Raw genomic sequence first — 45,918 nt, forward strand, 5'->3', positions numbered from 1 at the left:
GCACCGGTCCGTGGTCACCCGGGCGTTGCAGGGCCGGCAGGTCGAGGCGCGGTACTCGGTGCGCCCCGCCGTGGCCGGCGACCGGTACCTGCTGTGCAGCGACGGGCTGACCGAGGCGGTCAACGCCGAGGCGATCGCGGCGGCCCTGGTGGGGTACCCGGATCCGCAGGCGTGCGCCAACCAGTTGGTGTCGCTGGCGCTGTACGAGGGCGCGACCGACAACGTCACCGTGGTCGTCGCCGACGTCGTCGAGGGCGAGCCCGGCGAGCAGTCGGGGTTCGTCCTGGGTGCCGCGGCGGAGCGCGAGCCGGTGATGGACGGCCCGGCCGGTCCCTGACCGTCGGGCGCGCCGGCCGCCCTTGATCGTCACAACTTGTCGGAAGTCGTGGTCTCACGCCCTGCCGGAGACAACGGTTTCCCGGAAACTGTGACGATCAAGCAGGGCGGTCAGGGCGCAGGGCGGCGAGCAGCGGGATGGCGGCGATCTTCTCGCCGGTCAGCTCCGACCAGCGGATCCCGCCCTCGGGCCGGGGTCCTCGCGACCCCCTACAGTCGATCACCCGCTCGGGTGTCACGACCAGATCCACGGGTACGTCGTGGGCCGTCGTCGGGATCGCTCCGGCCGGCCGTACCTGGAGTTCGTGGACCGTGGTCACGACCAGCGTCCGCGGGCCGATCAGCCCGGCCGCCGCGGCGAGGGCGTACTCCAGGTCGGCGAAGCCGCCACCCTTGCCCAGCCGCGCCCCGTCCTCGCCGACGGCCACGCACCCGGTGACGACCAGGTCGACCGGGGACAGGTCGGCCACCGCCACCCGCCGCGCCGACCGGGTCGCGCCGCTGATCGAGGCCGCCCTGCGCGGCGGGTCGGCGAGGTGGTCCGGGTCGAGCAGGAAGAACGGGTCGGGCTCGGCCAGGCGCGGTACGGCCATGTAGACGGTCTTGCCGTCCTCGAGCGCCCGCTGGCGTACCGGAAGCTGCGCCGAGTCCGGGTTGGCCTTGAGTGTCCCGGCGGCCCGCCACTCCGGCCTGGCCCGCAGCAGCTCGGCGGCGGCCTCGGCGCCCACGAAGTTGGAGATGCGGCCGGCCGCGCCGGGGAACCGGGCGACCCGCGCGGCGGTCAGCGCCGCCCACACCTCTTCGCGCAGGCCGGCCTTGGCGGCGAGCAGGTCCGCGTCGCCGCCGGCGTCGTGGTCGTGGCGAGGGGCACGTCGGGGCATGCGGCGTACCCTACCGGCGCCCACGACCGGCGAAGCCCGTCCCGGGGGTGAGACCGACCCTCTATCAGAAACGGGGGCATTGCGACAGGTAGGGTGGTCGCAGGTGTGCCGGGAAGTCTGGTCGGCGGTTCGTGGACCGACCCATGCCGAGGAGAGCCCGAATGCCGGACACCGGATCCAGCACCCGCACACCGGACACCGGCCGCGGCCCGTTCCGCCTATTCGCCCGCGGTTCGTGGCCGGAGGCGAGCCGCATCGCCGAGATCCTCCGCGAGGAGACCATCGGCGGGCTGCTCCTGCTGGTCGCCACGGCGTGCGCACTGATCTGGGCGAACTCGCCCTGGTCGGGCTCGTACCACGCGCTGCGGGACATCCGGGTCGGCCCGCACGCGCTGCACCTGGACCTGACACTGACCAGCTGGGCCGCCGACGGGCTGCTCGCGGTCTTCTTCTTCATCGCGGGGCTGGAGCTCAAGCGCGAGTTCGTCGCAGGTGACCTGCGGGATCCCCGGCGGGCCGCGGTCCCGGTCATGGCCGCCGTCGGCGGGGTGATCCTGCCGGCCGTCCTGTTCACCCTGATCGCGCGGGATGGCGGGGCCGGCGCGCTGCGCGGCTGGGCGGTCCCCACCGCGACCGACATCGCGTTCGCCCTGGCCGTCCTCGCCGTCATCGGCACCCACCTACCGTCGGCGTTGCGGACCTTCCTGCTCACCCTGGCCGTGGTCGACGATCTCATCGCCATCCTGATCATCGCGGTCTTCTACACCACGCACCTGGCAGTCGTACCGCTGCTGCTGGCGGTCGTGCCGATCGGGCTGTTCGCGCTGCTGGTACAGCGGCGGGTCCGGTCGGCGTGGCTGCTGCTGCCACTGGCCGTGCTGGCGTGGGGGCTGGTGCACGCCTCCGGCATCCACGCCACCGTCGCCGGGGTGGTGCTGGGCTTCACCGTCCCGGTGATCCGCAGCGAGGCGGCGGGCGGCCCGGACGCCGGCCCCGGACTCGCGGAGCACTTCGAGCACCGGTGGCGGCCGCTGTCGTCCGGGGTGGCCGTCCCGGTGTTCGCGTTCCTGTCCGCCGGGGTCACGATCGGCGGGCTGTCCGGGTTCGTCCGCGCCTTCCACGACCCGGTGGCGCTGGGCGCCTTCACCGGCCTGGTGGTCGGCAAGGCGGTCGGGGTCCTCTCGGCCACGTTTGGAGTCGCCCGGTTCACCCGGGCCCGCCTCGACACCGATCTGGCCTGGGTGGACGTGTTCGGCCTGTCGGTCCTGGCCGGCATCGGGTTCACCGTCTCGCTGCTCATCGACGAGCTCGCGTACGGCACCGACAGCGTCCGTGCCGACCACGTCAAGGTCGCCGTCCTCACCGGCTCGGTCACCGCCGCCCTGCTGGCCACGGTGGTGCTCCGGCTGCGCAACCGGACCTACCGCCGGCTGGCCGAGGCCGAGAGCGCCGACCACGACCACGACGGTGTCCCGGACGTGTACAAAAATCAGGTCCGCCATCTCCCTGATCATGGGAAGGACGAGTGATCGCGAGCTAGCGTCGATGCGTGACAGAAACGGCTGTGCCCACCCCACCGTCCGACCTGCCGCGCACGCTCGGCGAGTTGCGCGCGAGCGGCCACCGGTACCGCAGCGTCAAGCAGGAGCTGCGGGACAACCTGATCGCCCGGCTGCGCGACGGCGCGCCGAGATTTCCCGGCGTCGTCGGGTACTCCGACACCGTGCTACCGGAGCTGGAGCGCGCCCTGCTCGCCGGCCACGACTTCGTCCTGCTCGGTGAGCGCGGACAGGGCAAGACCCGCGTGATGCGCTCACTGGTCACCCTGCTCGACGAGTGGACCCCGGTGATCGCCGGCTCGGAGCTCAACGAGCACCCGTTCCATCCGATCACCCCGGCGTCGATCCGGCAGGCCGCCGAGGCCGGTGACGAGCTACCGGTCGGATGGCTGCACCGGTCCATGCGGTACGGCGAGAAGCTCGCCACGCCGGACACCAGCGTCGGCGACCTGATCGGCGACGTCGACCCGATCCGGGTGGCCCAGGGCCGTACCCTCGGCGACCCGGAGACAATCCACTTCGGCCTCGTACCGCGCACCAACCGGGGCATCTTCGCCGTCAACGAGCTGCCCGACCTCGCCGAGCGCATCCAGGTGTCGCTGCTCAACGTGCTGGAGGAGCGCGACGTCCAGATCCGCGGGTACCAGCTGCGCCTGCCGCTGGACCTGCTGCTGGTCGCCAGCGCAAACCCGGAGGACTACACCAACCGCGGCCGGATCATCACCCCGCTCAAGGACCGGTTCGGCGCCGAGATCCGCACCCACTACCCGCTCGACCTCGACCTGGAGCTGGACCTGATCCGCCAGGAGGCCCAACTCGTCGCGGCGCTGCCCGACCACGTCCTGGAGATCCTGGCCCGGTTCACCCGCTCGGTCCGTGAGTCGCCGTCGGTCGACGCCCGCTCCGGCGTGTCGGCCCGGTTCGCGATCGCCGCCGCCGAGACCGTCGCCGCCTCCGCGCTGCGCCGGTCCGGGCTGCGCGGGGAGAGCGAACCCGTCGCCCGGGTCTGCGACACCGTGTCGGTGACCAGCACCCTGCGCGGCAAGGTCGAGTTCGAAAGCGGCGAGGAGGGCCGGGAGGTCGAGATCCTCGCCCACCTGCTGCGTACCGCGACCGCCGAGACGTTCCACGCCCGGCTGGCCGGGCTGGACCTGTCCGGCTTCACCACCCTGGTCGCCGACGGCGACGTCGTCGAAACCGGGGAGCTGGTCAGCGCCGACGAACTGCTGCGCCAGGTCGGCACCGTACCGGGACTGGCGAAGGTCCTGGAGCGGCTCGGCCTCGGCGACGCGCCGACCCGCGGTGAGGCGGCGGCCGGCGTCGAGTTCGTCCTGGAGGGCCTGCACCTGACCCGCCGGCTGTCGAAGGACCTCACCGACGACGGCCGGACCGTGTACGGAGTCTGAGGATGGCATCCAACCGGTACCGGTACGGAGCCTGGCGCGGCGGGCCCGACCCGCTCGCGCCGCCCTACGACGTGCGGGCCGCCGTCGACGAGGTCGGCAACGAGGTCCTCGCCGGCGGCAGCCTGCGGGAGGCGCTGCGCAACCTGCTGCGCCGCGGCCCGCAGGGTGGCCGTGGCCTGGACGACCTGGCCGCCCGGGCACGCCGGCTGCGGCGGGAGGCGATGCGGCGCGGCAACCTGGACGGCGCGGTCACCCGGGCGCGGGCGCTGCTCGACCAGGCGCTCGCGGCCGAGCGGGAGGAGCTGGGCCGCCGCGACGACGACGAGGCCCGGTTCGCCGAGGCGATGCTCGACAACCTGCCCCGCTCCACCGCCCGCGCGGTGGAGGAGCTGTCGGAGTACGACTGGGCCAGTGCCGAAGCCCGGCAGGCGTACCAGCAGATCCTGGAGGGTCTGCGCCGGGACGTCCTGGAGCAGCGGTTCGCCGGGATGCGCGAGGCGCTGCGCGGGATGTCCGACCCGCAGGCCAACCAGCGGCTCAAGGACATGATGGGTGACCTCAACGACCTGCTGGCCCGGCACGCCCGCGGCGAGGACACCGACGACGCGTTCCGCGAGTTCATGAACCGGCACGGCGAGTTCTTCCCGGAGAACCCGGAGAACGTCGACGAACTGGTCGACGCGCTGGCCCGGCGCGCCGCGGCCGGCGAGCGGCTGATGCGGTCGTTGTCGGCGCAGCAGCGCGAGGAGCTGGGGCAGCTCATGGCCCAGGCGCTCGGGGACGCCGACCTGGCCGCCGAGATGGCGGCGCTGACGGGTAACCTGCGCGCGCTGCGCCCCGACCTGCCGTGGGCGCGCCGCGAGCAGGTCCGCGGCGCGGACGACCTCGGGTACGGGGAGGCGACCGGGGCGTTGGAGGAGATCGCCGACCTCGACGACCTGCTCGACCAGCTCGGCCAGGAGCACCCCGGTGCGACCCTCGACGACGTGGACGTCGAGGCCGTGGAGCGGGCCCTGGGCCGGGGCTCGGGCGACGACGTACGCCGGTTGCAGGAGCTGGAACGCGAACTGCGCCGGCAGGGCTGGGTCAACCGGGGCGCCGACGGGCTCACGCTCAGCCCGAAGGCACTGCGCCGGCTCGGCGGCACCGCCCTGCGTACCGTCTTCTCCCAGCTCGACAGCGGCCGGCGCGGGCAGCACGACCTGCGCTCGGCCGGCGCCGCCGGGGAGATCACCGGCGCGTCGCGGCGCTGGGAGTACGGCGACGAGCAGCCGCTCGACGTGGTCCGCACGGTCGCCAACGCGGTCCGCCGCGCCGGGCCGGCGACCCCGGTGGCCCTCGCGGTGGAGGACTTCGAGGTCGTCGAGACCGAGCGGCGGGCGTCGGCGGCGGTCGCGCTCTGCGTCGACCTGTCGTTCTCGATGATCTCCGAAGGGCGGTGGGGGCCGATGAAGCAGACCGCGCTCGCGCTGTCGCACCTGGTCGCCACCCGGTTCCCGCAGGACGCGCTGCAGATCGTCGGCTTCGGCCGGTACGCGATGCGGTTGTCTCAGGAGGAACTGGCCGCCATCGAGCCGGACATGGTGCAGGGCACCAACCTCCAGCACGCGCTGAAGCTCGCCGGCCGGCACCTGCGCCGCCACCCCGGGTCCGAGCCGGTCGTCCTCGTCGTCACCGACGGCGAGCCGACCGCGCACCTGCTCGACGACGGAGAGGCGGTGTTCTCCTGGCCGCCGTTGCGCGAGACCGTGTACGCGACGGTGTCGGAAGTGGACGAGCTGACCCGGTACGGCGCGACGCTCAACCTGTTCATGCTGGGCGAGGACCCCGGCCTGCGCCGGTTCGTCGACGCGGTCGCCCGCCGCAGCGGTGGCCGGGTGTTCACGCCTGACGCGCAGGACCTGGGCCGGTACGTCGTGAACGACTACATCCGGGCCCGGCGAGGCCGCCGGGGCAGATGACCCTGGCCGTCCCGCTTAGGACTCCAGCCAGCGGCGCACCTTCGGCCGGCGGGCCCGCGCCCGGGCGTCGCCGAGACGCTCCAGGCGGCGCTCGCCGACCGCCTGCTCACGGGCGTAGAGCAGCCCGTACGTGAAGGCGTTCTCGCCGTCGAGGTGTGCGCGCATCCCGTACTCGCGCAGCAGCTCCATGCTGGCGACGGTGTCGCGGTATCCGCCGAGCAGGTCCTGGAGGACGGTCAGCCGGTCGGCCAGGCGACGCGCCGGCCTACCCGACAGCGGGGCGAGCACCTCCACGGCGTAACGGGCCCGCTTGTACGCCCTGCGGGCGTCGTGCAGGCGGGTCTCCCGGTCACCGCCGGTGGCCGTGTCCGCTGCCGCGGTGGCGTCGGCGGTGACCGGCGTGCCGGTGGCAGCGGTGTCCGGCGTGCCGGTGGCAGCGGTGTCCGCGGCTGCCAGGGCGGTGTCCAGGTAGCGGTCGGCGCGGCGGACCGCCTTGCGGGCCCGGCGCCGCAGCCGCTTCCGGGGCACCCGCCCCGGTGGGGCGGTCTCCGCGAGGCCGTTCAGGGTGTCCAGCAGCGCCGCGTACCGGGGACCGCCGAGCGCGTCGGCCAGCCGGGTACGGGCGTCGGCGGTACGCGCGGCCAGCCGCCCGTGGATCCGGGCGGCCACCGGGCCGGCGACCAGCTCGGGCGGCTCCGCGGCGACCGCGACGGCCAGCCGCCCGTCCACCACGTCACCGTCGCGGACATCCCCGAGAAGCCCGCCCAGCCACCGGAGTTCGTCGCGCAGCCGCCCGGCATGCACAGGGTCGAACAGCGGGCGGAAGGTCCGCAGGGTACTGCGCAGTCGCCGGATGGCCACCCGCATGTCGTGTACGGCTTCGGGGTCGCCCCGACGCACGGCTTCGTCGGTGTCCAGGATCGCGTCGTACTGCCGGCGAAGGTACGCGTTGAGCGCCCGAGCGCCGGAACCGACCGGTCCGGACGGCTCGGCTGTCCCGGATGCCTCGGGCCGGTCGAGCACCTCGGGCCGGTCGGGTGTCTCGGACGGCGCACCCGTCGGCCCGGACAGTGCGCGGGCGAGTTTGGACGGTGACCTGGCCGGTAGGGCGCCGGCCGACCGCAGTACCTCGTCGACGGCGTCCAGCACGTCCCGCCCACCGTCGGCCAGTTCGACCTCCACCTCGCGCCAACGCTGCGCCGGCGCTGTCCGCCCGACCGGCTCGCTGGTGACCAGGTCGTCGGCGATCAGCGCGAGGACGGTCCCGTCGGCGGCGCGGAGCGGGCGCTCACGGCGTCGGGTACGGATCCGGGCGACCGGCACGAGCGGCTCACCGCGGCTGAGCGCCCGCACCTCGTCCTGTACGGCGGGCGGCACCTCACGACCATGGCCGTCGAGTGGAAGGTGGAGCTCTGTCCGGTCGCCACCCGTGGCGGGCCGCTTGAGGTGCCAGCCGGCGTCGTGACCACCGGTACGCCGGCGCAGCGTCACCCGCTCCGCGGCGAGCAGCAGCCCCGGCGTGTCGTAGTAGACGGCGTCCAACCGGTGCTCGGCCGGTTCGTCCACGACGATGACGCCGGGTATCCCGGTGAGGTCGGGTACGGCAAAATCGGCAGGCACCTCATATTTGCGCTCGATCTCCGTTTTCCTCGCCATTCCACCGGCGTACCCGCCGGACGACCGGGCCTAACGAGGCCGCTCCGGGTATCCGCGGAACCCGGCCGCCGACCTCCGACCCCGGCCGCTCACCGGTTTCTCCATAGCGACCGGTCAGTGGTTTCCGGGACCGGACGGTCACCGATTTTCACGGTGACCGGCCAGTGGTTGCCGAGGTGACCGGCCAGTGGTTGCCGGAGTCGGACGCCGCCACGACGCCGGCGACCCGGTCAGGTGCCATGTTCGCCAGAATCTCCGCAACCCGACTTTCCGGAATCTGGCCCAGCAGGGCCGCCGCCTGCGTGTCCGGCATGATGGTCAGCGCCCGTGCGGCCCAATCGACCGAAACCAGTGCCAATACCCGCGCGGTAGCCGTACCGGCGCCCATTCCGGCAATGATCCGCGCGGCCCGGTGGGCCGGCATGCCGGCCAACAACATGGCCGTGCGTTCTGCCGGCACACCGGCCAGAATCTTCGCCGCCCGATGGTCGGCCGGCATGACCGCCAATACCCCGGCCGCCCATTCGTCGGGCATTCCGGCGAGAACCGCGGCGGCTCCCGGCGGCGGCATCATGGCGAGCAACGTCGCGGCTGCCCGGTTCGCCGGCATTCCCGCCAGGATCGCCGCCATCCGGTCCGTCGGCAGCACCGCCATCAATGCGACGACACGTTCGGCCGGTAACGCGGCGAGCACCGCGGTGACCCGGTCATCGGGAAGTTCACCGAGAGCCGCGATGGCGGCTTCGTCGGACAGGGTGGCCAGCAGAGCCACCAGTTCCATGTTGCCCATTCCCGCCAGTACCGCCACCCCTGGCACGGCCGGCGATTCGGCCGCGGGTGATTCGATCAGGGGTGATCCGGCCTCGCGTGGTCCGGTCACCAGCGACTCAGTGACCAGCGGTTCGGACGCCGGCGCGGAGGACCGCCCGGTCAATTGTTCGGAAATATCAGCCGGCCACGAATCGGACTCCGGAGGCGGTGCCTGCCGTTCGCGGTACTCGTGATTCGCGGCAGCCCGCCGCCAGGCCATCCGCCAAAGCTCGACGTCTTCTTCCCGGTGCACGCCACAGGCCCGGACGAACGCCACGACAATTTCCATCCGGGGAAGATGGCGACCGCGTTCGGCATCGGACGCCGTCGCTCTCGGCAGGCGGACAGAATCGTTTTCACAGCGCGCTTCCATCACCCGGAACGATGGCCGACCCATCCAGCGACGTAACTTGCCCAGCTCTCGACCAAGCTCGGCGACGCTGGTCACGGCGTCCGGGCGGGGCTCGAGGTCTGACAGGTCGGGTGTGGTCACAGTGGCCCTTCCCGGACGTCCGAAGGCGTCCGACACTGTCCGAGGATGATCGAGTCCGGCCGACCGTAGCCGATCATTCCCGGCCGGAGCGCCCCGACGCGCCCGCCCACCCCGCTCCGGTCGCCCACAATCACCCGCTCGCGGTACCGGGCACACCGGAGGCGGTAGGGGCCGCGCCGGAGGCGACTCCGGGCGCGCCGGGCGCCGCTGGTCCGACGCCCTCGCCCGGCCGGACGCGCCGAGTGGAGGCGACCGGCCGGTCCGAATCATGCAACCACGAACCGCATGTTCAACTGATCTCTAGCGCTACAGTCCCGGGGCGCAAGCGTGGTGCCGGAGCACTTACCGGCTCCGGCGATATTGCGGCATTTGCCGGAAAATACCGGGCAGGACTGTGTCCGGCTCCGGTCGGCGGGACTCCGCAGGTCACGATGAACATCTGGTCGAATCCACCCGCGCGGCGTCGCTGGACGATCATCTTTTCCCGTGCGAGCGGGTCGCCATTCACCTGCCGGCGCCAACCGACCTGCTACATGGGTCGGAACAGGTAGATGAACGGATTACCCTCGTCCGGTATCGCCTGGAGCTCGAACTTCTGCGTCTTCTTCCTGGTGTCACACCGCCGCCGCACGACGGCCGCGCCATCGGTGTGGCCCCGTTTGGCGCTGGCCACGGAAGGCACCTGCCGGAATGAGCGGCCGGATCCGGTGCGGGCCGGTCTTGTCCGATTCGGCGGCGCGCGCAGCGGTGTCATGCTGAACGAAGGCCACCATGGTGAATCCGGCGCCGACGATGAGCACCAGGCCGAACAGTTGGAACAACCTGCTTACCATCACACCGACCCTCTCGTGTCACAGAACCGGAACGTGTCATTGCCTCATTTCAGGCAGAGCAGGACGCGCAAATCACGGACGTGCCGGGTGGGTAACATGGTCAGCACCGCGGAAGGCGTACGGTCCATCACGGCGAGACCGCGCCGCTTCGCCTTTTTGTCGCACCGTCGGGTTTCCAGGAGATTCTTCCGACTGCCCACCCGGATGCCCATTCGTGGTCTCGAAGCGGAAATTCCAGTGCTTCCACCGGGGCGCGGCGGCGCTGGCGGCGACGGCATTGCCGGCCACTATCGCGAGTACCAGCGTTACTGCGCCGGTGTGCTTAAGTAACTGTCCTGCGAACAGGCGTGAGTTTCTCAGCCGACAATGAACCGGGAGAGAGCACCTGCCCACAACGGCGGCAGGCGTACGGAACAATTCCATACCGTCCGACTCCGATGAACACGAAGGACGCCGGCGGACGTACGACAACAGTGGCGAGGTATCCCGCTGATCACCACCGCTGTTTCCAGGGCCGGACCCGCAGGGTGCGGTTCCATACGCCCCGATATCTCGCCGGACCGCAGGTCGTACAGGTGGCCTGGGTTCACCCGCCGCCGACCGATCCGGCGGCGCACTGACCCGCAACCCGTATCGAGGAGTCGGACGTGGCCATGACAATCGCCAAGACGTTCGGACCGCTGCTATTAGCCGCCGCCGTCATCGGCGGAGGTGTCCGCCGAGACCGTCCCGGTTCACCGCGACGCGCCCTCACCGTCCCGCGGGAACCTCGCGGTTGTCGTACCGACGACGACCGACGACGACCGACGACGACCGGCAAGCCGGACAAGCCCACCCGCATCGACCCGGTACGAGCCGGTGGGCCCGTACCGGGTCGACGGTGCCCAGCCGATCGCGGACCCCTACCCTCCGGTCGTCACGCTCGGCCGAGCACCGGTCGTACCGGCACGGGGATGCTCCTCAGCCGCAGTGCGTCCCACTGGGTGACTGCCAGCGACCTTCCTGGCTGCTGCTGGCGTACGTGCCGCCGCCCCACCGGATGCAGTAGCCGCGGGCGTACCCCTTGGCGACGGCGTAGTACTTGTAGTCGTCCTGATCCTGGTAGGTGGTGAACGGCGACTCGGACAGGTCGAACGAAGCCCAGGTGAACGTCGGCGTGCCCACGTACGCGCTCTTGATCGTGGCCACGCAGTTGTACCCGTTACCCGAGTTGTAGAGCAGGTACACGGTCCCGCCCCAGGACAGGACGTGGTGGTCGATGATCGAGTACCCGGAGCCGCAGACCCCCTGCGGGGTGTACGGGTTGGTCGCCGCTGCGGCTGGCACGGCGGTGCCCGCCAGCACGGCGGTAACCGCGGCCCCCGTTGCCGCCAGCCCGGCAAGCTTGTTCATCGGTACTCCTCTCGCTGCTCAGCAGCGGATGTCGGTACGCGCCGAGGCGCCGTCCGGGATCCAGCCGATCGCCTGGGTGCAATTGGAGAGGGTGTTCGTGCCGCTCGACCAGACCTCCACCGGGTTGCTGTAGTTGCACTTCGTGCCCTCGAGCGCGCTGTTGTCGACGTTGCCGACCGCCGCGCACGCCTCCCAGTGGCTGTGCGACGACCGGTAGCTCGACCAGACATACACGTACGCCCAGTTCTTGTTGCAGCCCTTGAACTGCTTGACCGAGGCGAAGGTGCTGCCGCCGACGGTGATGTAGGACGTACTTCCGATCTGGACGGTGCTCGAACAGCCGGGCGCCGACTCCGCGTATGCCGGGGCCGTCACGGCGGCCAGCGACGCCGCCGTGCCGAGGGTGGCCAGGGCGCCGATCCTGACGAGTCGTTGCGCGGTACGGCCGAGCTTCATCTGGTCTCCTTCAGGGGTCGAACAGCCGCGCGTCGAGGGACGCACGGCCGGTACGCGGTGTTGCCGGTTGCCACCGCTCCGGCCACCGCCGGGGCGTGGTCCCCTGAATGTCTAGTCACCGTGGGCGTTGTCCGACAGGCGTACGGCGACCGGTCAATCAACTCCGTACAACCCGTACGCCCAGGTCGGGTCGTGCGGGACTGCCCGGTACGACCCGAGGCGTTGTCGTCGCCCCGCCATGCCCGTTCAGCTGGAGCCACCGAGCCGCAGCGCGTTCGGCGAACGTTCGGGTCCGATAGACGAGGCGTGCCTCATGACATCCACCTGGAGATCCCGGGTCCTCCTGCTCGCCGCGGCAGCGACCGTCATCGGCCGCTACAGAGGTGGTTCAGCAGGGCACGCCGAGGGGCAACCGGACAGTCGCGTCCTGACGACCGTCCGCGTGGACGGTCAGGACAACGCATGCCGGTTCGCGCGTCGTCACGCCGCCGGTGTAGCCGAGCGGCTGCTGAGGGCACGATTCGAAGGTGATCGCCCGCCGCCCGGACGCCGGGTCCTCGGTGCCGAGGGTGGTGTCGGTGGAGGCGGAACTCCAGTACGGGAACGGTACGTAGTACAGGCTTGCGGTGGTGGGCTGGGCAACCGTGACCGTGGTCCATCGCGCCGCGTCCGCGGTGACATACAGGAATGCCTTCCAGAACGTCGCCCGGTCGCCGTCGGCGTTCGCGGTCGGTTGTCGGACCGATTCCGGCCAGCCGTCCGATGCCAACCCGTTGAACCGACGCAGGTTGGCCGAGGGGGTCGTGACTCCGGTAGCCGCATCCTCACAGGACAGTCGGGGCGGAGCGACGAGGTAGCGGCCGGACGGGGACGGGCCGGCCACGGGCGACGAGCTGGAAACGGCCGGGGGCCGTGTCCGCTGGTCCGAACGGTCGGCCGGGGTGCACCCGGACGCCACCGTGACGAGGAGCATCACCACTGCCCTCGCGCCCGGTTGGGACAGCCCGGGGCAGTGGCCCCGCAGGGTACTCATGACAACGGCCTCCTCCAGACGTGCCACCGGGCCAGGGACAGTGCGTCGAGGTGGTCGATCTCGGCAACAGGGTGGCCGTGCGTGACAGCAAGAACCCGACCGGCCCGGCGCTGATCTTCTCCGCAGGCGAATGGTCCGCGTTCCTAGCCGGCGGCTCCGGAATTACCAGGATCTACGAAGGACCGCCGGCGGCAGAGTGCGGAGGGTCCCGCTGTTCGATCGGGGAGCCGAGGTAGACCTGCAGGATTTCCGGGCGCTCGGCGGGCCGGGTGTCCCGGAGGACGCGGTACAACCCGGCGAGCCAGACGGCGCGCCAGACCAGGCCTGGGATGACGGTCACGACGGCGGTGACGAGGCTGCCGATGAGCCAGGCGTTCATGGATCCCCCTCACGAGCTGGATGAACCCAGGAAACCGGGCAGCAGTGGTGTCCGGCGATCTACGTGGACGAATTCCGTACACCTAAGTTGTGGCGGTCCGAAAGCTACATTTGCAGAGTGTCCGATGTGGGAGTTGGCGACCCGACCGGGGACGACCCGGTGGCGGTTTTCGCCGCGCGGCTACGACAACTCCGGGTGGATTCCGGTGGACCCTCGGTGCGGACACTCGCGACGCTCACCCGCAAAGTTGGCCTTCCTTGCTCGCACAGCACGATCCAGGACAAGCTGAGCGGTAAAACCACACCGGAGTGGGATCACGTCGAGGCGATCGTCCGGGCCTGCCACCGGTACACCGGTGGTGACGGCGAGCCGGATCTCAAGCCGTGGCGGACCTGGCATCGGCAGATGGGAACGGACCTCGCGATGCTGCGGCAGGATCAGCGCCGTTACCGGGACCCAGCGTTCAGACTGGCCGCCGATCCCGGCCAGCGATATCGGCTTGCACCGTTTCGCAGGAAGCCGGCGCCCGTGCGGCTGCATCGGGTGCGCCAGCAACCGAGCTGGCTGCTGGCCGCCCACCACCAGGTGGTGCCGTTCGTCGGCCGCGAATCAGAGCTCGCCGAGCTGACACAGTGGCGCGACGACCGGGATCCAGCCCCGTCGGTAATGCTGATCCATGGTCAGGGCGGCCAGGGCAAGACCCGACTGGCGGTCCGGTTCGCGGAGCTGGCCGTGAAGGCGGACTGGACGGTGCGCGTCGCCTCCCGCCACGACGCGCCCTCGCACGCCGGGACCGCCGGAGGGCACGGCGACGCGCGACCGTCGACAGCCCCTGCCAAGAGCGGAACGCTGATCCTGGTCGACTACGCCGAGCGGTGGACCACCGCCGGCCTGTTGACCCTCGTCCGTCACCAGGCGTCCGCCCGGCGCGCCCGGATCCTGCTGCTGTCCCGGTCTACCGGTAGCTGGTGGGACTCCCTGTCGTACCACCTCGGAGACGAACTGGACGTCGGCATCGCGTCGATGCGGCTGGAACCGCTCGCTCCGGACGTCGACGAGCGCGCCAGGATGTTCGCCACGGCCCGCGACAGCTTCGCCGAGATCTTCGACATCGATGAGGCTGACACCATCGACCCGCCGACCAACCTCACCGACGAGGCGTTCGGACTGACGCTGACGATCCACATGGCCGCGCTGGCAGCCGTGGACGCCCGCCACCGCGGCGCCACGCCACCCGAGGACGGGACAGGGCTGGCGACCTACCTGCTCGGCCGGGAACGCGAGTACTGGCGGAGACTGCATGCGCTGCCCGCCGACGACCCGGCTCATGTGGGCACCACGCCGGAGGTACTGGCCCGCGCGGTGTACCTGGGCACCCTGACCAGACCGGTCACGTACGACACCGGCCGCGCGGTGCTGGCCCGCACCCGGCCCCACCCCGACGAGACCGCCGTCGACCGCATCCTGGACGATCACCTCCGCTGCTACCCGCCGAACGATCGGGCCAACGTCCTGGTACCCCTCTACCCCGACCGGCTCGGCGAGGACTTCATCGCCCTCACCATGCCCGGTCACCCGTACGCCCAGCCGACCGACCCGTGGACCGCCACCGCCCTGAACCGGCTCCTCGTCAGCGACACCGGTGACGTCCTACCGTGGGCCGGCTCGGCCGTGACGGTCCTGGTCGAAGCCGCCCGACGCTGGCCGCATCTACGCGGCGGCCATTTGTACCCGCTGCTGGTCTCGCATCCGCACCTGGCCGTGGCCGCCGGCGCCGCGGCGTTGACCCGCCTGGCCGAGCTGCCCGACATCCCCATGGCCGTGCTCGAGGCCGTCGAAACGGCCCTGCCCGAGAATCGTCACATCAACCTCGACACCGCCGCCGCCGCAATTTCCATTCGTCTCACCGAAGCCCGAGTGGCGCAGACGACGGACCGGGCAGAACGCGCGTATCTGTACGAGAACCTCGACTTCCGTCTGTCCAATGCGGGCTTCTATCCGCAGGCCCTCGCGGCAGGCGAACAGGCCGTTGCCCTTTACCGCAAACTGATGGACGCCGACCCTGTCAGGTTCACGGACAGGTTCGCGGCGGCCCTCGGCAGCTACGGCGTCAGCCTGATGCAGGTGGGCCGGCAGGCAGACGCGTTGGCTGCCGGCAAGGTGGTCGTCCAGTTGTATCGGCGGCTGGCCAGGGAGAACCCGGCCAGGTTTGCTCCCGACCTCGCCAGAGAACTGGCAAACATCAGCATCAGATTTGATGACACCCACCTTGACCGGGCACATGACGCCGCCGTGGAAGCCGTCCAGATCCGCCGCCGCATCGCGACCACGTATCCCGACGCCAACCTCGCGCGATACCTGCACAACCTCGGGGAGGTGCTGTGGCGACTCGGGCGACGCAGGGAGGCGCTGCACGCCGCGATCGAAGCGGTTACGACCATGCACCGGTCGGCGGTAGCCGACCCGCAGACCTGGTTGCCCGACCTGGCCGCGCTGATGCACAGCCTCAGCGTGGCCCTTCGCGCGAACCGCCGGACCGAGACCGCCCTGGCGGTCACCGACCTGACGGTCCGGATCTACCGGCGGCTCGCCGTAGCCAACCCCGTCGCCTTCGAACCCGGCGTGGCCATGGCCTTGGCCCATCGCGCCCTGTGCCTGAGCGAACTCGGCCGCCAGTCGGACGCACACGCCGCTATCCAGGAAAGCCTGGAGCGGTACACGGCACTGACCGGTGGCCTGCCGTGGATGATCCATCAGCCACTGCGGTGGTCCCTGACGATGTACGCCAACAATCTTGACGAGCTCGGCCGGGCCCCGGAGGCGGCTGAGATACGTCGGGTCCTGAGAGATTCGTCCGCCCGGCAGACCCGGCCCGCGTCGGCGTAGCCGTCGTACCGCGCGATTCCAGCGTCACGACAGCGGGCATGTGCATGCCGACGACCTCTGCGCTCATACGTCGGGTCCTAAACGAAACGCCTCCGGCACCGACCCCATCGCCGATAACCGCATCCGGAAGGCCACTCGCCGTGCTGTCGTCGATGGGTGGACACCTGCCCGGTTCCCACAATGCTCGATCGATCTTGGAAGAGTCGCAGGTCAAGATGCTGGTGGGCCGCCAGGGACTCGAACCCTGAACCTACGGATTAAAAGTCCGCAGCTCTGCCATTGAGCTAGCGGCCCGACGGGTGCCAGGTTACCGCCCGGAGCGCCACAGCGGATACCGGGTAGCGCAGCGCGGCCGCCCAGCCCCGCTCACCCGGCCGGCGCGGGAACGCTCAGCCCCGATCACGCGGCCGCAGCGGCGGTGGCGGCGACGTCGAACCGGCCCCCGGTACGCGCGAGCAGCGCGTCCAGCTCCTCGGCGGCGATCGGCCGGGAGAAGTAGTACCCCTGGGCCAGCGTGCAGTGCACCTGCCGCAGCCGCGTGGCCTGGGCCGGGGTCTCCACCGCCTCGGCGATGGTGCGCAGCCGCAGGCTGCGACCCATCTGGACCATCGCCCGCAGGAACGCCGCCGGGTCGGTGCCGCCGGCCGACTCCTGCACGAACGCGCGGTCGATCTTCAGGATGTCGACGGGCAGGGTACGCAGGTACGCCATGGACGAGTATCCGGTGCCGAAGTCGTCGACGGCGATGCGTACCCCGTGCGCGCGGAGCCGGTCGAGGATCTCCAGCACGGCCACCGACTCGGCACCGCCGTCGGCGATCAGGATGGACTCGGTCAGTTCCACGACGAGGGCCGAGCCGGGCAGCCGCTGGGCGGCCAGCTCACCGAGGATCATCTCGGCGAGGCCGGGCTCACCCAACTGCCGCGCGGACACGTTGACCCCGACGGACACGCCGTACTGTTCGTACCAGGACCGCGCGTCGCGCAGCGCCCGGCACAGCACCCAGGCGCCGAGCTGGTTGATCAGGCCGCTCTCCTCCGCGGTCGGGATGAACTCGGCCGGCGAGACCGGCGGCCGGCCCGGCGGCATCCAGCGCACCAGGGCCTCCACCGAGGTGATCGTGCCGGTGGCCAACTCGACCACCGGCTGGTAGTGCACGGTGAACTCCTCGTCGGCCAGGGCGCGGCGCAGGTCTGCGACCAGTCGGGTACGCCGGTCGCGCTCGACGGCCAGCGCCGGGTCGTACCACTCCACCCGGTTCTTGCCCGCCTCCTTGGCGGCGTAGAGGGCGAGATCGGCGCGGCGCAGCGCCTCGCCCTCGGGCAGCGGCCCGTCGGTGAGGAGGACGCCGACGCTGCCGGTCAACGCGGTCTCCCGGTCGCCGGCCACGAACGGCTCGCGCAGCGTCTCGACCATCGCTTCGGCCACCGCCTGGACGCCGGCCGGGCCGACCCCGTCCAGTACGAGGGCGAACTCGTCGCCACCGAGGCGTACCAGTACGCCGTCGGTCACCGCCGACCGCAGCCGCTGCGCCACCTCGACCAGCAGCACGTCGCCGACCGGATGCCCGTACGTGTCGTTGACGTCCTTGAAACCGTCGAGGTCGAGCAGTACCAGCGCGTGCCGGCCGGTCACGGCCTTGAGCCGCTCGTGCAGCAGCGCCCGGTTGCCCAGCCCGGTGAGGCTGTCGTGCAGGGCCCGGTGGGTCAGTTCCTCGCGTAGCGCCTGCTGCTCACGCAGCGCGGCGCTCAGGGCGAGGGCGTGCGAGTCGAGGTCGGCGGCGCGCCGGTGTGCCACCCGCGCGAGCAGCCCGAGCCGTACCACCAGCAGGACCGCGGTGGTGGCGGCGAAGACCATCGGCATGACCAGGGCGCCCGACGGGCTGCCGGCGCCGCGGACCACCACGATCCCGATCGACGCGGCGGGCGCCACCAGGGACAGCAGGGCGTAGAGCGCCATCCGCAGCGGCGAGGCGATCGGCTGGCTGCGCTCGATCATCCCGGTCGACCAGGCCATCGAGGGGTGCAGTGCCGCGGCGCCGAGGAACAGGTACGTCAGGATGTACAGCGGGGCGGCCAGGCTGCTGCCGAGGGCGCCGTTGTGGTGCGCGGTGAGGATGTAGTAGACGCAGTCGGCGACGAGCATGGTGAACGCCGCCATGACCATCAACAGGTACGACGGCGTGCGGATCCGGGCGCTGAAGATGAGCCGGACCGCCATCGCGACGATGAGCAGGTCCGCCCCGGTGTAGACGAGGTACATGACCACCCGGCTTCCGATGACCGACCACTGCGCCACCATCGGAGCCATGACGAACGTCCAGCTCAGGGCGAACAGGCCGGACACCACGAGGGCCGCGTCGACCACGCTCTCGTAGCCGGGCCGGCTGCGGTCGCGGCGCACCCAGGTGGCCAGGGCCACGGTGATCAGCGGGTACGCGCTGACGAACAGGATGTCACCCGGGGACGGGAAGCCGATCTGCCCTCGCAGGATCATCTCGACCGCCCACCACAGCACCGCCGCCAGGGAAACGGCGACCCCTGCGGTGAACAGCCGCCAGGGGCGCGGGAAGGTGGGGCGGTGCCAGCGCGCACCGATGATCAGCGTGGCGAGGGCCGACGCGCCGACGGCCCCGTACAGGCACTGCCGGACGGTTTCGGGCAGGGTGGGCGCGACCGCCATGATCACCAGGCCGACCAGCAGGTACCGGCGCCACCACGGACGCTGCCGGCGCGCCACCGCTCGGCCGGCGCCCGGTGCGCCGGGCCGGTCGGTCAGCCCGGTGAACGCTGTCGACTCTCCCACCCCGACAGGTGTACCGGCCGGGGGTTGCCGTTGCGGTCACCGTCGGGTGCGGGATCGGTTGCGCTCGGGTGCGGGTCCGGCCACCCACGACCGGACCGGCAACGCGACCGGCCGTCGGGACCCGGGCCGGTACCGGGCTCAGTGCCCCGACAGCTGCGCCAGGATGCCCTCACAGCTGCGTACCACCACCGCGGCCGCCCGCCGGCGGTCCAGGCTGGCCAGTGGGTCCTCGGCGTGGTTCTGCCAGCGGCCCAACGCCTGGGAGCCCAGTTCCCACAGCTCGGCACCGCCGGCCTGGTGGTCGGCGCCGAGCCGGGTCGCGAGGTCGGTGCCGTTGCCCCCGACGAGGCGCTGCGCCTCCGCGGTCAGCTCGGTGTCGAACCCGAGCTGCGGGTCCTGTAGGTCGGCGAGCAGGCGGAGCTCCCGGAAGTCGTGTGCCCCGGCGAGGAGGTACTCCACCCAGGCGAGCAGGTCAGGCGTACCGGGCCGGGGCTGCTGACGCAGGATCGACTCCAGCGCCAGCAGCGCGGACCGTGCCCGGAGGACGTCCGACCGGTCGGTGAAGTGGCGGGCGATGCACTCGCGCAGCTCGGTCAGGCCGCTGCGCCGCACCAGCTCCGCCGCCAGCTTGGCCCGGGTGTCACAGCCGGTACGGGCCAGGGTCGTGGCCAGCCGGACGCCGAAGATGCCCAGCCGGTCGAGCAGCGCGCGCCGGACCTCCGGGGTGACCGGCGCGGCGAACTGGGCACTGACGAACCGGTCCGCCGACAGCAGGTACGCGTCCAGCTCCGCGCGCGGGGTGGCCGCGAGCGCGGCGAGCGCGGCGAAGTCCGACTCGGTCAGGACCCGGCCGGCCACGGCGACGAGGCCACCCAGCGCGACCACGGCCGTGCACACGGAACTGACCCCCGGGTCGTGGTGGCGGCGCCGGGCCAACTGCCGGGCCGTCACGAGCGCGTCGACCCGGCCGCCGCCGACCTCGTCGGCGCGCGCCAGCACCAGGATCACGTTGGCCGGCGCGGCCCGGGCCACGCCGGAGTCCTGGAGGGACCGCAGGAACTCCAGGTCGGTGCCGCGCGCGTCGCGGGTCAGGTAGAGCACGGCGTCCGCGTCGCGCAGGAGCCGGTCCGCGTACGCCGTACCGCCGTCCTCGCCGGTCGGCGCGACGGCGGGGGTGTCGACGAGGGTGATGTGCCGGAGTGCCCGGGTCGGCCACTTCACGACGATGTCGTCGACCTGGTCGGACCGCCAGCCGCCGAGGTCGACCCGCATCCCGCTGGCCGACCTGGTGGCGGCCAGCTCCCGCGCCGCGCCGTCGGCGGAGTAGGCGATCACCTCGGGGGACGGGCCGTCCTCGTACCAGGTGAAGACCTGCCGGCCGTCCTCGATCTCGACGGGCGCGACCTCCTCGCCCATGATCGCGTTCACCAGCGTCGACTTGCCCGACCGCCAGGAGCCGGTGACCGCGATGCGCAGCGGCTGGTCGAACCGGCTGAGGTGGTGGTGCAGCCGGGCGGCGGCGTGCCGGTCGTCGCGGTACAGGTCCAGCGCCTGGTGCAGCAGCTCCCACACCGACTCGGCCAGCCCGGCCCCGGGTCTCACCGGGCGGCCTCCAACCGGGTGCGCAGCGTCCCGCCCCGGCCGGCGGTCAGCTCCTGCGCCTCCTCGAACAGGATGGCCAGCCGCTTCATCGCCTGGTCGAGCTGCTGGTGCCGCTTCTCCCGCTCGGCCACGTCGGCGTCGGCCGCCTGCTTGGCGGTACGGAACGACTCCACGATGGCCGCCTGCAGCTCCTCGGTGAGCGCGGCGAAGTGGTCCCGGAGCATCCGGTGTACCTGCCGCGCGGTGTCCCGGGTGTCCTTGCTCAGCCGGAGGAAGAAGTCGTCGACGTGCCGCTGGGCCGCCGTCTTCGCGGCTGCCTGGCGCCGCTTGAGCAGCGACTTGCTCTCGTCCAGGATGCCCTTGCTACCGAAGATCGCACCGGCGCCCAGCGACACGGGGTTGACCAGCGGCATCCCGGCCAGGGTGGTCGCCATGCCGAACATCAGCAGGCCACCGTACGAGCTGCGCAGGGCGGTGAAGACCTTCTGGGTCGGCGTGAACTTCTCGATCTGGGGCTTCTCGATGGCGGGTACCCGCTCGGACAGGTCGTCGGGCACCTTGACCGACCAGCCCGGCAGCACGTCCGCCCCGTACGTGGCGAAGTTGCTGGCGACCTGGTGCGTGACCCAGTCCAGCCGCTGGACCATCCACTCGAAGTTCGCCTCCGCCGCCTCGACCAGGTTCTCCTCCAGCCACGACTGGAACGTCTCCCAGCCGCTCAGCGGATCGGCCGTGTCGAACGCCTCGTCGACCTTGCGCAGGATCGTGCGGGTCCGGTCGCGCAGGTCGTACTCGATGTCGGAGATGAGGTCGGCCATCTCGTCGTTGAGCGTGTTCTGCCACTTGGTGGTGCGCCGGCGTAGGTCGTCGACCGCGCGCTGGGCCTCCTGCAGGCGGGAGATCGGCCCGGACACCTGGGGCGACACGGTGACCGCGAGCTCGACCCGCAGCGGCGCCGCGAGCTGCTCGACGACGGTGCGCGCGACCGTCCCGACGCTGGTCCGGGCCAGCGTGTCGCTCTTGGCGCCATGGTCGGCCAGCAGCCGCGCGATCAGCTCCGGGAAGCCGGACTCGGCGTTGATCGCTTCGTCGTTGGTACGGGCGGCCTGGAGCCGGAGCGAGGCCGAGACCGGGATGACCGTCGCCGTCGCTCCGGCGGTGGCGAGGTGGTGCCGGTTCCGCTCGGCCACCGCCCGCCAGTCCGGCGCCAGGTCGATCTTGCTGAGGACGACGACGACGTTGGTGTGCGACTGGGTCACGTGGAGCAGGAGGTTCAGCTCGCTGACGGACAGTTCCCGGGTGGCGTCCGAGACCATCAGGACGGTGTCGGCACGGCCGAGGGCGGAGAAGATGCTGGCGTCGCGCACCGGGTCCCGGCCGTCGGTGCCCGGGGTGTCGATGAAGATGAGCCCCGCCGCGAGCAGTCCACGCGGCACTCCGACCTCGAGGTGCGTCGACGCCGCATCGGGCCGGTGCGGGATCCGCCCGGTGATCCCCGTCGCCGGGTCGATCGGGACCGGGATCCGCTCCGGCCGCTGCGGCTGCGCGGGCAGCTCGCCGCCACCCTGACGCTGGCGCGGCACCGGGGTCCTGACCAGGGTGGCGGTCGGCGCCTCGGCGTGGTGGACGATCGTCGGGACGGTCGTGGTAACACCGTCACCGACAGCGCAGACCGGCGCGTTGACCAGGGCGTTGATGAGCTGGCTCTTGCCCTGCTTGGGCTCGCCGATCACGAGGATGCGCAGCCGTGGATCGAGCAACTGGGTCCGCTTCTGCTGTAGCCACTGGATCAGGTCGCTGCGGCCGTGCGCAGCGCAGACCCGGGTGGTCTCATCGAGCAGGTCGAGCCAGATAGGGGCCGTCACCGATATGAGTGTGCTGATTTCGCCGTAATTATCAAGCGGGCAGTCATTAAGCGGGGTCGGAGGCCGGACCCGCCGCTGGCGGGTCCGGCCTCCGTGGGGTACCCCCCGGATCTCGGGCTCAGAGCAGGCCGTCGAGCAGGCCGTGCTGCGACGCGTCGGTGTGCGCGGTCGCGTCGGTGTGAGCCGTACCGGTCACGCCGAGGTCGCCGGTGACGTTACCCACGCCCACGCTGTTCAGCGTGCCGCCGACGGTGCCGGTGACGCCACCGAGCAGGCCGTCGTGGCCGAGCAGGCCGTCGGTGCCGGTCACGCCGCCCACGGTGCTGCCGACCGTGCCGGTCACGCCACCGACCAGGCCGTCGTGGCCGAGCAGGCCGTCGGTGCCGGTCACGCCGCCCACGGTGCTGCCGACCGTGCCGGTCACGCCACCGACCAGGCCACCGTGGCCGAGCAGGCCGTCGGTGCCGGTCACGCCGCCCACGGTGCTGCCGACCGTGCCGCCGACCAGACCGTCCACCGTGCCACCCACGGTCCCGCCGACCACGCCGTGCACCGTGTCGCCGACCGTCCCGCCGACCACGTTGTCGACCGTACCGGCGACGGTGCCACCGACCAGACCGTGCACCGTGCCACCCACGGTCCCGCCGACTACGTTGTCGACCGTACCGGCGACGGTGCCACCGACGAGGTTGTTGACCGTGCCACCGACGAGGTTGTTGACCGTGCCACCGACCAGGCCGTTGACCGTGCCGCCGACCACGTTGTTGACGGTGCCGCCGACCACGTTGTTGACGGTGCCGCCGACCAGGCCGTTGACCGTGCCGCCCACGGTCCCGCCGACCAGGCCGTTGACCGTGCCACCCACGGTCCCGCCGACCAGACCGTCCACCGTGCCACCCACGGTCCCGCCGACCAGACCGTCCACCGTGCCCAGCACGCCGTGGACCGGGCCGCCGACCAGACCGTCCACCGTGCCACCCACGGTCCCGTTGACCAGGCCGCCCACCGTGCCCAGCACGCCCTCGACCGGCGAGCCGCCGAGCACACCACCGACGGTGCCACCGACCAGACCGGTCACGTTACCGACGAGGCCACCGACGGTGCCGAGCACGCCGTCCACCACCGGCAGGCCGGTGACCAGGCCGGTCGCGCCGCTCACGACACCGTCAGCGGTCCCGACCACGCCGGTGGCCTCCTTGCCGACCGTGCCGAGCACGGCGGAGTCGAGGGTGCCGGCCAGGTCGTTCACGCCGGACAGGTCGGCCGCCACGCCGGTGCTGCTGACCGCGGCGCTCACGCCCGGAAGCACGCCGGCACCGACGCCGATCCCGCCGACCACCGGCAGGACCGCCGAGGTGACCCCACCCAGGACGTTCACGTCGAGGTTGTTGCTGTGCGTGTTGCTCAGGGTGACGTGCTGCACCACGGCCTGGAGCTGCGCGACGACGGCGGCCGGCTCGCTGGTGGCCGTACCGATCTCCAGGGTGTCGAGGTCGGCGATGGCCGGCACGCCCTGCACCGGGAGGCTGTCCACGACGAGCGCCAGGACGTCCTGGACGTCGGCGACGGTCAGGCCCTCAAGCCCGGCCTGCTGCAGGCACCCGTGCGGGTCGAGCAGGAAGGCGTTCTTGGCGTCGGTGTCGACGAGCAGGTTCAGCACGAAGTCGTGCAGCGTCTGGGGTGCCTCCACCGCCGGCGCCGCGGCCGGCAGGGTGGTCGCGGCCGGAGCCGTGGCGTCTACGCTCGCGTTCGCCGACACGTCGGCGTTGGGGTCCATCATGTGAGGCTCTCCTCGAAACAGCGTGGCCGGGGGGTCGATCTGGACGCGCTGTTCCAGACCGAGAAGAAACCTATGGGCCGGCCGCGGCACCGGACATCGGGGCGCGTCCCCCCTCGTTCCCCCGTGCCGCCGGGGCACTGATCACCTTTCGCGTTAGGGGATTAGGGGATCGGCCGCGGCGAGATTTAGGGTCCCGGGTACGCCCCCATGTCTGGTACGAAAGGGGAGCCCAGCACGGGTTTCACCGGAAAGGGTCGAGCGTCGCCGGTGGGAGTCCGGCAGAACCTTCTGTCCGGTGGAGGTGTGGGTCGGATGGCGTACGTCCTCGGTATCGACATCGGCGGTACCTGCACGAGTGCCGCGGTCTCCCGACTCGTGGGCCCGACCTGGGGCCGCCCGGAGATCGTCCGGCTCGACGGACAGTCGTCCGCCGTCCCGTCGGTACTGCACGTGGCCGCCAACGGGTCGTTCACGGTCGGTGACCCCGCCCGCGACGGCCTGCTGGTCGACGGCGGCCGGGTCGCCCGGGGCTTCGTCGGGCGGATCGGCGACGACGTCCCGATGGTCGTGGCCGGTGAGGCGTGCAAGCCGCAGACGCTCGCCGCGGTCCTGGCGATGTGGGTGGTCGAGCGGGTCCTGGCGCAGGAGGGTGCCCACCCCGAGCACATCGTGCTGACCCACCCGGCGGGCTGGGGCCAGTACCGCAAGCGGCTGCTGCACGAGGCGCTCTGGGAGATCGGCCTGACCAACGTGACCCTGCTCCCCAGGCCGGTCACCGCCGCCGAGTGCCACTCGTTCCAGGGATTCAACGGCCGCACCCTGGCCGTGTACGCGCTGGGCGGCACCAGCTTCGAGATGTCGGTGGTGCGCCGGGCCCAACCGGCCGGCTTCCAGGTGCTGGGCTCGGCCGCCGGGGTCGAGCCGCTCGGCGGGGTGGACTTCGACGAGGCGCTCGTCGACCATGTCCGGGCCGCCATCGCCCACCAGATCGGCGCCGGTCAACTCGGCGACCCCCGGGTACGGCTGGCGCTGTCCGGGCTGCCCGTGGAGTGCTCCCGGGCCAAGGAGACCCTGACCGTCGCCACCGAGACCGACGTACGGGTCCACCTTCCACAGGGGCCGGTGGAGGTCCACCTCACCCGGGCCGAGTTCGAGGAGCTGATCCGGCCGGCGCTGGAGCTGACGGTGGACACCCTGGACCGGACGATCCGGCTGGTCGGCCTGCGCGCCGAGCAGCTCGACGGCATCCTGCTGGTCGGTGGGTCGGCCCGGATACCGCTCGTCACGGAGCTGGTCACCGCCCGGTTCCCCGGCGCGGCCGAGGTCACGGCCGAGGCCGACCCCCAGGTCACCGTCGCCACCGGGGCCGCGCTCGCGGCCTGCCAGATCCTGGCGCTGGCCAGCCGGCGGCACGACCCGAACTGGCGACGGCAGCCGGCGCCGATCGAGTACCCGGACGGCGGACCGCCGTCCCTGCCCCAGGAACGGGCCGACGACGGCGAGGACGACCACCGCGAGCCGCCGCCGCGGCCACCGGTGACGGTCACCCCGCTGGACCTGCCCAGGCCGCGGTCGACGTCCCGACTGGTACCCGGCCGCGGCTTCCGGGCGTTCGGTTTGGTGATCGCGCCGGTCGTGATAGGCATGATGGCGACCATGTCGTTCGATACCCCCACATCGGCCCGGATGAGCGGGGCACGGGAGTACGGTGCTCCCGTCGGATCCGCGTCCGCCGTGATCCTGGCGACCGCGCCGACACCGACCGTCACCGCACCGTCCGCCTCGACGCCGCCGGCGCCGACACCGACCGCCCCGACCCGGAGCAGCGGGCTGTAGCCCGGCCCCCACCTTCATGAGGACCCTCTTGACGTCGCACACCGCCGCCGAACCCCGCCTCGTGCTCGACCAGCAGAGCCAGGCGCTCCTCGATGCGGTCGACGCGAATCCGCATGCTCCGGTGAGCATCGGCATCCACGCGCCGGGTGGGTACGGCAAGAGCGTCGTCCTCCGCGAGCTGGCCCGCGCCTACCGGCGGGCCGGCGTCACCGTGGTCAACGGATGGCGTGCCGGCGCGGAGCCGGTCGGTGAGGACAGCGTCCTGCTCGTCGACGACGCGCACCTGCTCGACGCGGTGCGGCTGGACGCGTTGCGGCGGCTGGCCGAGGCGCGGCGGCACCGGCTCGCGGTCGCGTACCGGCCGTGGCCGCGCCCGCCGGCGCTGGCCGACCTGTCGGAGGTGCTGAAGCGGGACCGGTCGCCGCTGGTGCTCTGCCCGTTCACCGAGGAGCAGACCGCCGCGTACCTCGCGCTGGCGTTCGGCGGCGAGCCGCCGCCGACGACGGTGGCGTTCGTGCACGCCCAGACCGGCGGGGTGCCGCGGTTCGTCGACCGGCTGGCGCGGGCGCTCGGCCCGGACGGAGCGGCCGGCCCGGCCGGCACCCTGCCGGCCGAGGCGCCCCAGGCCGCGGTGATCCAGTTCGGCGCGGACCTGGAGGACCTCGACGACGACGTCCGGCGGTTGCTGCTGGCCGCCGCGACCGGCGTGGACCTACCGGTCCACCTGCTCAGCACGCTGCTGGAGAAGGATCCGGACGCGGTCGACGAGATCGTCAAGGCGGCCCGGGCGGCCGGCCTGCTCGGCCCCGACGACCGGGTACCCCCGATCGTGCGGCGGGCGGTCGCCGCGCTCAGCCCCGCGACGTACCGGGTCGCGGTGTGGCAGCGGCTGGCCGAACTCCAGGCGCGGCGCGGCGCGCCGCTCCTGCCGTTGGGGCGCGCGCTGCTGGGCGCCGGCGTCGCGGGCGGCTCCCTCGCCGCGGTGTACGAGGCGGCCGGTGACGAGGCGCTGACCGAGGAGCCGGCGCTCGCGGCCGACCTCTTCGCCGCCGCTGCCGCCGCCGGCCGGCCGACCGTGGCCCGCCAGGCGGTGGCGGCGGCGCTCGCCGGTGACCTCGACTCGGCACTGCGCCTGTCCGACCGGCTGATCGCCGCGAACAGCTCACCGGAGCGCGCGGACGGGGCGGCGGTGGCGGCCGTGGCGCTGACCCACCGCGGGCACATAGGCCGCGGCGCCGAGCTGTACCGCTGGTCGGGCACGGCGTCGTCGGTCGCGTTCGCCACCATCGGGTACCTGGGCACCGGGTACCCGGAGGAGTTCGACCGGCTGCTGGCCAACCGGGCCGCGGACGGCCCGCCGACGCTGCTGGCCAGCGCGGCGCTGCTGATGGCCCGCGGGGTCCGGGAGACCCTGGCCGGCTCGCCGACCACCGCGCTGTCGGCGCTGGTCCAGGCGTCGGCGCTGCTGGAGCCGGCGGGACGGGCGGCGCTGCTGCCCGACAGCCCGGCGGCGCTCGCCGCACTGGTGGCGGTGCACTGCGGCGAGTTCGACATCGCCGAACGGGTCCTCGACCGGGCGGTCGCCGCGCGGATGGGCGGCGTGCTGATGTCCCGGCGGCACCGGCTGCTCCAGGCCTGGATCCAGATGATGCGGGGACGTACCGCCGCTGCCGCGCACACCCTCGCGACGGTCACCGCCACGGGCGGCCCACTCGAATCGCGGGACCTGCTCTTCGCGACCGCGCTGGAGATGGGCATCGCCCGGCGCAACAGCGACCTGGCGGCGCTCCAGCGCGGCTGGGGGCACGCGCGCGAGGCGGTCGTACGGCACCCGGTGGACCTGTTCACCCTGCTGCCTCTGGGCGAGTTCGCCATCGCGGCGGCCCGCCTGGGCGACCTGGGCGCGCTGATGCCGTACCTGGGGGACGCCCGCGCGCTGCTGGAGCGGCTGGGCAACCCCACGCTGTGGGCGACGCCCCTGCACTGGAGCTCCCTGCACGCCGCGATCCAGGCCGAGGAGCCAGCGGCGGTCGACGACCACGTGCGGGCCCTGGCCGCTGCGGTCGGACACACCCGGTACGGGTCGGTGGTCGCCGTCGCGGCGGAGAGCTGGGTCGAGGTGCTGTACGGAGCCGTCGACCCGGTGAAGGTGGAGGCGGCCGCCCGTGGCCTGCACAGCGCGGGGCTGTCCTGGGACGGCGCCCGGCTGGCGGGGCAGGCGGCGATCCGGACGTCGGACCGCCGGGCCATGACCGCGCTGCTGGACTGCGCGCGGATGTTGCAGGGGCGGCCGACCGGCCCCCGGTCGGCGGGGCAGCCGGCGCAACCGGCGGCGGCACAGGTGGCGGACGCCGTCGCCGAACCGGCCGACAGCCGGCTCAGCGAGCGCGAGCAGGAGGTGGCGGACCTCGTCCTCGCCGGCATGACGTACAAGCAGATCGGGGACCGCCTGTTCATCTCGGCCAAGACGGTCGAGCACCATGTCGCCCGGATCCGGCAGCGCCTCAACTGCGGCAGCCGCAGCGAGCTGCTGGCCAAACTGCGCGCGATGGCGGCGGGGCGGTCGGGCGACGGGGCGGCCACGGTGCCGTGGCCCCGGCAGCCGTCGCCCTGACGCGGCCCGGCGCGCTCGTCACCGGTGCCTGACCGGCCTCGTCACCGGCGCCTGGCCACGGCCGGCACGAGGTTCTGGAACTCCTTGGGCAGCTGCGCCAGGACACCCTCGAGCTCGGCGCCGCTGACCGCGCCGTGCAGGGTCTGGAACACCGTTTGGACGCCGTTTGCCGCGGTGGACCGGTCCACGCCGGCGCGCAGGCTCACCCGTCGGTTGAACTCGTTCAGGTCGAGCGCTTCGGCCGGCTCGTCCTTCGCCTCCAGGAACGGCTGAAGCTGCTTGGGCAGTTGCGCCGCCAGGTCGTGGGCCTCTCCGCCGGTGATCCGCTCCGCGAGCGTCACGAGGGTCGCCCAGGTGACGGCCTCCGCCTCCCCCAACGAGCCGCCCATCCGCTCGGACACCTTCTCGATGAACTGCGCGTAGCTCATCTCCGGCCTCCTCCCGCCGGTTGCGGCCCGGTCTGGCTACCCGCCGGTCACCGGAAGAAACTGGCCGGTGGTCGGCGGGAGCGGCAGGGGTATGGCACCCGTCACACCACCCGACTGTCACGCCGCGGACGGCATACCCGTCGTTGTGGCATGAGCGAACGAATGAGCATCAGCGAATTCCCCGCCGGGGCGTACCAGGCGGTCATCGGCCTGGAACGCTACATCCGGGAAAACGTGGACCACACCGTCCTCGAGCTGGTCAAGCTGCGCGCCTCGATACTGAACGGCTGCGCCTTCTGCGTGGACATGCACAGCCGGGACGCCCTGGCCGCCGGCGAGGACAGCCGCCGGCTGTTCGCGGTCGCCGCCTGGCGGGAGGCGCCGTTCTTCACCGAGCGGGAGCGGGCCGCGCTGGCGCTGACCGACGCGGTCACCCGGCTCGGCGAGCACGGCGTACCCGACGACGTCTGGAACGGCGCGCTCGCGCACTGGTCCCGGGACGAGGTGGCCAACCTCGTCGTCGCGATTGCGACCATCAACGTGTGGAACCGGTTGGCGGTGACGACCCGAGCCCAGGCCCCGACGGCGTGACGACCGCGGCCGAGGAGTTCCTGGCGCACCGGCCCGTGCGGTACGGGCCGGTGTACCGGCTGCTCGGCAGCGCGCACGACGCGCAGGTGGGCGTCCGGCCGGATGCCCACCTGCGCGGGTCGGCCGTTGACCACGGTGCGGGCCTCAGCTGACGGCCGCCGCGCGGAGCGGGCCGGGTGCGGGCTGGCCGTCCAGCGCCGTCGGGTCGACGCTCCAGGCGCGGGCCAGCCGCATCACGTCGTCCTCGGACACCAGAATGTCGGCGTCCTCGTCCGGTACGGCCGGCAGGCCGATGGTCACCTCGGTGTCGTCGGGCGCACCCCGCCACTCGGTGACCTCCCCGGTCTCGCCGACGTACTCGAACGAGCGCACCAGGACGCCGTCGACGGCGCGCTGCCACCGGTGCAGCTCCGACACCCGGTAGGTGGCGAAGAACTGCACCTCGGTACCGAGGGTGGCGGACAGGGCAGCGACGTCCAGGGTGCCGGCGGTGCGCAGCAGCCACCGGCCGGCGACGAGCAGCCACCGGGCCTGGGCGGCACCGGGCAGCGGCGGGGTGAGCACCAGCCGGTCGTCGGTCAGGTACGCCAGGTCGATCCCGTTGCGCCACGACGCCGGCCCCAGGTCGCGCAGGCCCAGCGCCGCCGCGACCGCCGCCGGGTCGCCATCACGTACCGCAAGCCACGCCTGCTTGGGACCGAAGCCGACCATGGTTTCGCCGTCCATGCCCCGTACGCTACCGATCGTGACGGGCCCCGGCAGGGCAGGTCACGCGGGCGTCGGCGGCTGGTCCAAGCCGGCCTCCTCGGCCGCGTCGGCCTCGTCCTTGGTCTTGTGCACCACCCCGTCGGCGTGCTCGGGTGGCCCGTAGACGGTGTAGAGCACCAGCGGGTTCGGTCCGGCGTTGACGAAGTTGTGCCGGGCGCCGGCCGGTACGACGACCAGGTCGCCCTGGGTCACCTTCTTCGTCTCGCCGTCGACGGTCGCCTCGGCGACGCCACTGACGAACGTCAGGATCTGGTCGGTGTCCGGGTGGACCTCCTCGCCGATCTCGCCGCCCGGCGGAATCGTCATGATGACCAACTGGGTGTGCTGGCCGGTCCACAGGACCCGGCGGAAGTCGGGGCTCTGCTCGGCGACGGTTGCGATCGTGAACTGCTCCATGCCCGTGCATTACCCCGACGCGCCCTGCTTCACCCCGAGGCCCGCGCCACTCTCCGCGCCGCCGAACCGCGCCGCCGAACCGCGCCGTCGATCCGTGCCGCCGAACCGTGCCGCCGAACCGCGCGCTGACCGGCCCGTACCGGTTGACCGGTCATTGATCGGCAGCCCGGCCGATGACCGGTGTTGATTGATCCGTCCCCGGCCGGGTCCCGGACAACGCCCGCTACGCGTACCAACGAGGGGCGGCACGCACCGGCGGGCCGCACCACCCGACGAACGGGGAGACAGTTGACCAACGCTCCGGCCGCGCGGGGGTTCGCCAAGAAACCGGCGGCGCTCGCGATCGGCGCGGCGGCGGCGCTCGCGATCGGCGTGGCGCCGGCCGTGGCGGCCTCCGCCGCGACGCGCAAGACCGGCTACGCCCGCATCTACAACTCCGGCCACCGGGCCTCCTGCTTCGAGGTCCCCACCGGTGGCTCGGCGCCGGACTTCGCCGACATCCGGCTGAGCAACGGGCTCCTCGCCAACGACACCATGAACTCGTTCCACGTCAACCACCACTGCTGATGGCCTCGTCGTCCGCTGCCGGGATGCCGGCCGGTGGCGGGCGGCGGAGCCCGGCCGCCGGGGGCGCCCCGCCGCGATGTCCGATCAGGACCTACGGCGACCGCAGAACGCCCGGTACCACCGGGCCGCGGCCGGCGCCGGACGAGATCCCGACCGCGAAGGCGGACGTCGCGGGCGAGCAGTGGGTCGCCGCCCAACCCTGACCCCCGGAAATCCGTACCCCACAAAGGAGAGCGCATTGCATCGTCGACTGGCGGCCAGTCTGGCCACCGCGGTACTCGCGGTCGCCGGCCAGGCCGCGTGGATGGGGCTGACCGCCCCCGCGGCGAGTGCCGCGACCACGTTCACGGCCAAGGCCGACCTCAACGGACGGGACGGCGCGTCGCTGGACGCGAACGTGGTGAAGGAGAACATGTACCTGGCCGGCAAGCCGGTCACGGTGACCTGTCAGGACCGGGGCGGCATGGCCTACGGCTCCACGATCTGGGACAAGACCACGGACAACGTCTGGGTCCCGGACGCGTACGTGAAGACCGGCTACGACGGGTTCGCGACGGGCGTGCCGCGCTGTAGCGACCTCGGCCAGGACGGGCACCAGTTCCTGGCGAAGGCGGACCTGAACGGGCGCGCTGGACCGTCGCTGAGCGCGCGGCTGGTGCAGGAGAACATGTACACCGCCGGCAACTGGGTCACCGTCGTGTGCCAGACCTCGGGCGACGCGGCATACGGGTCGACGATCTGGGACAAGACCGGCGACGGCGTGTACGTGCCGGACGCGTACGTGAAGACCGGCTACGACGGGTTCGTGCCGGGCGTCGCCCGCTGCTCGTCCTCGACGCCCAGCCGGTTCGGTTTCAAGGCGAAGGTGGACCTGGCCGGGCGGGACGCGAAGTCCACCTCGGCGCGCGAGGTGAAGACGTACCCGGCCGACAGCACCGTGTACATCACCTGCCAGGCGATCGGGGCCAACGCGTACGGCTCCAACATCTGGGACAAGACCACCGACAACCTGTGGGTCGCCGACCACTACCTCAAGACCGGCTACGACAGCTTCACCCCGGGCGTACCGCGCTGCTCCGGTGATGACGACACGTCCGGCAGCGGCGGCGGGTACCCGGCCAAGGTGGACCTGGCCGGCCGCAGCGCGAAGTCCACGTCGGCCACCGAGGTCAAGACGTACCCGGCCGGCAGCACCGTGTACATCACCTGCCAGGCGTACGGCTCCTACGCGTACGGCTCGTACATCTGGAACAAGACCACCGACAACCTGTGGGTCGCCGACTACTACCTCAAGACCGGCACCGACGGGTTCCTGTCCAACATGCCGCGCTGCGACAACGACCCGCCGTCCGGCGGTCCGGGCGGTGGCGGCGGCTCGGCCGGGGACTGCAGCGACGGTCACGGTCGCATCGGCGGCCCGGCCGGCTCGACCGCGGGTACCGCGACCGAGCGCGTCAACCGGGTCATCTCGGCCGCGCGGTCGATGACGGGCAAGGGTCTGAGCTACTCGTGGGGCGGTGGCGGCAAGGGTGGCCCGTCCTGCGGGATCAGCTCGCCGAGCCCGGGCGGGTACTACGACTACAACGTGTACGGCTTCGACTGCTCCGGCTACACGCTCTACGCCTTCTGGAAGGGCGCCGGCATCGACATCGGCCCGAACACGGGCAGCCAGGAGAACGCCGGCCGGCACCTGCCGTACAGCCAACGCCAGCCCGGCGACCTGATCTTCTGGTACTCCGGCGGGGTCTCCACGCACGTGGCGATCTACCTCGGCAACGACCAGATGCTGGAGGCGGCCCCGCCGCGGGGTACGGGCAGCGTCCACGAGACCGCGGTGTACGGCTCGCACGCGGAGGTCGTGCGGGTCATCGGCTGATGCGGGTGGGTGGGTCGCGCGGTGTGCGCGCCCCACCCACCTCGCCATCCGGCCGCCGGCGTGACGTGGCTCAATGAGCGTCAGGACGGTACGTCTATATAGGATTGAGCGGACCTGGCACGATCCCATCGACGAACGGTTACGTCGATGGGAGGGGACAGCCGTGGCCCGTCATGAGCGAGCGGTGGACCCGGCGGCCGGGCCGCTGCAGAGGTTCGCCTACGAACTGCGGAAGGCGCGCGCCGAGGCGGGCAACCCGACGTACCGGGCACTCGCCAAGACCGCCGGCTACAGCGCCACCACGTTGTCCGAGGCCGCCGGCGGCCTGCGCAAGCCGACCCTGGAGGTCGTGCTGGCGTACGTCGGGGCCTGCGGCGGCGACGTCGACGAATGGCGCCGGCGCTGGTACGAACTCGACACGGAACTGTCCGACCGCCGCGCCGCCGGACCGCCGGAACTGGCCGGCACCCCCGCGGACCTGCCGGAACCGGCCACCACGCCGCCGGATGCGGCAGAGCCGGCCACCGCCTCGACCCAGGCGGCAGAGCCGGCCGCCACCCCGGTGGACCACCCGGGCCCGCCGGTGCCGCCGCCCCTTTCCGACCCTCCGCGGCCCGGCGCGTCGGCCCGGCCGCGGTGGCGGCGGCGTGCCGTCATCGCGTCGACGGCGGCCGTCGCGGTGACCGCCGCCGTCGGTATCGGGGAGGCGCGCTGGCCCCGACACCAGCAGCCGGCGGGTACGGCGTCCCCGACAGCCGGGTCCTGCCCGAAGCTGCCCCGCCACCCGGCGTTCACCGCCACGACGTACGGGCCGGGGGCGCGGGCGCGCACCGGCGCGGCGCGCGACCAACCGTCCCCGTACATGATCCCGACCAACTGCGTGGTCGGGTTCACCGGGTACTGCCTGGGTCAGATGGTGTACGACGCGACCGGCGAGGTCCCGGACGTGCGCTGGTTCAAGCTCGAGGACGGCAATGTCGTCTCGTCCGCGGTCGTGCACGGCAACCCGCCGGAGACGGTGAAGCCGTCCCGCTGCGAGCACGACCGGCCCAGCCCCGACGCGGTCGCCCTGGCGGTCAGCGCCGACCCGGACCGGCCGGGCGGGATGGTGCTGTCGGCCACCGGTGCCAACCTCGACCTCGTCGGCTTCGCGGTGTCCTACGGGCAGACACCCGGCCGGGACGGCACTCGCGAGTGGAAGCAGGTCGGCTTCACCGCGGCGAAGGACGGACTGTTCACGGTCGCCCTGGCCGGCGCGCCCGCGACCGCCGCGGCGGCCGGCGGCCAGGCCGTCGTCGCCGCCACGGCCTGCCTGGGTGGGGACGACCCCACCGACGTGGTGGACGTCAAGGCGGTACGTCTCGACCCGCTCACCGCGTCGGAGCAACACCCGCCCCTCGACCGGCGGGAGCTGACGGCGGCCGGGCGGGCGGCGTGCCAGTACCCCACCAGTTGAGGCCGGCCGATGTCCGGGTCGAACTCCGGTCGACGACGCCGCGGGGCACCGCGGCGCGTCCAAACGGCCGACGCCGATGGCGGTCCGGATGCGCCGCGCAACTTTATCGCAGGATCTTGCATCATCTGGCAATCACGGTACGACACGTTGCCCTTACCGATGGTGAATAGTTGAGTGGCTTTCGGTCCGGTCCGGTGCATTCACGGGGAGCTGATGGATACCCACCGCTTTGCCGCTCGTATGGGCAGCGCCTTGCCGTCCCTGGTCCGCTGGGGACTGTCGCCCGACGCTGACCTCGTCTACCGCACCCTGGTGTCGCTGGACACGGCACGAGAGAGCCAACTCGCCCACGAGCTGGGGATGGCTCACGAACGGGTCCGTGAAGCGATGCGCGAACTGGCCCACGCGGGCGCCATCCGGCGGGTCACGTCGCCCTCCCGCCGCGCGCCCAAGACAACCGGCCGGGCCGTCTGGGCCGCCCGCCAACCCAACCAGGTCGTCCGGCTACTGCACGGCCACCGCACCCGCCCGCTCGGGCCGCCCGCCCTCCGGGGCCGGGCCGCCGAACCGAGCGCACCGCCGCCGAGGACGCCACGCGCCATGGACCCAGCGACGACACCGTCACCGCCGCCACCCGAGCCCGCACCGCCAACCGCCCAGGTCCACCTGGGCCCACCATGCCCCCGCCCGGGCGGTCCCGACCGCCCAGGCAGCGACAGCCGGCGCTGGATACCGCACCAGCCCACCCCGCCGATGTTGGAGACGCTGAACGGCGGCCAGCACGAGGACGCGCCGCCGATCGCGCTCACGCCCCGGGAGCGGGCGATCGTCGAACTGCTCGCGCAAGGGCACACCGACGAGACCGCCGCCCGCGAGCTCGACCTCAGCCGGCGCACCGTCGGCTATGCGCTCGGCGGCCTGATGAGCCGCCTCGGCGTGGACAACCGGTTCCAGCTCGGGCTCGCGCTCGGCGCGATGCGCGCGGCCACCCCGGTGCCCCGCAACCGCACGTAGGCCGGCCGCGCGGTTGATCGTCGCGTTCCTGCTGGTCGCCGCCGCGCCGACCGGCGGGTCTCGGCCAACGCCGGGTTGTCGTGTACCCGCAGATCACGCGTGAACAGTACGACGGTCGTCCGCACCGACCGACCCTTCCGCCACGGCCGATCCGGCCGGCGTCGCGAGCGCCGCGAGCGCCGCCCCGGCGCGCCGCCACCCCGGCACCCGGACCCGCCCGGCGAACACGTCGTAGTCACGCTTGCGGACCTCGTCGAGGATCCCGCCGTAGAGGTGGTACGCCGCCCGGATGCACCCCTGTGACGACGGGGCGAGCATGGTCACCCCGGGAGCGGCCAGCGCGTAGTGCTCGCGGGCCCGCCGCACCTCGAACGCGATCAGGTCCCGGATCGCGTCACCGGCCGGCCCGGCGCCGGCCAGGCCGCCGGCCGCCCGCGCGGCCGCCAGGTCGGCCGGGCCGACCCCGAACCGGTCCAGGTCCTCGCGCGGCAGGTAGACCCGGCCCAGGCCCAGGTCCTCGGCCACGTCGCGGATGAAGTTGGTGAGCTGGAACGCGAGCCCGAGCTGGCGGGCGGGTTCCCGGGCGGCCACCGGGTCCGGTGACCCCAGGATCGGCAGCATCATCGTCCCGATCACCGCCGCCGACCCCTCCATGTAGTCGAGCAGGTCGTCGTACGTGTCGTAGCCGGTGATCGTCAGGTCCATCGCCATGCTGGCGAGGAACGTGCGGAAGTCGTCCGGGTCGATGCCGAAGACGCGGATGGTGTGCAGCACCGCCGGAAGGAGAGGGTCGGTGGTGTCGCCGCCGTCGAGGCCGGCCAGGAACGCCTCCGACCAGGCAGCGAGCCGGGCGGCCCGCTCGGCGGGCGGAAGCGCTTCGGTGCGGTCGACGATCTCGTCGGCGTGGCGGGTGAAGCCGTACAGGGCGTGCACGTGCCGGCGCTTCCAGGCCGGCAGGAGGCGGGTGGCCAGGTAGTAGCTGCGGCCGTGCCGGCGGTGCAGCTCGCGGCAGCGCTCGTACGACGCGGCGAGTGGTTCCATCCCCGGCTCCATCTACCGACCCATCTCCGTGGCAAAACGACGCATAAATCGACGCAACGAGAAGCCTACGCTACGCTTCGACGCAGGGCCAGGGCGGCGCCAGCCGTCCACCCAGCGGCCCACGAGGAGGAACGACGTGCGAAGCGTTACCGGCCCGACCGGCCGGGTCGTGATCGTCGGCGCCGGACTCGGCGGGCTGTCCTGCGCGATCCGGTTGGCCGCCACCGGCCGGGAAGTGACCGTACTGGAGCGCGAGTCCTACCCCGGTGGCCGTGCCGGCAAACTCAGCCTCGACGGGTACTCGTTCGACACCGGCCCGACCGTGCTCACCATGCCCGACCTGCTGGCCGACCTCGTCGGCTGCGTCGGCGAGGACCTCGACGACTGGCTCCCGCTCAGCCGCCTAGACCCGGCCTACCGGGCGCACTTCCCGGACGGGTCGACCCTCGACGTGATCACCGACACCGCCCGGATGGCCGGGGAGGTGTCCCGGGTGTGCGGGCCCCGGGAGGCCGACGGGTACCTGCGCTTCGTCGACTACACCCGTGACCTGTGGCGCCTGGAGCGCGACGACTTCATCGGCCGCAACCTCGACACGCCGCGCGACCTGCTCACCGCGAACCTGCTGCGACTGGTCGCACGCGGCGGCTTCCGGCGGCTGAAGACCAAGGTCGACCAGTTCTTCCGGGACGAACGTACCCGCCGGATCTTCTCGTTCCAGGCGATGTACGCCGGGCTCGCCCCGCACGACGCCCTCGCCCTGTACGCGGTGATCTCCTACCTCGACACGGTCGCCGGTGTCTACTTCCCGGCCGGCGGTATGCACGCGGTGCCGAAGGCCCTCGCGGGCGTCGCCGCGAAGCACGGCGTCACCATCCGGTACGACACGACGGTCACCGGCGTGGTCACCGGCGCCGGGCGGGCCCGCGGCGTGACCGTCCACAACGGTGATTTCATCCCCGCCGACGTGGTCGTCCTCAACCCGGACCTGCCGGTCGCCTACCGCGACCTGCTGCCCGGCCGGCCGAACCGGCGGCTGTCGCGGCTGCGCTACTCGCCCTCGTGCGTGGTGCTGCATGTGGGGTCGACGAAAGGGTACGAGCGGATCGCCCACCACAACATCCACTTCGGACGGGCCTGGCGGCGTACCTTCGACGAGGTCATCAACCAGGGACGGCTGATGAGCGACCCGTCGCTGCTCGTCACCAACCCGAGCCGGTCGGACCCGGCGGTCGCGCCGGCGGGGCGGCACACGTACTACGTCCTGGCACCGGCGCCCAACCTCGTCCGGGCCCGAGTCGACTGGCGAGGTGGCGCCGCGCCGCTGTACCGTGGCGACCTCGTCGACACGCTCGAACAGCGGGGGTACACCGGCTTCGGCGCGGGTATAGAGGTGTCGCACCTGGTCACCCCGGCCGACTGGGCCGACGCCGGAATGGCGGCCGGTACCCCGTTCGCCGCGGCGCACACGCTGAGCCAGACCGGGCCGTTCCGCCCCGGCAACCTGCACCCCACCCTGGACAATGTCGTCTTCGTCGGTTCCGGCACCCAGCCGGGCGTCGGCGTACCCATGGTCGTCATCTCCGGCCGACTGGCCGCCGAGCGTGTCACGGGAGCAACGTCATGAGCCGCGAGGAGACGCTGGTCGAACTGGTCGACGCAGCCGGAGTGGCGATCGGTTCGGCCACCGTCGCCGCGGCGCACACCGCGCCGGGCCAACTGCACCGGGCGTTCTCGGTCCTGCTCGTCGATCCCGCGGGCCGACTGCTGCTGCAACAGCGCGCCGAGGCCAAGACCCGCTTCCCGCTGCGCTGGGCCAACGCCTGCTGCGGCCACCCCGCACCGGGCGAGGACCTGGTCACCGCGGCCACCCGGCGGCTGGGCGAGGAACTGGGCCTGGAATCGATCGCCCTCAAGCCGGTCGGCGTGTACGTCTACCGCGCCCTGGACCCGGTCACCGAACGGGTGGAGCACGAGTACGACCACGTCCTGGTCGGCGAGGTCCGCGACGAGCAGCCCCGGCCCGACCCGGCCGAGGTCGCCGCCGTCCGGTGGGCCTGCCCGTACGACGTGCGTCGCGCCGTCACCGCACAGCCCTGGTCGTACGCGCCCTGGCTGGCCGGCGTCGTCGCGGTCTGGGACGCGGCGGTGTCGGAGCCCAACGGGTGAGCGACGAGCTGTTGAGCGCCGGAGCGGCCGCCCGCCGCCTCGGTGTGGCGGTCACCACGCTGCGCAGCTGGCACCAGCGGTACGGGCTGGGGCCGAGCGGGCACGAGCCGGGCCACCACCGCCGCTACACCGGTGACGACATGGCCCGCCTGGTGCTGATGCAGCAGTTGGTGACCGCCGGTGTGACGCCGGCGGAGGCCGCCCGGTGGGCCCGGCGGTCGCCCCGGACCGGCACCTCCGCACCGCCGTCGCGACAGGCACCGACGGACGGCGCCACCCGCGACGGCGGCGGTCACGCCCTCGCCCTCGGCGCCGCCGGGTCGGCCGCGCGCGGGCTCGGCCGGGCCGCGCTGCGCCTCGACGTCCTCGGCGTGCGTGACCTGGTGGCGGCCGCGGTGACCGAGCGAGGGGTCGTCGATGCCTGGGACCAGGTGCTGTGCCCGGTCCTCGCCGCGGTCGGCGAGCGGGCGGCAGACTCGGACGAACTGGTCGAAGTGGAGCACATCCTCTCGGGCTGCGTCTCGGCGGTGTTCGCGTCCCTGGCCCGGCCACCGCGCGACCGCCCGGTCCGGCTGCTGCTGTCGTGCACCGACGAGGAGCAGCACAGCCTGCCGATCGAGGCCCTGGCCGCCGCGCTCGCCGTCGGTGGGGTCCCGGCCCGGGTCCTGGGAGCGCGCGTACCGCCGAACGCCCTGCGCGCCGCGGTACGCCGCACCGGGCCGGTGGCCGTACTGCTCTGGTCGCACGCCCGCGCCACCGCCGACCCGGCCCAGCTGTCCGGGCTGCTGTCCGGGCCCGGCCGCCCGACCGTCGTCGCGGCGGGTGGGCCCGGCTGGGACCCGGACACGCTGCCGCCCGGCGTCGTCGTACCCGCGACCCTGCCCGACGCCGTCGAGCTGTTCACGGCCGCCGTCGGCTGAACACCCGGCCTCCGGCGGGGCGGGGTGTCGACCGATGACACCCGTCGAAGCGCTGCGGCGCGCCGACGGGAACCGCAGCGAGTTCCCCGATCCATGTTTCAACGGCGCGGTACCGGCCATAGCGCTCCTGCCCTCCCCACCCGTTCCGGGACCCCTCGCGGCGGCCGCCGTCGGCGGCCCCGAGCCTTGCTGGAGTACGCATGCCGCCGCACCGCAACCGTGCCTCGGCGTTACTGGCCGGGGCCGTCGTCGTCATGCTCGCCGGTTGGACGGGCGAGAGCAGTACCGACCGGGCGGCGTCGACCTCCTCCCCGCTCCGAACCCACGGCCAGGGGCATCCGCCCGGCCACCCGGCCACGCCGCCGCCACGGACGACGGGTACGGCGCGCCTACCTCCGGCCGTACCGGCCATAACGTCACCCACGGCCACCGCGCTGCCGTCCGTACCGTCACCCGTCGCGGCCATCCCCACGGCCGCGACGTTCAGCCCCGGCGCGCTGGTGCGGGTCACCGGCACCGACGGGGTCGCGCTCACCTTCGACGACGGGCCCGGCGCTCAGACCATGCCGATGCTCGACCTGCTGCGCTCCTGGGGCGTGACGGCGACGTTCTGCCTGATCGGCGAGAACGTGCGGGCGCATCCCGACCTGGTACGGGCGATCGTGCGCGACGGGCACACCCTGTGCAACCACACCTGGAACCACGATCTCGCCCTCGGCCGGCGGTCGAAGGACGCGATCCGCGCCGACCTCCAGCGAACCAATGACGAGATCCACAAGGCCGCCCCCGGCGTCCCGGTCAGGTACTTCCGCCATCCGGGCGGTGCGTGGACACCGGCCGCGGTGCGGGTCGCCGCGGAGCTGGGGATGGTCTCGATCGACTGGGACGTCGACCCGGTCGACTGGAACACCGCCACCTTCGGAGTCGGCCCGACGATGGCCAACCACGTCATCGCGATCCTCAAGCAAGGGGTACGGCCGGGCTCGATCGTGCTCTCCCACGACGGCGGCGGCGACCGGACCGGCACGGTCACGGCGTACCGGGCGCTCCTGCCGTACCTGATCCGGGAGCGCCGGCTGCGCCTGGTCGCGTTGCCGCCCAGCGACGGGTACGAGCCGGTCCAGCGCGCCCCGCAGCCGAGGTAGCCCGGGAGGGCCGGGAGCCGAGGAGACCGGCAACCGGAGGGTCCGGTCGCCGAGAGGGGGTAGTCGTTTTGCAGACCGTTGTGCGGTCACGTATGCTTTCCAAGCCTCCGGCGGGGCCGGACGGGAGGTACACCGCGCACCGTCGCACATGTGCGATGATTGCGGGGCCGCCCCCATCGTCTAGCGGCCCAGGACGCCGCCCTTTCAAGGCGGTAGCACGGGTTCGAATCCCGTTGGGGGCACGACAACGCCGATATGGCAACATAACGGCTACAGACAAGGTCCTGTGGAGCAGTTGGAGTGCTCGCCGCCCTGTCAAGGCGGAGGTCGCGGGTTCAAGTCCCGTCAGGACCGCAAGCGCGGTCGCCGTGCGTGAGACCACGCGCGGCGACTCGCTCGTTCGGCAGGTAGGATTGCCGAGCGACCGAGGGCAGGTAGCTCAGTCGGTACGAGCGTCCGCCTGAAAAGCGGAAGGTCGGCGGTTCGACCCCGCCCCTGCCCACCAGACCCTTCGCCGGGCTGACGAAGACGGTGACCAGCGGAAACGCCGGTCACCGTTTTTGTTTTCACAGATCTCGGTTTGACGCGTTGGCGGCCGGTGTTGACCTCTGTTTACTGCCCGTTGAGGCACGCCGGGGGCACGCTGATCTTGTGGATGGCGGTAGCCATGGCACTTTCGGTGACGCATCCCACACCGAAGGATCGCGGGAGCTTCGATCATGGCCGTTCTTCTGCCAACCCCCGATAGATGCCGGATCTTCGCCAGCCGATTGGCGTCAAGGGTGACCGTAGGCCATCGGCTCGCCGACGCGAAGCGCCCGTGACACTGGGCGGGCGGCGTAGAGCCTCGGGCATCGGGGGATGGCGTCGGCCTGGTCCTCGTCGTCATCGCCGCCGGGGAGCGTCCACGGTATTCGAGGGCAAGCCGGCTTGCCGGCGCGACAGCCAATCGCCGGAAGCACGACGGCGGGCGACCGCCCGGGCGACCGTTCCGGCTTGCCTGGCTGGAGCAGCTCGTCGCGCGGTGCGCTTGATCAGTCAGGCAGGGCTCTCACCGTGCGATCGACCAGGTCTCGGGCACCGTTGCAGACCGCCGGGTCAACATCAGCTAGCAGTCCTCGAAGAGTCGACCGGAAGCGGACGCGGTCGGCCGAGGTGACACACGCTAGTTCGAACAGTGCGCCGCTGAGGATGCCGTTGAGGTGGTCGCCGTGCCGTGGATCTGCCATATGCCACGCCGCCGCGAACAGGCGCAGTGCCGGCCGATCGCCCCGTCGTAGCAAGGCTGCGGCGGTCACAGCGGTATCGCCAGGATCAAGCAGTAGGCGGCGCACCACGGCCCCCTGTATCCTTGTCCTATGGACATAGATAAAGGAGCCAGCGGTCGAGTGGACGGCAGCGCCGCCGCTTCCCCGCCTGGCGGGCACAGCGGAGGAAGAACGCCGCACGACCCCGGACAGCCTGCGCCGGGTTCGCCGATCGAGTTCCGGTTGGATCCAGGCTCCGGGGTACCGACCTACCTGCAGCTTGTGCACCAGGTGGAACACGCGCTACGGCTGGGCTACCTCAAGCACGGTGATCAGCTGCCGAAGGTCAGGGACGTGGTGGCCTCGCTGGCGATCAACCCAAACACGGTGCTGAAGGCGTACAAGGAACTGGAGACCAAGGGCCTGGCGGCCGGCCGGCCCGGCCAGGGCACGTTCATCCAGGCCACGCTGAGCCAGGTCGCACTGCCAGAGCTGACCGCGTTGCGCCGCTCCCTGTCGGGCTGGTTGGCCACCGCGGACGGGGCCGGGCTCGACCAGGACGGGATCGTGGCGCTGTTCGCCAGCACGCTGCGGGATTTCTATAAGCGCCGCAGCGGGTTGCGTACGCGTGGCGGCGCAGCGAGCGGCGAAACGGAGGGCGTCGCATGAACGTCGTCGAGGCTCATGGCCTGGGCAAGCGGTACGGCAGCGCTTGGGCGCTGCGGGAGTGCACGCTGGCGATCCCCGCCGGGCACGTGACCGCGCTGGTCGGCCCGAACGGCGCAGGCAAGACCACGCTGCTGAACCTGACGGTCGGCCTGGCCGTACCGTCCGCGGGTGCCGTCGCCGTGCTCGGCGGCTGGCCCGCCGGGTCCCCGGCGGCGCTGGACGGCATCGCGTACGTCGCCCAGGACACACCGGTGTACCCGAACCTGTCCGCCGACGACATGCTGCACCTGACCGGCAATCTGAACCGGCGCTTCGACCGAGCGTACGCGCGGGCCCGGCTGGCCGAGCTGGGCATCCCCTTGAATCGGAAGGTCGGCAGGCTTTCCGGCGGGCAGCGGGCGCAGCTCGCGCTGACGGTGGCGCTGGCCCGGCGGCCACGACTGCTGGTGCTGGATGAGCCGGTGGCGATGCTGGACCCGGTCGCCCGGCACGACTTCATGGCCACGGTACTGGCGGCGGCGGCCGACGACGGGATGTCCGTGCTGCTGTCCTCGCACGTGCTGGCCGAACTGGAGCGGGTGGCCGACTACCTGGTCCTGCTGTCCGCAGGCCGGGTGCAGATGGCCGGCGGGGTCGACGACCTGCTCGCCGCCCACCGGATGCTGACCGGGCCGGTCGCCGCGGCCGACCGGTACACCGACCGGCCGGTGGTGCACGCCCGCCGCGGCGAAGCACAGGCCCACCTGCTGGTCCGGGCCAGCGCCGACGATCCGGTCCCGCCCGGTTGGGAGGCGCACCCGGTCGGCCTGGAAGAACTCACCCTTGCCTACCTGCGCGAGCCCGGCGCGGCGGCGCTGCCCGGTCCGAGCCGCAGCCGGAACACCACAATGACGGAGGTGACCAGATGACCGCGCTAACTATGCCCGCCAGGCCGACACACGACAGCGGCCTGCGGCCGGTGCCGTGGCGGCGGATGGCCTGGGTCACCTGGCGGCAACACCGTGCGGCGCTGGGCGGCGTGGCCGTGTTCCTCGGCGCGTTCGCGATGTACCTGTGGCTGTCCGGCCTTCAGATGCACCACGCCTACGCGACCGACTGCCGCCCGGGAAGCTCACTCGCCTGCGGGGACTTCACCGGCAGATACGGCCCCACCGCGGTTCTCGTCAGCATCTTTCTCCAAGCGGTGCCGGCGCTGATCGGGGCGTTCATCGGGGTGCCAGTGCTGGCCCGAGAGATGGAGACCGGCACCTTCCGGTACGCCTGGACCCAGGGCATTGGCCGGTGGCGCTGGACGCTCGGCAAGCTGGTGCCGCTGGCGGTCGCGGTGGCAGCCGCAGCCGGGGCATTCAGCGCGCTGTCCTCCTGGTACAACCAGCCGTTCATCGCCGCGGGCTACGCGAACCCGTTCTCAGCCCGCTTGTTCGGCCTGAGCGGGATCGCGTTCGCCGCCTGGACCCTCGCAGCTTTCGCGATCGGCGCCCTGGCCGGGATGCTCATCCGCCGGGTCGTCCCCGCGATCGCCGCCACCTTGGCCGTCTACGCCGGACTCGCTCTCGCGACTGGCCTGTTCCTCCGCGAGCATTACATGACACCGCTGGTCACCAACAAACCCGACCTGCCCGGTTCCGCGTGGGCTGTGAGCCAGTGGTACACCAAGGACGGCAAGTTCGCGTTCCCCGCCCGGGGCTCCCAGCTCGTCAACGCCGTCGAGCAGCTCTGCAACGGGAACCGCGGCAGCGCTGCGACCGGCAGCCCCGCGCAGTGCCTCACCCAACACGGCTACACGCTATGGACCAACTACCAGCCCGGCAGCCGATTCTGGTCCTTCCAGTGGATCGAGGGCGGCTGGCTGCTCGCACTGTCCGTGCTGCTCATCGCCACAACCGTCTGGCTGGTCCGCCGCCGGGCAACCTGAATCATCCCGGCGTATTCCGGTCGGACCTGCAGTAGACAGTTTTCCTACGTCTGTGCGCCCGACGCCAGTTGCAGCGTCCCGGCCGGGACCCTGCAACTGGCGTCGGGCTATTTCAGCCGATCGTCCAGCCGCTTGAGGGCGGCCCGCTTCTCCTCCAGCGAGGCGTGAGTGTAGATCGTCATGGTGACTCCGATGTCCGCGTGACCCACGATGTCCCGGACGATGTGCGGCGGTACGCCGAGATCCAGTAGCAGGGTCACGCAACTGTGACGGAGATCGTGAAACCGCATCTCGCCCAGACCGACCGCCTCCCGCAGCGGGTACCAACTGCGCCGCAGGTTGTCCGGCTCGATCGGCGTGCCGGTGGCGCTGGTGAACACGTACCCGGTCGCCTGCCAGCCCGTACCGGCCCGCTTCGCCTCCTCCTTCTGGCGTTCCTTGTGCGCCTTCAGCGCTTCCACGCACAGGCCGATCAAGGGGACCGTGCGGCGAGACGTTCGAGTCTTGGGCAGGACGGCCCGCAGCTCTCCCCCGACTCGAAAGCGTGTGAGTGGTTGCTGACCCACCAAATTGACAATTGCTGCGCGTTTACGAGGTCGCGTAGGTCCTCCACCGTCAGCCACGGCTTGACGCGATGGATCATCCGGTGGCAGTTGGAGCAGATGAGGGCGACGTCGTTGAGCCGGGTTTCCGTCTCTCCCGTGACGTAGAGGAGCGTGCGGTGGGGCACTCGATGTCGTCGAGACCGCCCGGTGGTGTGCGCTGGGTGCAGGGGATCCAGGCCATAACAGCGCCGACGTTGGTGTGATGACCAGCACAGAACCGACCAGGATCATGCGTCTTCCGAGACGTGGCCGCTCTCCTGCCGTCCTCCGGCCGATGCCGGATCGGCGCCGGCCGGTCGGGGTCGAGGGTGGCCGTCGGGGTCGAGGGTGGCCGTAGCGCATCGGCGTGTCGACGCGTAGCGCCCTCGACGCCGGGCGGGTGGCGTAGAACCTCGGGCATCGGGGGGTGTCCCTATGGGTTTGGTCAAGCGGCGACGGGGCGGGGCTGGTAGGTGGTCTTGTCGCGGAGCATGGCGTGTAGGACGTCGATGCGGCGTCGGGCCAGGCAGATGAGGGCGGCGTTGTGTT

The 45,918-nt window shown here is 72.1% G+C and carries 37 protein-coding genes, 4 tRNA genes and 1 pseudogene (1 of these 42 running past the window's edge); 24 read left to right on the forward strand and 18 right to left on the reverse strand.

Going from position 1 to position 45,918, the window contains the following annotated elements:
• Positions 1-298: pseudogene (locus ACNTMW_RS23090) on the forward strand (PP2C family protein-serine/threonine phosphatase); its annotated part reaches 482 nt to the left of the window's first position; the annotation flags it as partial.
• A gap of 136 nt (positions 299-434) precedes the next feature.
• Here ACNTMW_RS23090 and ACNTMW_RS23095 read toward each other — a convergent pair.
• Entirely contained in the window at positions 435-1,217 is a 783-nt protein-coding gene (locus tag ACNTMW_RS23095) for a 5-formyltetrahydrofolate cyclo-ligase (RefSeq protein ID WP_426635851.1), read from the reverse strand.
• 161 nt (positions 1,218-1,378) lie between these two features.
• Here ACNTMW_RS23095 and nhaA point away from each other — a divergent pair, with 161 nt between their 5' ends.
• From nhaA to ACNTMW_RS23110, 3 genes are read left to right on the forward strand one after another with little or no spacing between them, the layout of a single operon-like run.
• Entirely contained in the window at positions 1,379-2,746 is a 1,368-nt protein-coding gene (nhaA, locus tag ACNTMW_RS23100) for a Na+/H+ antiporter NhaA (protein ID WP_426635852.1), read from the forward strand.
• Positions 2,747-2,766: 20 nt separating this feature from the next.
• The gene (locus ACNTMW_RS23105) at positions 2,767-4,182 is read left to right on the forward strand and encodes an AAA family ATPase (RefSeq protein ID WP_426635853.1); all 1,416 of its coding nucleotides are present in this window, start codon (positions 2,767-2,769) and stop codon (positions 4,180-4,182) included.
• 2 nt (positions 4,183-4,184) lie between these two features.
• The gene (locus tag ACNTMW_RS23110; protein WP_426635854.1) at positions 4,185-6,143 is read left to right on the forward strand and encodes a hypothetical protein; all 1,959 of its coding nucleotides are present in this window, start codon (positions 4,185-4,187) and stop codon (positions 6,141-6,143) included.
• A 15-nt stretch (positions 6,144-6,158) separates the two neighbouring features.
• Here the strand turns inward: ACNTMW_RS23110 and ACNTMW_RS23115 are convergent, their stop codons facing one another.
• The 6 genes from ACNTMW_RS23115 to ACNTMW_RS23140 form a co-directional block, all read right to left on the reverse strand.
• Entirely contained in the window at positions 6,159-7,799 is a 1,641-nt protein-coding gene (locus ACNTMW_RS23115; RefSeq protein WP_426635855.1) for a CYTH and CHAD domain-containing protein, read from the reverse strand.
• Between the two features lie 148 nt (positions 7,800-7,947).
• The gene (locus ACNTMW_RS23120) at positions 7,948-9,102 is read right to left on the reverse strand and encodes a magnesium transporter MgtE N-terminal domain-containing protein (RefSeq protein WP_426635856.1); all 1,155 of its coding nucleotides are present in this window, start codon (positions 9,100-9,102) and stop codon (positions 7,948-7,950) included.
• A gap of 614 nt (positions 9,103-9,716) precedes the next feature.
• A complete protein-coding gene (locus ACNTMW_RS23125) occupies positions 9,717-9,923 on the reverse strand; it encodes a hypothetical protein (protein ID WP_426635857.1) in 207 nt (68 codons plus the stop codon).
• Between the two features lie 972 nt (positions 9,924-10,895).
• Entirely contained in the window at positions 10,896-11,327 is a 432-nt protein-coding gene (locus tag ACNTMW_RS23130) for a hypothetical protein (protein WP_426635858.1), read from the reverse strand.
• A gap of 18 nt (positions 11,328-11,345) precedes the next feature.
• Entirely contained in the window at positions 11,346-11,783 is a 438-nt protein-coding gene (locus ACNTMW_RS23135) for a hypothetical protein (protein ID WP_426635859.1), read from the reverse strand.
• 388 nt (positions 11,784-12,171) lie between these two features.
• Entirely contained in the window at positions 12,172-12,816 is a 645-nt protein-coding gene (locus ACNTMW_RS23140) for a hypothetical protein (RefSeq protein ID WP_426635860.1), read from the reverse strand.
• Between the two features lie 20 nt (positions 12,817-12,836).
• Here ACNTMW_RS23140 and ACNTMW_RS23145 point away from each other — a divergent pair, with 20 nt between their 5' ends.
• Positions 12,837-13,052 carry a DUF397 domain-containing protein gene (locus ACNTMW_RS23145; protein WP_426635861.1) on the forward strand — a complete coding sequence of 72 codons (216 nt, stop codon included), beginning with the start codon at positions 12,837-12,839 and terminating at the stop codon, positions 13,050-13,052.
• On the opposite strand, the gene ACNTMW_RS23150 is transcribed toward ACNTMW_RS23145, so the two are convergent.
• Positions 12,989-13,195, reverse strand: a complete 207-nt coding sequence (locus tag ACNTMW_RS23150) for a hypothetical protein (protein ID WP_426635895.1) — start codon at positions 13,193-13,195, stop codon at positions 12,989-12,991. The two genes, ACNTMW_RS23145 and ACNTMW_RS23150, sit on opposite strands and share 64 nt — an antisense overlap.
• Before the next feature lie 528 nt (positions 13,196-13,723).
• On the opposite strand from ACNTMW_RS23150, the gene ACNTMW_RS23155 reads away from it, so the two are divergent.
• Positions 13,724-16,081, forward strand: coding sequence for an ATP-binding protein (locus ACNTMW_RS23155; RefSeq protein ID WP_426635862.1), 2,358 nt, complete (start codon positions 13,724-13,726; stop codon positions 16,079-16,081).
• A 219-nt stretch (positions 16,082-16,300) separates the two neighbouring features.
• Here the strand turns inward: ACNTMW_RS23155 and ACNTMW_RS23160 are convergent.
• The 5 genes from ACNTMW_RS23160 to ACNTMW_RS23180 form a co-directional block, all read right to left on the reverse strand.
• Positions 16,301-16,375, reverse strand: a tRNA-Lys gene (locus tag ACNTMW_RS23160).
• Between the two features lie 105 nt (positions 16,376-16,480).
• The gene (locus ACNTMW_RS23165) at positions 16,481-18,886 is read right to left on the reverse strand and encodes a putative bifunctional diguanylate cyclase/phosphodiesterase (RefSeq protein WP_426635863.1); all 2,406 of its coding nucleotides are present in this window, start codon (positions 18,884-18,886) and stop codon (positions 16,481-16,483) included.
• Positions 18,887-19,024: 138 nt separating this feature from the next.
• Positions 19,025-20,488 carry a dynamin family protein gene (locus ACNTMW_RS23170; RefSeq protein WP_426635864.1) on the reverse strand — a complete coding sequence of 488 codons (1,464 nt, stop codon included), beginning with the start codon at positions 20,486-20,488 and terminating at the stop codon, positions 19,025-19,027.
• Complete coding sequence (locus ACNTMW_RS23175) at positions 20,485-22,353, reverse strand: dynamin family protein (RefSeq protein ID WP_426635865.1); 1,869 nt, start codon at positions 22,351-22,353, stop codon at positions 20,485-20,487. Before ACNTMW_RS23175 ends, ACNTMW_RS23170 begins: the two co-directional genes overlap by 4 nt.
• 118 nt (positions 22,354-22,471) lie before the next feature.
• Positions 22,472-24,133 (reverse strand): IniB N-terminal domain-containing protein, encoded by a 1,662-nt coding sequence (locus ACNTMW_RS23180; protein ID WP_426635866.1) that lies wholly within the window; start codon positions 24,131-24,133, stop codon positions 22,472-22,474.
• 312 nt (positions 24,134-24,445) lie between these two features.
• On the opposite strand from ACNTMW_RS23180, the gene ACNTMW_RS23185 reads away from it, so the two are divergent.
• Both ACNTMW_RS23185 and ACNTMW_RS23190 read left to right on the forward strand, forming a co-directional pair.
• A complete protein-coding gene (locus tag ACNTMW_RS23185; RefSeq protein ID WP_426635867.1) occupies positions 24,446-25,969 on the forward strand; it encodes an Hsp70 family protein in 1,524 nt (507 codons plus the stop codon).
• Between the two features lie 28 nt (positions 25,970-25,997).
• The gene (locus ACNTMW_RS23190) at positions 25,998-28,583 is read left to right on the forward strand and encodes a helix-turn-helix transcriptional regulator (RefSeq protein WP_426635868.1); all 2,586 of its coding nucleotides are present in this window, start codon (positions 25,998-26,000) and stop codon (positions 28,581-28,583) included.
• A gap of 41 nt (positions 28,584-28,624) precedes the next feature.
• Here the strand turns inward: ACNTMW_RS23190 and ACNTMW_RS23195 are convergent, their stop codons facing one another.
• Positions 28,625-29,011, reverse strand: a complete 387-nt coding sequence (locus ACNTMW_RS23195; protein WP_426635869.1) for a DUF2267 domain-containing protein — start codon at positions 29,009-29,011, stop codon at positions 28,625-28,627.
• A gap of 162 nt (positions 29,012-29,173) precedes the next feature.
• Here ACNTMW_RS23195 and ACNTMW_RS23200 point away from each other — a divergent pair, with 162 nt between their 5' ends.
• Both ACNTMW_RS23200 and ACNTMW_RS23205 read left to right on the forward strand, forming a co-directional pair.
• Positions 29,174-29,602, forward strand: coding sequence for a carboxymuconolactone decarboxylase family protein (locus ACNTMW_RS23200; protein ID WP_426635870.1), 429 nt, complete (start codon positions 29,174-29,176; stop codon positions 29,600-29,602).
• Entirely contained in the window at positions 29,599-29,754 is a 156-nt protein-coding gene (locus ACNTMW_RS23205; protein ID WP_426635871.1) for a hypothetical protein, read from the forward strand. The genes ACNTMW_RS23200 and ACNTMW_RS23205 overlap by 4 nt, the downstream gene beginning before the upstream one ends.
• Here ACNTMW_RS23205 and ACNTMW_RS23210 read toward each other — a convergent pair.
• Together ACNTMW_RS23210 and ACNTMW_RS23215 are read right to left on the reverse strand one after the other, a co-directional pair.
• Positions 29,747-30,328 (reverse strand): hypothetical protein, encoded by a 582-nt coding sequence (locus ACNTMW_RS23210; protein ID WP_426635872.1) that lies wholly within the window; start codon positions 30,326-30,328, stop codon positions 29,747-29,749. The genes ACNTMW_RS23205 and ACNTMW_RS23210 overlap by 8 nt on opposite strands.
• Before the next feature lie 42 nt (positions 30,329-30,370).
• Positions 30,371-30,766 carry a cupin domain-containing protein gene (locus ACNTMW_RS23215; protein ID WP_426635873.1) on the reverse strand — a complete coding sequence of 132 codons (396 nt, stop codon included), beginning with the start codon at positions 30,764-30,766 and terminating at the stop codon, positions 30,371-30,373.
• Between the two features lie 288 nt (positions 30,767-31,054).
• Here ACNTMW_RS23215 and ACNTMW_RS23220 point away from each other — a divergent pair, with 288 nt between their 5' ends.
• The 4 genes from ACNTMW_RS23220 to ACNTMW_RS23235 all read left to right on the forward strand — a co-directional run bounded on the left by ACNTMW_RS23220 (position 31,055) and on the right by ACNTMW_RS23235 (position 35,679).
• The gene (locus ACNTMW_RS23220; protein ID WP_426635874.1) at positions 31,055-31,333 is read left to right on the forward strand and encodes a hypothetical protein; all 279 of its coding nucleotides are present in this window, start codon (positions 31,055-31,057) and stop codon (positions 31,331-31,333) included.
• A 238-nt stretch (positions 31,334-31,571) separates the two neighbouring features.
• The gene (locus ACNTMW_RS23225) at positions 31,572-33,209 is read left to right on the forward strand and encodes a C40 family peptidase (protein WP_426635875.1); all 1,638 of its coding nucleotides are present in this window, start codon (positions 31,572-31,574) and stop codon (positions 33,207-33,209) included.
• Between the two features lie 163 nt (positions 33,210-33,372).
• Complete coding sequence (locus ACNTMW_RS23230; RefSeq protein ID WP_426635876.1) at positions 33,373-34,665, forward strand: helix-turn-helix domain-containing protein; 1,293 nt, start codon at positions 33,373-33,375, stop codon at positions 34,663-34,665.
• A gap of 240 nt (positions 34,666-34,905) precedes the next feature.
• Positions 34,906-35,679, forward strand: a complete 774-nt coding sequence (locus tag ACNTMW_RS23235) for a helix-turn-helix domain-containing protein (RefSeq protein ID WP_426635877.1) — start codon at positions 34,906-34,908, stop codon at positions 35,677-35,679.
• 93 nt (positions 35,680-35,772) lie between these two features.
• Here ACNTMW_RS23235 and ACNTMW_RS23240 read toward each other — a convergent pair whose 3' ends face one another.
• On the reverse strand, positions 35,773-36,720 hold the full coding sequence (locus ACNTMW_RS23240) for a phytoene/squalene synthase family protein (protein ID WP_426635878.1): 948 nt from the start codon (positions 36,718-36,720) through the stop codon (positions 35,773-35,775).
• A gap of 136 nt (positions 36,721-36,856) precedes the next feature.
• Here ACNTMW_RS23240 and crtI point away from each other — a divergent pair, with 136 nt between their 5' ends.
• The 10 genes from crtI (at position 36,857) to ACNTMW_RS23290 (ending at position 44,785) form a co-directional block, all read left to right on the forward strand.
• On the forward strand, positions 36,857-38,347 hold the full coding sequence (gene crtI, locus ACNTMW_RS23245) for a phytoene desaturase family protein (RefSeq protein ID WP_426635879.1): 1,491 nt from the start codon (positions 36,857-36,859) through the stop codon (positions 38,345-38,347).
• Entirely contained in the window at positions 38,344-38,889 is a 546-nt protein-coding gene (idi, locus tag ACNTMW_RS23250) for an isopentenyl-diphosphate Delta-isomerase (RefSeq protein ID WP_426635880.1), read from the forward strand. The genes crtI and idi overlap by 4 nt, the downstream gene beginning before the upstream one ends.
• Positions 38,886-39,809, forward strand: coding sequence for a MerR family transcriptional regulator (locus tag ACNTMW_RS23255; RefSeq protein WP_426635881.1), 924 nt, complete (start codon positions 38,886-38,888; stop codon positions 39,807-39,809). Before idi ends, ACNTMW_RS23255 begins: the two co-directional genes overlap by 4 nt.
• A 200-nt stretch (positions 39,810-40,009) precedes the next feature.
• Positions 40,010-40,954: a polysaccharide deacetylase family protein gene (locus ACNTMW_RS23260; protein WP_426635882.1), complete on the forward strand. Its 945-nt coding sequence runs from the start codon at positions 40,010-40,012 to the stop codon at positions 40,952-40,954.
• 169 nt (positions 40,955-41,123) lie between these two features.
• Positions 41,124-41,196 (forward strand) — tRNA-Glu (locus ACNTMW_RS23265).
• Between the two features lie 38 nt (positions 41,197-41,234).
• A tRNA-Asp gene (locus tag ACNTMW_RS23270) sits at positions 41,235-41,308 on the forward strand.
• Between the two features lie 74 nt (positions 41,309-41,382).
• Positions 41,383-41,459 (forward strand) — tRNA-Phe (locus tag ACNTMW_RS23275).
• A 985-nt stretch (positions 41,460-42,444) separates the two neighbouring features.
• On the forward strand, positions 42,445-42,870 hold the full coding sequence (locus ACNTMW_RS23280) for a GntR family transcriptional regulator (RefSeq protein WP_426635883.1): 426 nt from the start codon (positions 42,445-42,447) through the stop codon (positions 42,868-42,870).
• A complete protein-coding gene (locus ACNTMW_RS23285) occupies positions 42,867-43,778 on the forward strand; it encodes an ABC transporter ATP-binding protein (RefSeq protein WP_426635884.1) in 912 nt (303 codons plus the stop codon). The genes ACNTMW_RS23280 and ACNTMW_RS23285 overlap by 4 nt, the downstream gene beginning before the upstream one ends.
• On the forward strand, positions 43,775-44,785 hold the full coding sequence (locus ACNTMW_RS23290; RefSeq protein ID WP_426635885.1) for an ABC transporter permease subunit: 1,011 nt from the start codon (positions 43,775-43,777) through the stop codon (positions 44,783-44,785). The genes ACNTMW_RS23285 and ACNTMW_RS23290 overlap by 4 nt, the downstream gene beginning before the upstream one ends.
• Positions 44,786-44,892: 107 nt before the next feature.
• Here ACNTMW_RS23290 and ACNTMW_RS23295 read toward each other — a convergent pair whose 3' ends face one another.
• On the reverse strand, positions 44,893-45,732 hold the full coding sequence (locus tag ACNTMW_RS23295; RefSeq protein ID WP_426635886.1) for a site-specific integrase: 840 nt from the start codon (positions 45,730-45,732) through the stop codon (positions 44,893-44,895).
• Positions 45,733-45,918 lie beyond the last annotated feature (186 nt).

It is taken from the genome of Planosporangium spinosum (assembly GCF_049999945.1).
Lineage (GTDB): Bacteria > Actinomycetota > Actinomycetes > Mycobacteriales > Micromonosporaceae > Planosporangium > Planosporangium spinosum.

Coding starts and splice junctions, on each gene's coding strand:
- ACNTMW_RS23260 (WP_426635882.1), top strand. CDS start 40,010: ATGCCGCCGCACCGCAACCGTGCCTCGGCGTTACTGGCCGGGGCCGTC.
- ACNTMW_RS23200 (WP_426635870.1), top strand. CDS start 29,174: ATGAGCATCAGCGAATTCCCCGCCGGGGCGTACCAGGCGGTCATCGGC.
- ACNTMW_RS23215 (WP_426635873.1), bottom strand. CDS start 30,766: ATGGAGCAGTTCACGATCGCAACCGTCGCCGAGCAGAGCCCCGACTTC.
- ACNTMW_RS23240 (WP_426635878.1), bottom strand. CDS start 36,720: ATGGAACCACTCGCCGCGTCGTACGAGCGCTGCCGCGAGCTGCACCGC.
- nhaA (WP_426635852.1), top strand. CDS start 1,379: ATGCCGGACACCGGATCCAGCACCCGCACACCGGACACCGGCCGCGGC.
- ACNTMW_RS23295 (WP_426635886.1), bottom strand. CDS start 45,732: ATGCGCTACGGCCACCCTCGACCCCGACGGCCACCCTCGACCCCGACC.
- ACNTMW_RS23135 (WP_426635859.1), bottom strand. CDS start 11,783: ATGAAGCTCGGCCGTACCGCGCAACGACTCGTCAGGATCGGCGCCCTG.
- ACNTMW_RS23150 (WP_426635895.1), bottom strand. CDS start 13,195: ATGAACGCCTGGCTCATCGGCAGCCTCGTCACCGCCGTCGTGACCGTC.
- ACNTMW_RS23290 (WP_426635885.1), top strand. CDS start 43,775: ATGACCGCGCTAACTATGCCCGCCAGGCCGACACACGACAGCGGCCTG.
- idi (WP_426635880.1), top strand. CDS start 38,344: ATGAGCCGCGAGGAGACGCTGGTCGAACTGGTCGACGCAGCCGGAGTG.
- ACNTMW_RS23115 (WP_426635855.1), bottom strand. CDS start 7,799: ATGGCGAGGAAAACGGAGATCGAGCGCAAATATGAGGTGCCTGCCGAT.
- ACNTMW_RS23185 (WP_426635867.1), top strand. CDS start 24,446: ATGGCGTACGTCCTCGGTATCGACATCGGCGGTACCTGCACGAGTGCC.
- ACNTMW_RS23285 (WP_426635884.1), top strand. CDS start 42,867: ATGAACGTCGTCGAGGCTCATGGCCTGGGCAAGCGGTACGGCAGCGCT.
- ACNTMW_RS23095 (WP_426635851.1), bottom strand. CDS start 1,217: ATGCCCCGACGTGCCCCTCGCCACGACCACGACGCCGGCGGCGACGCG.
- ACNTMW_RS23235 (WP_426635877.1), top strand. CDS start 34,906: ATGGGCAGCGCCTTGCCGTCCCTGGTCCGCTGGGGACTGTCGCCCGAC.
- ACNTMW_RS23195 (WP_426635869.1), bottom strand. CDS start 29,011: ATGAGCTACGCGCAGTTCATCGAGAAGGTGTCCGAGCGGATGGGCGGC.
- ACNTMW_RS23110 (WP_426635854.1), top strand. CDS start 4,185: ATGGCATCCAACCGGTACCGGTACGGAGCCTGGCGCGGCGGGCCCGAC.
- ACNTMW_RS23210 (WP_426635872.1), bottom strand. CDS start 30,328: ATGGACGGCGAAACCATGGTCGGCTTCGGTCCCAAGCAGGCGTGGCTT.
- ACNTMW_RS23140 (WP_426635860.1), bottom strand. CDS start 12,816: ATGAGTACCCTGCGGGGCCACTGCCCCGGGCTGTCCCAACCGGGCGCG.
- ACNTMW_RS23180 (WP_426635866.1), bottom strand. CDS start 24,133: ATGATGGACCCCAACGCCGACGTGTCGGCGAACGCGAGCGTAGACGCC.
- ACNTMW_RS23130 (WP_426635858.1), bottom strand. CDS start 11,327: ATGAACAAGCTTGCCGGGCTGGCGGCAACGGGGGCCGCGGTTACCGCC.